At 54.9% G+C, this 42,699-nt stretch carries 44 protein-coding genes (1 of these 44 cut by a window edge); 36 read left to right on the top strand and 8 right to left on the bottom strand.

Translation table 11 applies throughout. From position 1 onward, the window contains the following. From AC9UEO_RS03600 to AC9UEO_RS03555, 10 genes are all read left to right on the top strand, one after another. Positions 1-694 (top strand): hypothetical protein (locus AC9UEO_RS03600; RefSeq protein ID WP_509529952.1); only part of this gene is annotated, 694 nt, incomplete at its 5' end. Next, positions 691-1,257: a hypothetical protein gene (locus AC9UEO_RS03595; RefSeq protein WP_509529949.1), complete on the top strand. Its 567-nt coding sequence runs from the start codon at positions 691-693 to the stop codon at positions 1,255-1,257. The genes AC9UEO_RS03600 and AC9UEO_RS03595, both read left to right, overlap by 4 nt. Next, positions 1,254-2,180 carry a pilus assembly protein PilP gene (locus tag AC9UEO_RS03590; protein ID WP_509529946.1) on the top strand — a complete coding sequence of 309 codons (927 nt, stop codon included), beginning with the start codon at positions 1,254-1,256 and terminating at the stop codon, positions 2,178-2,180. Before AC9UEO_RS03595 ends, AC9UEO_RS03590 begins: the two co-directional genes overlap by 4 nt. Next, entirely contained in the window at positions 2,177-3,478 is a 1,302-nt protein-coding gene (locus tag AC9UEO_RS03585) for a type IV pilus secretin PilQ (RefSeq protein WP_509529943.1), read from the top strand. The genes AC9UEO_RS03590 and AC9UEO_RS03585 overlap by 4 nt, the downstream gene beginning before the upstream one ends. A gap of 10 nt (positions 3,479-3,488) precedes the next feature. Further along, positions 3,489-4,034 (top strand): shikimate kinase, encoded by a 546-nt coding sequence (locus tag AC9UEO_RS03580; protein ID WP_509530201.1) that lies wholly within the window; start codon positions 3,489-3,491, stop codon positions 4,032-4,034. Then, positions 4,024-5,118, top strand: coding sequence for a 3-dehydroquinate synthase (gene aroB, locus AC9UEO_RS03575; RefSeq protein ID WP_509529940.1), 1,095 nt, complete (start codon positions 4,024-4,026; stop codon positions 5,116-5,118). Before AC9UEO_RS03580 ends, aroB begins: the two co-directional genes overlap by 11 nt. After that, positions 5,115-6,251 (top strand): deoxyguanosinetriphosphate triphosphohydrolase, encoded by a 1,137-nt coding sequence (locus tag AC9UEO_RS03570; RefSeq protein WP_509530198.1) that lies wholly within the window; start codon positions 5,115-5,117, stop codon positions 6,249-6,251. Before aroB ends, AC9UEO_RS03570 begins: the two co-directional genes overlap by 4 nt. Positions 6,252-6,263: 12 nt before the next feature. Further along, entirely contained in the window at positions 6,264-6,839 is a 576-nt protein-coding gene (locus tag AC9UEO_RS03565) for a DUF1415 domain-containing protein (protein ID WP_509529937.1), read from the top strand. Continuing rightward, positions 6,826-7,683 carry a class I SAM-dependent methyltransferase gene (locus AC9UEO_RS03560; RefSeq protein ID WP_509529934.1) on the top strand — a complete coding sequence of 286 codons (858 nt, stop codon included), beginning with the start codon at positions 6,826-6,828 and terminating at the stop codon, positions 7,681-7,683. Before AC9UEO_RS03565 ends, AC9UEO_RS03560 begins: the two co-directional genes overlap by 14 nt. Positions 7,684-7,744: 61 nt before the next feature. Next, on the top strand, positions 7,745-8,707 hold the full coding sequence (locus tag AC9UEO_RS03555) for an NAD-dependent epimerase/dehydratase family protein (RefSeq protein WP_509529931.1): 963 nt from the start codon (positions 7,745-7,747) through the stop codon (positions 8,705-8,707). Here the strand turns inward: AC9UEO_RS03555 and AC9UEO_RS03550 are convergent. Continuing rightward, positions 8,684-9,064, bottom strand: a complete 381-nt coding sequence (locus AC9UEO_RS03550) for a thioredoxin family protein (protein WP_509529928.1) — start codon at positions 9,062-9,064, stop codon at positions 8,684-8,686. The genes AC9UEO_RS03555 and AC9UEO_RS03550 overlap by 24 nt on opposite strands. A gap of 51 nt (positions 9,065-9,115) precedes the next feature. Between AC9UEO_RS03550 and AC9UEO_RS03545 the strand changes: the two genes are divergently transcribed. The 18 genes from AC9UEO_RS03545 to cfa all read left to right on the top strand — a co-directional run bounded on the left by AC9UEO_RS03545 (position 9,116) and on the right by cfa (position 27,002). Next, complete coding sequence (locus tag AC9UEO_RS03545) at positions 9,116-9,811, top strand: REP-associated tyrosine transposase (protein WP_509529925.1); 696 nt, start codon at positions 9,116-9,118, stop codon at positions 9,809-9,811. 130 nt (positions 9,812-9,941) lie between these two features. Beyond that, positions 9,942-14,645: a glutamate synthase-related protein gene (locus tag AC9UEO_RS03540; RefSeq protein WP_509529923.1), complete on the top strand. Its 4,704-nt coding sequence runs from the start codon at positions 9,942-9,944 to the stop codon at positions 14,643-14,645. A gap of 3 nt (positions 14,646-14,648) precedes the next feature. After that, a complete protein-coding gene (locus tag AC9UEO_RS03535) occupies positions 14,649-14,921 on the top strand; it encodes a DUF4258 domain-containing protein (protein WP_509529921.1) in 273 nt (90 codons plus the stop codon). Then, entirely contained in the window at positions 14,918-15,145 is a 228-nt protein-coding gene (locus AC9UEO_RS03530) for a type II toxin-antitoxin system MqsA family antitoxin (protein WP_509529919.1), read from the top strand. The genes AC9UEO_RS03535 and AC9UEO_RS03530 overlap by 4 nt, the downstream gene beginning before the upstream one ends. A 24-nt stretch (positions 15,146-15,169) precedes the next feature. Next, positions 15,170-16,651 (top strand): glutamate synthase subunit beta, encoded by a 1,482-nt coding sequence (locus AC9UEO_RS03525; protein ID WP_509529917.1) that lies wholly within the window; start codon positions 15,170-15,172, stop codon positions 16,649-16,651. An 11-nt stretch (positions 16,652-16,662) separates the two neighbouring features. Continuing rightward, positions 16,663-17,490, top strand: a complete 828-nt coding sequence (locus tag AC9UEO_RS03520) for an ABC transporter ATP-binding protein (RefSeq protein ID WP_509529914.1) — start codon at positions 16,663-16,665, stop codon at positions 17,488-17,490. Beyond that, positions 17,487-18,269: a lipid asymmetry maintenance ABC transporter permease subunit MlaE gene (gene mlaE / locus AC9UEO_RS03515; RefSeq protein ID WP_509529911.1), complete on the top strand. Its 783-nt coding sequence runs from the start codon at positions 17,487-17,489 to the stop codon at positions 18,267-18,269. The genes AC9UEO_RS03520 and mlaE overlap by 4 nt, the downstream gene beginning before the upstream one ends. Before the next feature lie 13 nt (positions 18,270-18,282). Continuing rightward, positions 18,283-18,759, top strand: coding sequence for an outer membrane lipid asymmetry maintenance protein MlaD (gene mlaD, locus AC9UEO_RS03510; RefSeq protein ID WP_509529909.1), 477 nt, complete (start codon positions 18,283-18,285; stop codon positions 18,757-18,759). 2 nt (positions 18,760-18,761) lie between these two features. Then, a complete protein-coding gene (locus AC9UEO_RS03505) occupies positions 18,762-19,520 on the top strand; it encodes an MlaA family lipoprotein (RefSeq protein ID WP_509529907.1) in 759 nt (252 codons plus the stop codon). A 36-nt stretch (positions 19,521-19,556) separates the two neighbouring features. Then, entirely contained in the window at positions 19,557-20,216 is a 660-nt protein-coding gene (locus AC9UEO_RS03500; protein WP_509529905.1) for an MlaC/ttg2D family ABC transporter substrate-binding protein, read from the top strand. Beyond that, positions 20,213-20,494 carry an STAS domain-containing protein gene (locus tag AC9UEO_RS03495; RefSeq protein ID WP_509529903.1) on the top strand — a complete coding sequence of 94 codons (282 nt, stop codon included), beginning with the start codon at positions 20,213-20,215 and terminating at the stop codon, positions 20,492-20,494. The genes AC9UEO_RS03500 and AC9UEO_RS03495 overlap by 4 nt, the downstream gene beginning before the upstream one ends. A 42-nt stretch (positions 20,495-20,536) precedes the next feature. Next, positions 20,537-21,442 (top strand): ABC transporter ATP-binding protein, encoded by a 906-nt coding sequence (locus AC9UEO_RS03490; RefSeq protein ID WP_509529901.1) that lies wholly within the window; start codon positions 20,537-20,539, stop codon positions 21,440-21,442. Continuing rightward, positions 21,439-22,194, top strand: coding sequence for an ABC transporter permease (locus AC9UEO_RS03485; protein WP_509529898.1), 756 nt, complete (start codon positions 21,439-21,441; stop codon positions 22,192-22,194). Before AC9UEO_RS03490 ends, AC9UEO_RS03485 begins: the two co-directional genes overlap by 4 nt. A 3-nt stretch (positions 22,195-22,197) precedes the next feature. Beyond that, positions 22,198-22,437 carry a BolA family protein gene (locus AC9UEO_RS03480; RefSeq protein WP_509529896.1) on the top strand — a complete coding sequence of 80 codons (240 nt, stop codon included), beginning with the start codon at positions 22,198-22,200 and terminating at the stop codon, positions 22,435-22,437. A gap of 14 nt (positions 22,438-22,451) precedes the next feature. Then, entirely contained in the window at positions 22,452-23,729 is a 1,278-nt protein-coding gene (murA, locus tag AC9UEO_RS03475) for a UDP-N-acetylglucosamine 1-carboxyvinyltransferase (protein ID WP_509529894.1), read from the top strand. Continuing rightward, the gene (gene hisG, locus AC9UEO_RS03470; protein WP_509529891.1) at positions 23,726-24,385 is read left to right on the top strand and encodes an ATP phosphoribosyltransferase; all 660 of its coding nucleotides are present in this window, start codon (positions 23,726-23,728) and stop codon (positions 24,383-24,385) included. Before murA ends, hisG begins: the two co-directional genes overlap by 4 nt. A 6-nt stretch (positions 24,386-24,391) precedes the next feature. Continuing rightward, positions 24,392-25,711: a histidinol dehydrogenase gene (gene hisD, locus AC9UEO_RS03465; protein WP_509529889.1), complete on the top strand. Its 1,320-nt coding sequence runs from the start codon at positions 24,392-24,394 to the stop codon at positions 25,709-25,711. Positions 25,712-25,805: 94 nt separating this feature from the next. Next, positions 25,806-27,002: a cyclopropane fatty acyl phospholipid synthase gene (cfa, locus tag AC9UEO_RS03460; RefSeq protein WP_509529887.1), complete on the top strand. Its 1,197-nt coding sequence runs from the start codon at positions 25,806-25,808 to the stop codon at positions 27,000-27,002. A gap of 161 nt (positions 27,003-27,163) precedes the next feature. On the opposite strand, the gene AC9UEO_RS03455 is transcribed toward cfa, so the two are convergent. Together AC9UEO_RS03455 and AC9UEO_RS03450 are read right to left on the bottom strand one after the other, a co-directional pair. Further along, a complete protein-coding gene (locus AC9UEO_RS03455; RefSeq protein ID WP_509529885.1) occupies positions 27,164-28,996 on the bottom strand; it encodes an ABC transporter ATP-binding protein/permease in 1,833 nt (610 codons plus the stop codon). Beyond that, entirely contained in the window at positions 28,997-29,914 is a 918-nt protein-coding gene (locus AC9UEO_RS03450; RefSeq protein ID WP_509529882.1) for a 5'-nucleotidase, read from the bottom strand. 202 nt (positions 29,915-30,116) lie between these two features. Here AC9UEO_RS03450 and AC9UEO_RS03445 point away from each other — a divergent pair, with 202 nt between their 5' ends. After that, positions 30,117-30,950, top strand: coding sequence for a hypothetical protein (locus tag AC9UEO_RS03445; protein WP_509529879.1), 834 nt, complete (start codon positions 30,117-30,119; stop codon positions 30,948-30,950). A gap of 75 nt (positions 30,951-31,025) precedes the next feature. On the opposite strand, the gene AC9UEO_RS03440 is transcribed toward AC9UEO_RS03445, so the two are convergent. Further along, the gene (locus tag AC9UEO_RS03440) at positions 31,026-32,072 is read right to left on the bottom strand and encodes a porin (protein WP_509529877.1); all 1,047 of its coding nucleotides are present in this window, start codon (positions 32,070-32,072) and stop codon (positions 31,026-31,028) included. A gap of 166 nt (positions 32,073-32,238) precedes the next feature. Between AC9UEO_RS03440 and AC9UEO_RS03435 the strand changes: the two genes are divergently transcribed. After that, positions 32,239-33,378: a tyrosine-type recombinase/integrase gene (locus AC9UEO_RS03435; RefSeq protein ID WP_509529875.1), complete on the top strand. Its 1,140-nt coding sequence runs from the start codon at positions 32,239-32,241 to the stop codon at positions 33,376-33,378. A gap of 3 nt (positions 33,379-33,381) precedes the next feature. On the opposite strand, the gene ilvA is transcribed toward AC9UEO_RS03435, so the two are convergent. The 3 genes from ilvA to AC9UEO_RS03420 form a co-directional block, all read right to left on the bottom strand. Further along, positions 33,382-34,998 carry a threonine ammonia-lyase, biosynthetic gene (gene ilvA / locus AC9UEO_RS03430; RefSeq protein ID WP_509529873.1) on the bottom strand — a complete coding sequence of 539 codons (1,617 nt, stop codon included), beginning with the start codon at positions 34,996-34,998 and terminating at the stop codon, positions 33,382-33,384. 187 nt (positions 34,999-35,185) lie between these two features. Further along, the gene (locus AC9UEO_RS03425; RefSeq protein WP_509529871.1) at positions 35,186-35,593 is read right to left on the bottom strand and encodes a type II toxin-antitoxin system VapC family toxin; all 408 of its coding nucleotides are present in this window, start codon (positions 35,591-35,593) and stop codon (positions 35,186-35,188) included. After that, on the bottom strand, positions 35,593-35,847 hold the full coding sequence (locus tag AC9UEO_RS03420) for a type II toxin-antitoxin system Phd/YefM family antitoxin (RefSeq protein WP_509529869.1): 255 nt from the start codon (positions 35,845-35,847) through the stop codon (positions 35,593-35,595). Before AC9UEO_RS03420 ends, AC9UEO_RS03425 begins: the two co-directional genes overlap by 1 nt. Before the next feature lie 112 nt (positions 35,848-35,959). Between AC9UEO_RS03420 and AC9UEO_RS03415 the strand changes: the two genes are divergently transcribed. Beyond that, on the top strand, positions 35,960-36,409 hold the full coding sequence (locus AC9UEO_RS03415) for an OsmC family protein (RefSeq protein WP_509529866.1): 450 nt from the start codon (positions 35,960-35,962) through the stop codon (positions 36,407-36,409). A 4-nt stretch (positions 36,410-36,413) separates the two neighbouring features. Here the strand turns inward: AC9UEO_RS03415 and coq7 are convergent, their stop codons facing one another. Beyond that, positions 36,414-37,043 carry a 2-polyprenyl-3-methyl-6-methoxy-1,4-benzoquinone monooxygenase gene (coq7, locus tag AC9UEO_RS03410; protein WP_509529864.1) on the bottom strand — a complete coding sequence of 210 codons (630 nt, stop codon included), beginning with the start codon at positions 37,041-37,043 and terminating at the stop codon, positions 36,414-36,416. Positions 37,044-37,175: 132 nt separating this feature from the next. Between coq7 and AC9UEO_RS03405 the strand changes: the two genes are divergently transcribed. The 5 genes from AC9UEO_RS03405 to htpX form a co-directional block, all read left to right on the top strand. Continuing rightward, on the top strand, positions 37,176-38,660 hold the full coding sequence (locus tag AC9UEO_RS03405; protein WP_509529862.1) for an OprO/OprP family phosphate-selective porin: 1,485 nt from the start codon (positions 37,176-37,178) through the stop codon (positions 38,658-38,660). A 439-nt stretch (positions 38,661-39,099) separates the two neighbouring features. Then, entirely contained in the window at positions 39,100-40,128 is a 1,029-nt protein-coding gene (locus tag AC9UEO_RS03400; protein ID WP_509529859.1) for a porin, read from the top strand. A gap of 105 nt (positions 40,129-40,233) precedes the next feature. Beyond that, entirely contained in the window at positions 40,234-41,283 is a 1,050-nt protein-coding gene (gene pyrC, locus AC9UEO_RS03395) for a dihydroorotase (protein WP_509529857.1), read from the top strand. Then, positions 41,283-42,035 carry a DUF3025 domain-containing protein gene (locus AC9UEO_RS03390; protein WP_509529854.1) on the top strand — a complete coding sequence of 251 codons (753 nt, stop codon included), beginning with the start codon at positions 41,283-41,285 and terminating at the stop codon, positions 42,033-42,035. The genes pyrC and AC9UEO_RS03390 overlap by 1 nt, the downstream gene beginning before the upstream one ends. A 66-nt stretch (positions 42,036-42,101) precedes the next feature. Then, positions 42,102-42,699, top strand: the 5' portion of a protein-coding gene (htpX, locus tag AC9UEO_RS03385; RefSeq protein ID WP_509529852.1) for a protease HtpX. The gene runs 272 nt beyond the window's last position; the window shows 598 of its 870 coding nt (coding positions 1-598); its start codon is at positions 42,102-42,104; its stop codon lies beyond the right edge, outside the window.

Here is a 42,699-nt window from a genome sequence, read left to right as displayed (position 1 = left end):
TATGCGCCGACTCTTTCCCCGTTCGACCCGCCGAAGTTTGGGCGTGGTGGTCCAACCCGATGGCATAGCCTTGGCTCAGGCCAGTGCCCCCGTCAAGGGGTGTTTGCACATCCAACGCTGGTATTGGCTGGCTTTGCAAGATGCACCTAAGACCCACCAAAGCCTGTTGGCGGGTTGGCCTGACCCCACTTGGTTGCGCACCGCTCGCCACAAAGCCGGTTGTCAAGCCCAAGATGCTGCATTGGCTATTGAAGACCAACGCTTGCGCCGCTTTAACTTGACCCTGCAAAGCGGTTTGCATGTGCGTGATCAGGTCAAGGCCATCGAGGCCGAACTGAACAGGCAACTGCCTTGGGCTTTGGCAGATACGGTGTGGGACTTTCACACCTTGCCTACCCCCGACGCAGCGGCCCTTGCGGCCCAGACCCAGCGCCCCGCGTGGCTGGTGTCTGCCATGCAAGCACAAGCGCAACAACATGTGGAGGTTTTGGCTACGCAGCGAGCTTGGGTGACGGCTTGCGAGCAATGGTGTCGGGCGGCAGGCCTGTGGTTGATGCGCCTAGAGCCTGCTTGGCAGGCGGAGGCGCGGTGGCAACTGCAAAGCAGCAAAGTCAGCCGACTTGACGCGCAGGGTATGGCACCTCATCTGCAAGCACGAGCCGCTGGCTTGGCCTTGGGCGTGTTGGCACCATGAGGGCGCTCAACTTGGTGCCATGGCGTGAGCGGCAGCGTCAAGCGGTGTTGCAGCGCTGGCAGATAGGCGGCTTGCTGGCTGCCACGGCGACATTTGCCATGGTGTTTGCCATTGAGCACTGGCTGGCAGAAGCCAACCATGGCCATGAGTTAAACATGTCTGCTTGGCAGGCTCAGCAGCAAGCTTTGCAACACAAATTGCAAGAAGCAGCGCTTTGGCAAACACGTTACCGTCAAGCGCAGCAGGTACAGCAGGCATGGCCGCAATGGCAACAGCAACAGTGGCAAGCTTGGCGTTCATTGATCGACTTCTTCAGTGTGCCGCCGCGCGGCTTGCAGCTAAGCCAAGTCCAATGGCGCGATGGCCAATGGCAATTGCAAGTGCGCGCCTTGAGCGCTGCGCATGTATTGCATTGGCAAGACCAGCTGCAAGCCCGTGGCATCGCAGTCAGGGCGCAGCCCACGCCAATAGCCAGCCATTTGTGGCGCTGTCCACAGGGACGTTTATGGCATTTACATACCTTTGAGCTCAGCTCTCCGGCCCCCCAAGGGGTTCGCTCATGAGCCCACGCTCGACGTTAGGGGCGCACTGGTGGCCCCAGTGGCGCAGCCATTGGCGGGTCTTGCACGCTTGGCCCATGTCAGCGCAATCCATGCTTCTCAGTGCCATGGCATTGCTGATGAGCCTGTGGTTGAGTTGGCAAGTCTCTGGCCAAGCATGGCTTACCTGGTGGCAGGCGCAGCAGCGAGAAGAGGACGCTTTATTGCAATTACAAACCTTGCAACGGCAACTTGATCAACATGAACTGCGAGTGGCTGCTTTGCAGGCCATGCGCCACCCCTCGGGGCAAGATTGGCCAGCCTGGGTCAGCATCTTGCCAAGCAATGTAGGCGCACATCAGCAGGAATCGCACCATTGGAGCGGCAGTTTGCCCAGCCTGTTGGTGGCTTGGCAAGCCTTTGCCGAGCTCGCTCCGCAAGCACGGGTTAACGCTTTTGTGATGAGCGCGGTCAGTGCACCTCGGACTAAGGGCACTGCCCCGCACTTGAGTCTGCAGTTGCAAACGCAAGACGATGCCGAGCAGTTCCTCAAGCGCTTTGGGGCGTCAAGTACAAAACCAACCCCAGCAGCAGCGCATTCCGATGGGCACAGGCCTGCGCGCTTATTCAATCCCTTTGATGCGACTGGCTTACCCCAAGGCTTGCCGACGCTTGCGCCAACGCTTGAAGGCCAAGTCCGCTTACCCGATGCCGACTTGTCGCAATGGCAATGGGTGGGTGCTTTAAGCACGCCAGAAAAATCCCGCGCATTGCTCACGCACGAGGGCGTGCTCTACACCTTCAAGCCCGGCCAGGCCTTGGGTGCGAATGGCGGGGAGGTGACACAGGTTGGCACCGACCATGTGTGGCTGCGCCAATGGTTTACCGACGGCCAAGGCCGCTGGCAAGCGCGCTCAAGCCGTTGGCCTGACAGGGGGGCACCATGAAGTTGCTTATTAATGCCTTGTTTGCCGTTTGCTTTGCGTTGATGGGAACAAACCATGCACAGTCCCAGACGCTTACTGATGCGCCACCGGTGTTCAGCGGCGCACCCATGTCCATGGATTTCCCCAAAATTGAGGTGCGTACTGCATTGCAACTGATTGCCGACTTCAGTGGCATCAATATGGTGATAGCCGACAGCGTGAGCGGTACGCTTAGTCTGCACCTGAGTCAAGTGCCGTGGGACCAAGTGCTCTACACGGTGCTGCAAACCAAGGGCTTGGGGCAACACAGCATGGGAGACGTGCTATGGATCGCACCCCTTGCTGAATTGGCTGCCAGAGAAAAGGCCACGCTAGAAAGTCGTTTGGCTTTGCAAGCCCTAGAGCCCGTGCAAACCCGCGCCTTTGCACTCAATTACGCCAAAGCACACGACTTGCTGGTGCCTTTGCTCAGCAGCAACGGCGTGGTCGGCAACAACCCTGCACCTCGCTTGTTGAGTGCGCGTGGTTCGGCCTTGGTAGACGTGCGTACCAACCAACTGTTTGTCACCGATGTGGTCGATAAGTTGGCTCAGGTTGCAGTATTGATAGAGCGCATTGACATCCCGCAGAGGCAGGTGCTGATTGAGGCGCGCATCATCGAAGCATCAGACAGTTTTGCCAGAAGTTTGGGCGTTCGCTTGGGTCGCGGTGACAACAATGCTGCTTTGGTGCAGTTGCCTGCCATGGGTTTGCAAGGCCAAAACGCTGCCACCTTGGCGCTGTCCTTGTTCGACCCCGTGCGAACACTGCGTTTGTCGGTGGAATTGTCTGCACTTGAGGCCGAGGGCTTGGGCAAGGTGGTGGCCAGTCCGCGCTTGGTCACCGCAGACCAAGCCAAGGCGGTGATTGAGCAAGGCACCGAGCTGCCTTACCAAGTCTCGGCGGGCAACGGTGCGACCTCCATTGCCTTTCGCAAAGCCAATTTGCGCTTGGAGGTCACGCCGCGCATCACGCCCGAGGGCAGCATCACCATGGACTTGGATGTGCACAAAGACAGCGTGGGTCAAAGCACGCCTGCTGGTTTTGCTATCGATACCAAGCATGTCAGCACCCAAGTGCGGGTTGACGATGGGGGCACGGTGATGATTGGCGGCATTTTTGAGACCAGCGATAACCAAAACTTGGCTGGTGTGCCGGGTTTGCGCGATTTGCCCGGCATGGGTTGGCTGTTTGGCAACCGCAGCAGCAAGCGCAGCAAGCAAGAGTTGCTGATATTCCTAAGCCCTAAAATGCTCTCGCAACGTGCATCAGCACCGTGAGGAAGTATTTATCGTGTTGGCCTTGGTGGGTATGCCCGGCAGCGGCAAGTCAACAGTCGGGCGACAAATTGCTCGCAGAATCGGCTGCGCCTTTGTTGACTCCGATCACGTCATCGAGCAGCGCTTGGGTTGCAGCATCAAAGAATACTTTGAACGCCAAGGCGAAGCCGCTTTTCGTGATGTGGAGAGTCAAACCTTGGACGACATTACCCGCCAAGCGGTGGGGGTGCTGGCCACCGGTGGCGGCGCTGTGCTGCGCCCTGCCAACCGCGCTTTGCTGCACGAACGCACCACGGTGTGCTATTTACGAATCAGTCCCGAGGAAATTTTTCGCCGCTTGCGTCACGATCGCCAGCGCCCACTGTTGCAAGTGGATAACCCCGAGGCCAAGTTAAGGGAATTGTTCGACCAACGTGACCCGCTTTACCAAGAAACTGCCCATTACGTGATTGAATCTCACCGTCCACGAATTCCCACCATGGTTGCCATGGTCATGAGCCAACTCGAACTCGCCGGACTTTTGCCTGTGGCAGAAACACCTCCCCATGCCACATGACACCCACCGCCAAGTCCGCATCGCTTTGGGCGATCGAAGCTATGGAATCAGCATTGCCGCTGGCTTGCTGTCTTTGGACCGCACTTGGCATGGCTTGCCCCGTGCGGCCACCGCCTTGATCGTTACCAATGACACGGTAGGCCCTTTGTACGCCGCAGATTTACAGCGCAGTTTGTCAGCTCACTACCCCAAGGTGCTTACCCTGAGCCTGCCCGATGGTGAGGCCTACAAAACCTGGGAAACCTTGCAAAGTATTTTCGATGTGCTGTTGCAAAACGCTTGTGACCGCAAAACCGTTTTGTTTGCACTCGGAGGTGGCGTGGTGGGTGACATCACCGGTTTCGCGGCGGCTTGTTATATGCGCGGAGTGCCTTTTGTACAGGTGCCCACCACTTTGCTGGCGCAGGTCGATTCTTCGGTAGGTGGCAAAACCGCCATCAACCACCCAATTGGCAAAAACATGATCGGTGCGTTTTACCAACCCGAACGTGTGGTGTGTGATTTGCGCACCTTGCAAAGTCTGCCCCCACGCGAACTCAGCGCTGGACTGGCCGAGGTCATCAAATACGGCCCCATCGCCGACATGGCGTTCTTCGACTGGATCGAAAACAACCTTGACGCTTTGCTGCAACGCGATCCCCAAGCTTTGGCTTATGCGGTGCAGCGCAGTTGTGAGATCAAGGCGAATGTGGTGGGTCAAGACGAGCGTGAATCAGGCTTGCGGGCCATTCTCAATTTTGGCCATACCTTTGGCCACGCTATTGAAGCGGGTTTGGGTTTTGGCGAATGGTTGCATGGCGAAGCAGTGGGTTGCGGCATGGTCATGGCGGCACAGTTGTCACACCATTTGGGCTTGGTGGATGTGGCATTCACCAAACGCCTGACCAACTTGGTTGAACGTGCAGGCCTGCCCACCGTTGGTCCCGCTTTGGGGGCCGAGGCTTATTTGCACCATATGCGGGTGGACAAAAAAGCCGAGGCAGGCGATATCCGTTTTGTGCTGATCGACCCACCAGGCAGCGCCGTGGTACGAGGTGCACCCGATGCCGTGGTGGTTGAAGTTTTAGAGGCCTGTTGTCGTTGAGGCTTCAAGCCTACGCTTGTGATCCTGCGTTCACGCGGGGCCGACGCTTTGCAGAGGACCCAGCCCCCACACGCAATGCGTTTCAGCGCGACCGCGACCGCATTGTGCATTCCACCGCCTTTCGCCGCTTGGTCTACAAAACCCAAGTTTTCTTGAACCATGAAGGCGATTTGTTTCGCACCCGCTTGACGCATTCTTTGGAGGTGGCGCAACTTGCTCGCTCCATGGCCCGCACACTGGGTTTGCATGAAGATTTGGTAGAGGCTATCGCTTTGGCACACGACCTCGGCCACACGCCTTTTGGCCATGCAGGACAAGATGCTTTGAACGAGTGCATGGCCGCGTACGGCGGTTTTGAGCACAACTTGCAAAGCCTGCGCGTGGTGGATGGCTTGGAAGAGCGCTATGCGCAGTTTGACGGCTTGAATCTGTGCTTTGAAACCCGTGAAGGCATTTTGAAGCACTGCTCGGTGCGCAACGCACAACTCCTAGAGGCGCATGAACCCGGCGGTGTGGCTGCACGGTTTTTGGTTAAAGGCCAACCCAGTTTAGAGGCGCAGTTGTGCAATATCGCCGACGAGATGGCTTACAACGCCCACGACATCGACGACGGTGTGCGCTCGGGCCTCATCAGCATGGCACAACTTGAAGACGTGGCCTTGTTTGACGATTACCGACGTCAAGTGCAAACCGAATTTCAGGATTTATCCGGACGGCGCTTGTTATATGAGGCAATACGCCGCATGTTGAGCGATCAGGTCTACGACGTCTTGGCAACCACTCAAAGTGCCCTTGCGCAACACGCACCTGACAGTGTAGAAGCGGTGCGCGCTGCCCCTGCCTTGGTGCTGTTTTCTTCCCCCATGCAACAGCGCTCGACGCAGCTGAAAACCTTTTTACTCCACCATTTGTACAGACACCCGCAGGTAATGCAAACCACCGATTGGGCCCGCCAAGTGGTTGGCGAATTATTCGCAGCCTATTTGTCCCACCCTCAAGAAATGCCCGAAGGTCATGCCAAGCTTGACAACCTCCCCCGAGCCGTTGCCGACTACATTGCTGGCATGACCGACAGATATGCCAGCCGTGAGCACGCCCGCTTGGTGGGACAGCTGCCTGCTCCCTCACACTGAAAGCTCTTAGCCATGCACCAACCTGCCGACACCGAACGCATCGCCATCGAAGACACCCAGTTGTGGCTGAATCGTGCCGTGGTGGGACTCAATCTGTGCCCCTTTGCCAAAGCGGTGATGGCCAAAGGGCAGGTGCGCTATGTGGTGACCGAACTCACCGAACCCGAGCAGGTTTTAATTCTTTTGCAAACTGAGATGCAAACCTTGGTGGACGCTGACCCCGAAACGCTGGACACCACTTTGTTGATTGCACCCTATCTGCTGCCCCACTTTGCCGACTTCAACGAGTTTTTATTCGACTGCGAAGCAGTGCTGCGCGGACTGGACTTGGAAGGCGTTTTACAAATCGCCGACTTTCATCCTGGCTACCAGTTTGCCGGTACCTCGCACGATGATGTGGAAAACCTCACCAACCAGTCGCCTTACCCCACGTTGCATTTGCTGCGTGAAGACAGCGTGAGCCGCGCTGTTGAGGCCTTTCCCGATGCCGCCTTGATTTACGACCGCAACACCGCTTTGCTGCGTGAAATGGGTGTGGCGGGGTGGCAGGCTTTGGGCATGCGAGCGAGGTTGTATGAAGACAGCTAAGCCTCTTGACCTTGAATTACGCCCCGGCCAGTCCATCGAGTTGCTCAAGGCGCTGCACATCCTCACGCGTGAGGGCAAGCTCAATCAAGACTCTAAGCGCAAACTCAAGCAGGTCAATCACCTGTACCAGTTCATCGAAAAGCTGCTCACTGCCTTGAGCGACAGCGAGCAAGGTCTCACGTTGGCCGACCACGGCGCGGGCAAGTCTTACTTGGGGTTCATCATTTACGACTTGTTTTTTAAGCGCTTGACCAAGGGTCGAATCTACGGAATTGAGACGCGCAGCGAATTGGTCGCTTCTTCTAAGGCATTGGCGCAGCAATTAGGGTTTGAGCGAATGACTTTTCTCAATCTGAGTGTGGTCGAGTCTGCGCACAGTGAAGCTATGCCAACAAACATCGATGTGGTAACCGCACTACATGCCTGCGATACCGCTACCGATGACGCCATCGCCTTTGGTTTGCAAAAGCAAGCCAAGTCCATGGTGCTGGTGCCATGCTGCCAAGCCGAGTTGGCCCGCTCACTCAACCACAACAAGGCGTTGAATTTGCAGCGTACACCGCTGGCTGAACTGTGGCGTCACCCGCTGCACACCCGTGAGATGGGCAGCCAACTCACCAATGTGCTGCGTTGTTTATACCTAGAGTCGCAGGGCTACAAAGTGACCGTCACCGAATTGGTCGGCTGGGAGCACAGCATGAAAAATGAACTCATCTTGGCCGAGTTCACAGGCCAACCCAAACGCAGTTCGGCTGAGCGCTTGCAGGCTTTGTTGCAAGAGTTTGGTTTAAAAGACATACAAGCTTTTCGTTATCCCTTGCTAAGCCAGAAAACTGAGCAATAAAAATGAGGTGTTAGCGTAGTCTTGACGTATTCTTTGTGGCCCTCAACCCATCAGGGAGTTCATGAATATTCTCATCACTGGTTCCATGGGCAATATAGGCAGCAGCACTTTGGCGGCACTGCAAGCGCGTGGCCACCGCATCACTTGTTTTGACCAACCCACACTTGCCAACCGAAGGCTTGCCAAACGCTTGCCAAGTGCGGTGCGCGTGTGTTGGGGCGATCTACGCCAACCGAGTGACATCAGCGCCGCTGTGGTCAATCAAGAGGTGGTGGTGCACTTGGCGGCCATCATCCCCGAGGCTTCTCATACCGGTGACCGAAGCGAGGAAAACCCCATTTTGGCCTATGCCGTCAATGTAGTGGGTACGCGAAACCTGATTGCTGCAGTCAAAGCCATGCCTGTGCCTGCCAGCGTGGTATTCACATCTACTTTGCATGTATATGGTTTAACCCAGCACCTTGCGCCGCCGCGCAAGTTGCAAGATCCGCTTAATCCGTCGGACCATTACGCCAGCCACAAGGTGGCTTGCGAAGCCATGTTGCGAGAGTCGGGTTTGCGTTGGACGATCTTGCGACTGGGTGTCGCTGTTCCTTTGAAAGTCATTTTGAGCCCAGCGATTTTTCTCGTACCACCCTCTAACCGGATCGAGTACGTCCACACCTTGGATGTAGGTGTGGCCATTGCCAACGCTATCGAAACCGAAGCCGTATGGGGGCGTCTGTGGCACATAGGCGGAGGGCCGCGCTGCCAACTTCGCTATGAAGATATGTTGGGTGCATTTATGAAAATCCTTGGGCAATCGCCGTTGCCCAAGTCAGCCTATAACAACGTCGATTTCAGCGTCGACTGGCTAGATACGCATGAAAGTCAGAAGCTTTTGAATTACCAGCAACACACCTTCGAAGACTATGTCAAGGCGCTGTCAGTTTGCTTGGGACATTGGTTGCCCTTGATCAGATTTTTAAGGCCCGTGGTCAGATGGGTGATCTTGCGTCAATCACCCTATCTGCGCAACAGGTAGTCCGTTGACCACTTCTTGCCAAACCATGTCAGCAATAGGCGCGAAGTCACCTTGAAGGGCTGCTTGGCACATGCGCTGTAATGTATCTGCGTGGGGCAACACGGTGCCCGCAAAACAGGGGCGACGTTGGGCATCGGCCAGCAGCAAGGTGGGAAAGTTTTCGATATCCATGTCGCCCAACAGTGCGTCGTGTTCCTCCACATCCACCCAGACAAACCGCGCTTGTGGCATTTCTTTGGCCAGGCCCTCAAACAACGGCTGGTATTCGCGGCAAGTGCCACACCATTGTGCGCACAGGCAGTACACCCAGAGCAAGGGTATATCTGCTGGAACTGCTGGCGAAGAGGGCGTATCCATGTCACAAGTTTAGATGTTTAATTGGGGTCAGATTCCAATTAATATGGGCGCATGGCCCGCTTACCCCGTCTCACCCTTGCCGGATACCCGCACCACATCATCTTGCGGGGCAATAACCGCCAAGCCATTTTCATGGACAGCGCTGACTTTGAGCGCATGCTGGCTTTGCTGCAAAACCACGCCATGGAGCAGGGCGTGCAAGTCCATGCCTATGTATTGATGAGCAACCACCTGCATTTATTGCTCACCCCTTCGCAAAACGACAGTTTGCCCAAGATGATGCAAGCGGTGGGACGTTCTTATGTGCTGTATTTCAATAAGCGCCATGGGCGAAGCGGCACCTTGTGGGAGGGGCGCTACCGCTCTGCGTTGATTCAAACCGAGCGCTATTTCTTGGCTTGCATGGCCTATATCGATCTCAACCCCGTGCGTGCTGGCATGGTGGCGCAGGCCGCAGGCTACCCTTGGTCCAGCCATGGCCATTACATAGGCCGCCAAAACGAGGCTTGGCTAACACCCCACCCTTTGTACTGGGAGATGGGCAATACGCCTTTTGCCCGCGAGGCGGCATATGCGGTCATGGTCAATGCGGGTGTTAACCAAACGCAACAGCAGGCGCTCACATCTTCTGCCTTAAGCGGTTGGGCTTTGGGCGAGGAAAGCTTTGTGATCGGCTTGCAAAAACAAACATCCAGACGGGTCAATCCCGCCAAAGTGGGCAGACCGTTTGGGAAAAAAGAGATTTAATCTGTCCCCAATTATTTCTTCTTGTGCTAAAACTTAAATTAATTGGGATCTGACCCCAATTAATTTGTTTGGCATTTGGTCCAGCTTGCACTATATTTGCCGACCTGCCTGAATACTAAGGAAAAACCCTATGCAGTCCGCCTTTACCCATGGTTTGTACGACCCTTCCCAAGAACACGACGCCTGTGGCGTGGGTTTTGTGGCGCACATCAAGGGGGCGAAAACCCATGCCATCGTTAGCCAAGCGCTGAAAATTTTAGAAAACTTGGATCACCGCGGCGCGGTGGGTGCCGACAAATTGATGGGTGACGGCGCGGGTATCTTGATTCAGTTGCCCGATGCGCTGTACCGCGCCGACATGGCCGCCCGTGGCGTGACCTTGCCAGCGTTTGGTGAATACGGCGTGGGCATGGTGTTTTTGCCCAAAGAACATGCTTCGCGTTTGGCTTGCGAGCAAGAGTTGGAACGCGCCATCCGCGCCGAAGGCCAGGTGCTTTTGGGCTGGCGCGATGTGCCGGTGAATCTTGAGATGCCCATGTCGCCCACGGTGCGAGCCAAAGAGCCGGTCATTCGCCAAGTTTTCATTGGCCGCGGCAACGATGTCATCGTGCAAGACGCTTTGGAGCGCAAACTCTACGTCATCCGCAAAACCGCCAGCGCCGCCATCTCGCACCTGAACCTGAAGCACGGCAAAGAGTATTACGTGCCCAGCATGTCGAGTCGCACCATCATTTACAAAGGTTTGTTGCTGGCCGACCAAGTGGGCACGTATTTCAAAGACTTGCAAGACGAGCGTTGCGTCTCTGCTTTGGGCTTGGTGCACCAACGCTTTTCCACCAACACCTTTCCCGAGTGGCCGCTGGCCCACCCTTACCGCTATGTGGCGCACAACGGCGAGATCAACACCGTCAAGGGCAACTACAACTGGATGAAGGCGCGTGAAGGCGTGATGTCGTCTGCCGTGTTGGGCAGCGATTTGCCAAAGCTCTACCCCATCAGCTTTGCTGATCAGTCCGACACCGCCACTTTTGACAACTGCCTCGAGTTGCTCACCATGGCCGGCTACCCCATCAGCCAGGCCATGATGATGATGATTCCCGAGCCTTGGGAAAACCACAGCACCATGGACCCGCGTCGCCGTGCGTTTTACGAATACCACGCCGCCATGCTCGAGCCATGGGACGGCCCTGCTTCCATCGTGTTCACCGATGGCCGCCAAATTGGCGCCACCTTGGACCGCAATGGCCTGCGCCCCTCTCGCTACTGCATCACCGACGACGATTTGGTCATCATGGGCTCCGAGTCCGGCGTTCTCCCCGTGCCCGAGAGCAAGATTGTGCGCAAATGGCGGCTGCAGCCCGGCAAGATGTTCTTGATCGACCTTGAGCAAGGCCGCATGATCAACGACGAAGAGCTGAAGTCCGGCTTGGCCAACAGCAAGCCCTACAAGCAATGGATTGAAAACCTGCGCATCCGCTTGGACGATGTGGCCGAGCATCCCGTGGGCGTGCCAGCGCCAAGTGGCATCTCGCTGCTGGACCGCCAACAAGCGTTTGGTTACAGCCAAGAAGATTTCAAATTCCTCATGGCCCCCATGGCCGCCAACGGCGAAGAGGCCTTGGGCTCCATGGGCAACGACAGCCCCTTGGCGGTGTTGTCGAAAAAAAACAAATCGCTCTACAACTACTTCAAACAGTTGTTTGCGCAAGTGACCAACCCGCCCATCGACCCGATCCGCGAAGCCATCGTCATGTCGTTGGTGTCGTTTGTTGGCCCCAAACCCAATTTGCTCGACATCAACCAAGTCAACCCACCCATGCGCTTGGAGGTGAGCCAGCCAGTGCTGGACTTCCAAGACATGGCCAAGTTGCGCCATATCGAGAGCATGACCCAAGGCAAGTTCAAAAGTGCAACCTTGGACATCACTTACCCACTCAACTGGGGACATGAGGGTGTCGAAGCCAAGCTGGCCTCGTTGTGCGCCGAAGCGGTGGACCACATCAAGAGCGGCCACAATATTTTGATCATCAGCGACCACGCCATCAGCGCCACCCAAGTGGCGATTCCTGCGGTGTTGGCTTTGTCGGCCGTTCACCAGCATTTGGTCAAAGAGGGCTTGCGCACCAGCGCAGGCTTGGTGGTGGAAACGGGCTCTGCCCGAGAGGTGCACCACTTTGCGGTGTTGGCCGGTTATGGCGCAGAAGCCGTGCACCCGTATTTGGCGATGGAGTCATTGGCGGCCATGCACGCCGAGTTGCCCGGCGACTTGTCGGCCGACAAAGCCATTTATAACTACGTCAAAGCGATTGGCAAAGGCCTGTCGAAAATCATGTCCAAGATGGGCGTGTCCACCTACATGTCGTATTGCGGCGCACAGTTGTTCGAAGCGATTGGCGTCAACAGCGACACTATTACCAAGTACTTCACCGGCACGCCCAGCCGTGTCGAGGGCATTGGCATTTTCGAGATCGCCGAAGAGGCCATCCGCATGCACCAATCAGCCTTCAGCAACGACCCGGTTCTCGCCACCATGCTCGACGCGGGGGGTGAATACGCATGGCGCACCCGTGGCGAAGACCACATGTGGTCGCCCGACGCCATTGCCAAGTTGCAGCACAGCACCCGTGCCAACAACTTCAGCACCTACAAAGAGTACGCCCAACTCATCAACGACCAAAGCCGTCGCCACATGACGCTGCGCGGTTTGTTCGAGTTCAAGATTGACCCCAGCAAAGCCATTGCCTTGGACCAGGTCGAACCTGCGGCCGAGATCGTCAAACGCTTTGCCACCGGCGCCATGTCGCTGGGCTCTATTTCCACCGAGGCCCACGCGACCTTGGCCGTGGCCATGAACCGCATCGGCGGCAAAAGCAACACCGGCGAGGGCGGTGAAGACCCCGCCCGTTACCGCAACGAACTCAAAGGCATTCTCATCAAATCGGGTGAGACCTTAAAGAGCGTGATTGGCGACAAGCAAGTCGAAGTGGACATGCCTTTGCTGGCCGGCGACTCGCTGCGCTCCAAAATAAAGCAAGTGGCCTCGGGGCGTTTTGGCGTGACCGCTGAATACCTCAGCAGCGCCGACCAAATCCAAATCAAGATGGCGCAAGGCGCCAAACCCGGCGAAGGCGGACAACTCCCCGGCACCAAGGTGTCCGAGTACATCGGCTTCTTGCGTTACTCGGTGCCTGGCGTGGGCCTCATTTCCCCCCCACCGCACCACGACATTTACTCCATCGAAGATTTGGCGCAACTCATACACGACTTGAAAAACGTCGCCCCCCATGCCGATGTCAGCGTGAAGTTGGTGTCCGAGGTGGGTGTGGGCACCATCGCTGCGGGTGTGGCCAAGTGCAAGGCCGACCATGTGGTGATCGCCGGCCACGACGGAGGCACCGGTGCCTCGCCTTGGTCGTCCATCAAGCACGCTGGCAGCCCGTGGGAAATTGGCTTGGCCGAAACCCAGCAAACCTTGGTGATGAACGGTTTGCGCGGTCGCATTCGGGTGCAAACCGATGGCCAAATGAAAACCGGCCGCGATGTGGCGATTGGTGCCTTGTTGGGTGCCGATGAGTTTGGCTTTGCCACTGCGCCCTTGGTGGTCGAGGGCTGCATCATGATGCGCAAATGCCACTTGAACACCTGCCCCGTGGGCGTGGCCACCCAAGACCCCGCACTGCGCCAAAAATTCTCTGGCAAGCCTGAGCATGTGGTGAACTATTTCTTCTTTGTTGCCGAAGAAGTGCGCCACATCATGGCGCAGTTGGGCATTGCCAAATTCGACGACCTGATTGGCCGTGCCGACTTGCTCGACATGAAAAAAGGCGTCGAGCATTGGAAAGCCCGTGGCTTGGACTTTGGCCGACTGCTGGCCATGCCCGCAGTGCCCCAAGGCACGGCCTTGCACCACACCGACACCCAAGACCACGGCTTGGACCGTGCGCTGGACAAGGTGCTGATCGAAAAAAGCCGCGCCGCCATCGACAAGGGCGAGAAAGTGCAGTTCATGGAAGTGGCTCGCAACGTCAACCGTTCGGTCGGTGCCATGTTGTCGGGTGCGCTCACCCAAGTGCGCCCCGAAGGTTTGCCCGACGACACGCTGCGCATCCAGTTGGAAGGCACCGGCGGTCAATCGTTTGGCGCTTTCTTGGCCAAAGGCATTACCTTGTATTTGATTGGCGACGCCAACGACTACACCGGCAAAGGTTTGTCGGGCGGGCGCGTGGTGGTGCGCCCCAGCATCGATTTCCGCGGTGAGTCCACGAACAACATCATTGTGGGCAACACCGTGCTCTATGGCGCGACCAGCGGCGAGGCGTTTTTCAGCGGTGTCGCCGGAGAGCGTTTTGCGGTGCGCCTGTCGGGCGCGACGGCGGTGGTGGAAGGCACGGGCGACCATGGTTGCGAGTACATGACCGGCGGCACCGTGGCGGTGCTGGGCAACACAGGACGCAACTTTGCAGCCGGCATGAGCGGGGGCGTGGCCTATGTGTTTGATGAAGACGGCCAGTTCAGCACACGTTGCAACACCGCCATGGTCAGCTTGGACAAAGTGTTGGATGAGAAAACCCAAGCCGCGGACACACCCCAAGCCCTGTGGCACCGCGGCCAAAGCGACGAGGCGCAGTTGAAGAAGCTGCTTGAAGACCACCACCGGTGGACGGGCTCCAAACGCGCCCGCGCCTTGCTCGACGACTGGGCACAAGCCCGCACCAAGTTCGTCAAAGTCTTCCCCAACGAATACAAACGCGCTTTGGGTGAGTTGGCTGCGTCGGCGGCGGCCGCCTCTGCCGACAAACCCACCAAGGCCAAAAAGGCCACGGTCAAGTCTTGATGTATGGAATTGGTTTTTTCGTCCCATGCGCTCAAGCGCATGTTCCAACGCGGCATCAGTGCACAGGCAGTGCGTGCCGTATTGGACAATCCGCAAGTGGTCGCTGAGTATGCGGACGACAAACCTTACCCAAGCACTTTGTTGTACGCCATGGTTGATCAGCAAGCTTTGCATGTATTGGTGGCGACCGCTGACGCTGGTGTCAAAGTCATCATCACGGTTTACCGCCCGGACCCTCTTTTGTGGGCACCTGATTTTTTAAGGAAAAGACCATGAAGTGTGTCATTTGCAAGCACGGCGACACCCAGTTGTCCAGCACCACGCTCACGCTAGAGCGCGATGGCGCAGTGGTGGCCTTCAAAGAGGTGCCAGCCCAAGTCTGTACCAATTGTGGCGAGGCTTATGTGGACGAAACGATCAGTGCGAAATTGTTAAGTGTTGCCGAGCAATCCATTCGCGATGGCGTAGAAATTGATGTGCGCAAATACGCGCCCGTTTGAATACTGAAAAAACAGGACAAGATCATGGGAAAAATCACTGGGTTCATGGAGTTTGAGCGCATCGAAGAGGGCTACAAGCCCGTGCCCGAGCGCTTGAAGCACTACAAGGAGTTCGTCATTGGCTTGAGCCCCGAGCAGGCCAAGACGCAAAGCGCGCGTTGCATGGACTGCGGCACGCCGTTTTGCAACAGCGGCTGCCCGGTCAACAACATCATCCCCGACTTCAACGACTTGGTGTTCAACGACGACTGGCAAAACGCTTTGACCGTGTTGCACAGCACGAACAACTTTCCCGAGTTCACCGGCCGCATTTGCCCCGCCCCTTGCGAGGCGGCTTGCGTGGTGAACTTCAATGGCGACGCGGTGGGCATCAAGTCGATTGAGCACGCCATCATTGACCGCGGTTGGGCCGAGGGCTGGGTCAAGCCCCAGCCGCCCGCTACCAAGACAGGTAAAAAAGTGGCTGTCATCGGTGCAGGTCCTGCGGGCTTGGCCGCAGCCCAGCAGTTGGCGCGTGTGGGTCATGCGGTGACGGTGTTCGAAAAGAATGACCGTGTGGGCGGCTTGCTGCGCTATGGCATTCCCGACTTCAAAATGGAGAAAAGCCATATCGACCGCCGAGTGGAACAAATGCAGGCTGAGGGTGTGGTCTTCAAAACCGGCGTGTTGGTCGGCAACTGGCCCAAAGACAGCAAGGTCACCAACTGGGCCCAAGAAACCATCAGCGCCGAGCAGCTGAAAAAAGAATTTGACGCGGTGCTCTTGAGCGGCGGCTCTGAAGTTTCACGCGACCTGCCTGTGCCTGGGCGTGAACTGAGCGGCGTGCATTTCGCCATGGAGTTTTTGCCCCAGCAAAACAAGGTGGTTGCGGGTGACAAACTCAAAGACCAACTGCGTGCGGATGGCAAACACGTCATCGTCATTGGCGGCGGTGACACGGGTTCTGACTGCGTGGGCACCAGCACCCGCCATGGCGCGGCCAGCGTGACCCAGTTCGAGGTCATGCCCCAGCCTCCCGAGCAAGAAAACAAACCGCTGGTGTGGCCGTATTGGCCGCTGAAGTTGCGCACCAGTTCCAGCCATGAAGAGGGCGCTGAAAAAGGTGTTTTGCAACGCGAGTTCGCCATTTCCACCAAAGCCTTCATCGGCAAAAACGGCCAACTCACGGGCCTGAAAACCGTGCATGTGGAAATGAAAGACGGCAAGCTCAGCGAAGTGGCGGGCACCGAAAAGGACTACCCAGCCGACATGGTGCTCTTGGCCATGGGCTTTACCAACCCTGTGGCCAGCGTGCTCGAAGCCTTTGGTGTGGACAAAGACGCCCGCGGCAACGCTCGCGCCCACACCGAGGAGGGCAGTGGTTACATCACCAATGTGCCCAAGGTGTTTGCAGCCGGTGACATGCGCCGCGGCCAGTCGCTGGTGGTCTGGGCCATCCGCGAAGGCCGCCAAGCCGCGCGCACCATTGACCAGTACCTGATGGGTGAGAGCGCGCTGCCGCGTTAAAGTAGCGGTTCATGTCCTCTTTCTCCCCCACTTTGGTCGTTTTGCGCGACCTGCACTTTGGTTACGGTGATCGCCCCATTTTGGAAGGCGTCACTTTGGAGGTGCCGCGCGGCAAAATCACCGCGCTCATGGGGGCCTCGGGGGGCGGTAAAACCACGGTTTTGCGCTTGATTGGCGGGCAGTACAAGGCCCAGTCGGGCAGTTTGTTGTTTGACGGTCAAGAGGTATCCCAACTCTCCCACGAGCAACTCTATGCCGCACGCCGGCGCATGGGCATGTTGTTTCAGTTTGGTGCTTTGTTCACCGACATCAGCGTGTTTGACAACGTGGCCTTTCCGTTGCGTGAACACACAGATTTGCCTGAAGCCATGGTGCGCGACATTGTTTTGATGAAACTAGAGGCCGTCGGTTTGCGTGGCGCGCGTGATTTGTTGCCCAGCGAAATATCGGGTGGCATGGCGCGGCGTGTGGCGCTGGCACGCGCCATTGCTTTGGACCCTGAATTGGTGATGTACGACGAGCCTTTTGCGGGCCTGGACCCCATCTCTTTAGGCACGGCGGCCCGGTTGATTCGCCAGTTGAACGACGCACTGGGTTTGACCAGCATCGTGGTCTCTCACGATTTGGACGAAACCTTTGCCATTGCCGATCAAGTGATTGTGCTGGCCAATGGCCGCATCGCCGCGCAAGGCACTCCCGACGAGGTGCGCCAAAGCCGTGACCCCTTGGTGCACCAGTTTGTCAGCGCCGCACCTGATGGTCCTGTGCGCTTTCATTACCCTGCACCATCAGCGGATCAAGACTTTGGTGTGCAAGCTTCTGGGCGGCGGCGGCCATGATCTTCAAAGGCTTGGCCCACATCGGTTGGGTTACCCGCAGTTGGCTGGCTGATATTGGCCACGCTGCGCGTTTGTTTGTGCAGTTGCTTTCCTTTGCGCCTGCTTGTGTGCGACGCTTTGGTTTAGTGCGTGACCAAATGCATTTTTTAGGCAATTACTCCTTGGCCATCATTTCGGTATCAGGTTTATTTGTGGGCTTTGTGCTGGGTTTGCAGGGCTATTACACCTTGCAGCGCTATGGCTCGGCCTCGGCTTTGGGTTTGTTGGTAGCGCTCAGCTTGGTGCGAGAGTTGGGTCCCGTGGTCAGCGCCTTGTTGTTTGCGGGCAGGGCAGGCACTTCCCTGACCGCGGAGATTGGTTTGATGAAAGCTGGCGAGCAACTCAGTGCTATGGAAATGATGGCCATCGATCCCGTTCGGCGCATTTTGGCGCCACGCTTTTGGGGGGGCGTGCTGGTCATGCCCATCTTGGCGGCGGTTTTCAGCGCCGTGGGTATTTTGGGCGGTTGGGTGGTGGGCGTCTTGATGATTGGTGTGGACAGCGGCTCGTTTTGGGGGCAAATGCAAAGCGGCGTCGATGTTTGGCAAGATGTGGGCAATGGGGTGATCAAAAGCTTGGTGTTTGGTATCACGGTGAGCTTTGTCGCTTTGCGCCAAGGCTTTGAGGCGCAACCCACACCCGAGGGCGTGGCACGTGCCACCACCCGTACCGTGGTGATGGCGTCTTTGAGTGTCTTGGCCTTAGACTTTGTCCTTACGGCTTTGATGTTTTCAATTTGAAGGGGCTGTCAGAATGCAACGCTCGAACAACGATATATGGGTAGGTCTGCTGGTCGTGATTGGCACAGCGGCGATGCTGTTTCTGGCATTGCAGTCGGCCAATTTGCTCAGTCTGAATTTCCAAAAAACCTACACCGTCTCCGCCATGTTCGACAACATCGGTGGCTTGAAGAAACAAGCGGCTGTCAAAAGCGCAGGCGTGGTGGTCGGGCGTGTCAAAGAGATTATGTTTGATGGCAAAAGCTACCAAGCGCGGGTGGTCATGGCAATCGAAACCCAGCACCAGTTCCCCAAAGACAGCTCCTTGAAAATTCTCACCAGCGGATTACTCGGCGAACAGTACATTGGCATCGAGGCGGGTGCTGAAGAAAAAGTGCTGGCCGAAGGCGATAAAGTCCAAGATACACAGTCGGCGGTGGTGTTGGAGAACCTCATCAGCCGTTTCCTCTACAACAAGGCGGCCGAACCTGCTGCTCCTGAAAGCAAATAAGCATGTCGAGCCTGCCTTCACGCTTGAGCCTTTGGCTAGCAACTTTGTTGCTGGCTTTGGTCGGTTGTGCCAGCACTTCTGGCAGCAACCCCTTGGACCCCTTTGAGGCAACCAACCGCAAGATTGATGCTTTCAATGAAAGCGTAGACCAAGCAGTTTTAAAACCAGTTACCAAGTCTTACCAAGACTACACGCCCGCTTTGCTGCAAACAACCGTCAAAAACTTCTTTGGCAATTTGCGCGATATGTGGTCGGTGGTGAACAATGGTTTGCAACTCAAGCCTAAAGAAACCGTTGAAACTGGTGCCCGGGTGGTGGTCAACTCCACCTTAGGTTTGTATGGCTTGATCGACGTAGGCACTCATATAGGCTTGCAAAGACATACCGCTGACTTCGGCCAAACCTTGGGTTACTGGGGCATGCCTTCGGGCCCCTATGTTGTCTTGCCCTTGATGGGGCCGTCCACCGCTCGTGACACTGCCGCGTTGCTGGTAGACCGGCACGGCGACCCTTGGTCACAAATCAACCCTGTGGCTTCGCGAAACCAAGGCATTGCCTTGCGTTTGGTGGACAAGAGAGCTCAGTTTTTGGGCATGGACGACCGTTTGAACGAGGTGGCTTTGGACAAATACAGCTTTGTGCGAGACGCCTTTCTGCAAAAACGCAGATCACAGGTGCGCCGTGGTCCCCCCTCGGATGTGGACGAGTTAGAAGAAAAAAACAATGATCTTGGTAACAAAAGCAGCCCAAATAACCAATAATGCTCGTTATGTTTTTAAGAATTACAGGGTGTAGACATGCTTCAGTTAAGGATATCGGCTCTTTTTACTTGGCTTGACAGGGTCATACCTTCTGGGCTGTTGGTGGTGGTTTGGGCTTTAGGTTTGCCAGCACATGCCAACCCACAAGCCCCTGACGCTTTTATGCAGCAGTTGTCCAATGAGTTGATGGATGTGGTTCGCAAAGACTCTGCAGTCAAATCCGGGGATATTCAAAAACTGGCCAATTTGGTTGATATTAAGGTGCTTCCCAATGTCAATTTTCAGCGCATGACCGCTTCCGCGGTCGGCCCCGCTTGGCGCAAAGCCACACCCGAGCAACAAATGCGCTTGCAAGAAGAATTCAAGATGTTGTTGGTGCGCAGCTATGCTGGTGCTTTGTCTCAAGCCAAACAAAGCCACACCATTGTTGTCAAAGGTTTCAAGGGCGGCGCAGAAGACAACGAGGTGGTGGTGCGCTCTGAAATTCGTGGCGGCAACGAACCCATTCCTTTGGACTACCGTTTGGAGAAAAATCCGGACGCGCCAGGCGGGTGGATGATCTACAACTTCAATGTGCTGGGCGTATGGTTGGTCGATAACTACCGTACCCAGTTTTCGCAGGAAATCAACGCCAAAGGCGTGGACGGTCTGATTGCCACTTTGGTCGAACGCAACAAATCCAACAGCCGCAAGTGAAAAACACCACGGTTTATCAGTTACCTGCGCAGCTCACCCACGCCCAAGCTGCGACGGTGGCTCAGCAGTTGGGCGCCTTGGCGCGAACCCAGCCCTCGCTGCGTATCGATGCCTCGTTTTTGCAGCAATTTGACTCCTCTGCTTTGGCCGTTTTGTTAACGGGCCTGCGTGAGGCAGCGCAGCAGCAGCACGCCTTGACTGTCTCGGGCTTGCCAGCCAAGGCGCTGGCTTTGGCCCGCGTCTATGGCATACAAGATTTGCTTGAACTGCAAGCTTAAGGGTGCTTCAAGCTCGAAGCCTTAGAATCGACGGCTTCACGTATGACAGCCATTTCCTTTCAGTCCGTCAATAAAACCTTCACAGGCGCTCGCGGCGCTTTTAAGGCGTTGGACAGCGTCAGCTTTGACATTGAGCAAGGCGAATTTTTTGGCCTCCTTGGGCCCAACGGCGCGGGAAAAACCACGCTCATCAGCATCTTGGCGGGTTTGTTGCAGGCCAGCAGTGGTCATATCAAAGTGCAGAGTTTGGACGTGCAAACTCAGTCCGCGCAGGTGCGCAAAATATTGGGCGTGGTGCCTCAAGAATTGGTCTTTGACCCTTTTTTCACCGTGCGTGAAGCTTTGCGGTTTCAGTCGGGCTACTTCGGTATCAGCGGCAACGACGCTTGGCTTGACGAGTTGCTCGATTGCTTGGGCTTAGCTGACAAGGCCCACCACAATATGCGCCAACTCTCGGGCGGTATGAAGCGGCGTGTGCTGGTGGCGCAGGCCTTGGTGCACAAACCCCCCGTCATCGTGCTGGATGAACCCACCGCTGGCGTGGATGTGGAGTTGCGCCAAACCCTGTGGCAGTTCATTGCGCGACTCAACCGTGAAGGCCACACGGTGCTTCTCACCACCCATTATTTGGAAGAAGCAGAGGCCTTATGTGGACGCATTGCCATGCTGAAAAACGGCAAGGTGGTGGCCTTGGACAGTACCAGCACCCTTCTTAAAAACGCCTCCAGCAATGTGCTGCGTTTCAAAATCGATCAGCAACTTCCCGCTGAATTGGCCTCGCAAGCCCGTGTAACGGGGCGCATTGTGCAGTTTCCTGCGCATGACGCCGTCCAAATCGAGCACTACTTGGCCGCCGTGCGCCAAGCGGGGTTGGTGGCTGAAGATGTGGAAATCCGTAAAGCCGATTTGGAAGACGTGTTTTTGGATGTCATGGGTGCGGCGACATGACCGGCTGGCAAGCGCTGTTTTACAAAGAAGTGCTGCGCTTTTGGAAAGTCAGTGCCCAAACCATTGCAGCGCCAGTGCTTACCGCGCTTTTGTACATGCTGATTTTTGGTCACTTGCTCGAAGGCCGAATCACGGTCTATGACAGTGTCAGCTACACCGCCTTCTTGGTGCCAGGTTTGGTGATGATGAGCCTGTTGCAAAACGCCTTTGCCAACAGTTCTTCTTCCATGGTGCAAAGCAAGATGATGGGCAATTTGGTGTTTATTTTGCTTACCCCCTTGGGGCCGCGCAGTTGGTTTGCTGCCTATGTATTGGCGGCGGTGGTGCGTGGCATGGCGGTGGGCGTGGGCGTGTTGCTGGTGACGGTGTGGTTTGCCCCCCTAACCGTGGTGTGGCCCGTCTGGATTTTGGTTTTCGCACTTTTGGGTGCAGCCATGCTGGGGACTTTGGGGCTGATTGCCGGTTTATGGGCTGACAAGTTTGACCAAATGTCCTCTTTTCAAAATTTCCTCATCACGCCCATGACGTTTTTGAGCGGCGTGTTTTATTCCATCCATTCTCTGCCGCCTTTTTGGCAGCAAGTCAGCCATCTCAACCCGTTTTTTTACATGATCGACGGCTTTCGCTATGGTTTTTTTGGCGTGAGCGATGTCTCGCCATGGCTGAGTCTGTCGTTGGTGGGTGGCGCATTTGTGTTGGTGGCTGCCTTGGCGCTGCATTTGCTGCGCATAGGCTACAAAATTCGAGGGTGATCTATGACGGCAGACCAAATTCAAACCATGATTGGCGCAGGCCTGCCCTGTGAACATGTGCATGTCGAGGGCGATGGCCGCCATTGGTATGCCACCGTGGTCACCAGCGCTTTTGAGGGCTTGCGCCCTATCCAACGCCATCAAAAGGTATATGCCACCTTGGGCGACAAAATGGCCAACGACGAAGTACATGCTTTGTCAATGAAAACCTTCACCCCTGCCGAATGGCAGGCACAGGCCTGAAGGTCTGAGGCGCTATGGACAAATTGCTGATCCGAGGCGGCCGACCCTTGCAAGGCGAGGTGGCGATTGCAGGTGCGAAAAACGCCGCCTTGCCTGAACTGTGCGCGGCACTGTTAACCGCCGACACCTTGACGCTTGCCAATGTGCCACGCTTGCAAGATGTCTCCACCATGGTCAAGCTCATACGCCACATGGGGGTCAGCGCCGAGCGCAACGAGGCGGGTGACATGGTGCTCAACGCCGCAGCCTTGCACAGCCCCGAAGCACCCTACGAGTTGGTCAAAACCATGCGTGCTTCGGTGCTGGCTTTGGGTCCCCTGTTAGCACGCTTTGGACACGCCAAGGTGTCTTTGCCGGGCGGTTGCGCCATTGGCACACGCCCTGTGGACCAGCACATCAAAGGCTTGCAAGCCATGGGTGCGGTCATCGATGTCGAGCAAGGCTATATGGTGGCGCGTTTGAAAGACGGGCGCAGTCGCTTAAAAGGTGCGCGTATTGCCACCGACATGGTGACCGTCACCGGCACAGAAAACTTTCTTATGGCCGCGGCTTTGGCCGAGGGCGAAACCGTGTTGGAAAACGCTGCCCAAGAGCCAGAGATTCCCGATTTGGCCGAGTTGCTCATTGCCATGGGCGCCAAGATCGAAGGTCACGGCAGCAGTCGCATCCTCATCCAAGGCGTGGAACGCTTGTACGGCACAACACACACCGTCGTGGCCGACCGGATTGAAGCGGGCACGTTTTTGTGCGCGGTGGCCGCAACTGGCGGCGACGTGGTGTTGAAAAACGCACGAGGTGACCATTTGGAAGCGGTGATTGACAAGTTGCGCGATGCGGGGGTCAGCATCGAGGCGGTGGCGGGTGGCCTGCGGGTACGCTCAAGCGGCCCAGCTTTTTCGCATCTGAAAGCGCAAAGTTTTCGCACCACCGAGTACCCTGGTTTTCCAACCGACATGCAAGCACAGTTCATGGTGCTCAATGCGGTGTCCCAAGGCAGCGCCAAGGTGACCGAAACCATTTTTGAAAATCGCTTTATGCACGTTAATGAGTTGCTGCGCTTGGGCGCTCGCATTCAAATTGACGGCAAGGTGGCGATGGTCGAGGGTGTGACCAAGCTCTCAGGCGCCACCGTCATGGCCACCGATTTGCGTGCATCTGCCAGTTTGGTGATTGCCGGCTTGGTGGCTACGGGTGAAACCGTGGTCGATCGCATTTACCATCTGGACCGCGGCTATGACCGCATGGAAGACAAACTGCGCGCCTTGGGCGCGGACATCGAAAGAAGCCGATGAGCATCACCTTGGCGCTGTCCAAAGGACGCATTTTTGACGAAACTTTGCCCCTCCTAAAAGCCGCAGGCATAGAGGTCTTGGAAGACCCCGAAAAGTCTCGCAAGCTGATATTGCCCACCAACCAAGACAGCTTGCGCGTGGTCTTGGTGCGGGCGTCCGATGTGCCCACCTATGTAGAGTATGGCGGCGCGGACATGGGTGTGGCAGGGCTGGACACGCTGATTGAGCACGGCAGTGCAGGCCTGTACCAGCCCTTGGATTTGCAAATTGCCCGCTGCCGCATGAGTGTGGCGGTTCCCGCCGGTTTCGATTACGCCGCGGCGGTCAAGCAAGGCGCTCGGCTGCGTGTGGCCACCAAGTACGTGGCGATTGCCCGCGATTTTTTCGCCACCAAAGGCGTGCATGTGGATTTGGTGAAGCTGTATGGCAGCATGGAACTCGCCCCGCTCACCGGCATGGCAGACGCCATCGTGGACTTGGTGTCCACGGGCAGCACCTTGAAAGCCAACCACCTGATTGAGGTCGAACGCATCATGGACATCAGCTCGCGCTTGGTGGTGAACCAAGCTTCCCTGAAGCTCAAAACCACGGCCATTCGCCACTTGATAGACACTTTTGATGCGGCCATCAGCGGCCGCGCCAAAACATCCAGCTGACACCCCATGCAAGCCCGCCCGCTGCGCCTGTCCACCGCCCAAGCCGATTTTGAAACCTTGTTTCAACAGCGCTTGCATTGGTCGGCCGATACCGATGCCGCCATTGAGCAGCGCGTGGCCGACATCTTGGTCGATGTGAAAGCGCGTGGTGACGCGGCGGTGCTGGAATACACCGAGCGGTTTGATGGTTTAAAGGCCACCAATATGGCGGCGCTGGAATTGACCCAAACCGAGCTCAAAGCGGCCTTTGAGGGCTTGCCCAAGGTTCAGCAACAAGCCTTGCAAGACGCCGCCACGCGGGTGCGCTCTTACCACGAGGCGCAAAAAAAAGCCTCGGGCGAGAGCTGGCAATACCGCGACGCCGACGGCACGCTGCTGGGCCAAAAAGTCACGCCGCTAGACCGTGTGGGTATTTATGTGCCCGGTGGCAAAGCGGCTTATCCTTCCAGTGTCTTGATGAACGCCATTCCCGCCCACGTGGCGGGGGTGGGCGAGATCATCATGGTGGTGCCCACGCCCAAGTCGGATAAAAATCCCTTGGTGCTCGCGGCAGCCTTTGTGGCGGGTGTCAGTCGTGCCTTCACCATTGGCGGCGCACAGGCGGTGGCGGCCTTGGCCTATGGCACCGCCACCGTGCCTGCGGTGGACAAAATCACCGGCCCGGGCAACGCCTATGTCGCTGCTGCCAAACGCCGCGTGTTTGGCACGGTGGGCATCGACATGATCGCGGGGCCTTCTGAGATTTTGGTCTTGGCCGATGGCACCACACCGCCCGATTGGGTAGCGATGGACCTTTTTTCACAGGCCGAACACGACGAGCTGGCGCAAAGCATTTTGCTGTGCCCCGATGCGGCCTACATAGCTGCGGTGCAAGCGTCCATCGACCGCCTGCTGCCCGAGATGCCACGCAAAGACATCATCTTGGCCTCGCTGAATGGCCGTGGCGCGCTCATCCACACCCGCAGCATGCAAGAGGCCTGCGACATCAGCAACCGCATCGCGCCCGAGCATTTAGAGGTCAGCAGCCAAGCGCCCCACGAATGGGAGCCGCTGCTCAAACACGCGGGCGCCATCTTTTTGGGCGCTTTCACCAGCGAGAGTTTGGGCGACTACTGCGCTGGCCCCAACCATGTGCTGCCCACCTCGGGCACGGCGCGCTTTTCCTCGCCGCTGGGTGTGTACGATTTCCAAAAACGCTCCAGCCTCATCGAAGTCAGCGAACAAGGCGCACAGGTTTTGGGCCAAATTGCTTCGGTGCTGGCCCACGGCGAGGGCTTGCAAGCCCATGCGCGGGCGGCTGAAATGCGCCTGATCCCTAAGATATAAACGATTATTTAGTACTCAAATAAACTTAAAAATCTTATTTTTAAATAAAAAAGTACCATAATACGGATGTTTTTTATCCTATTAAGGTACTTTCATGTCCACAGTCTTGCCGAGTTTGCCAGTTGGCAAATCTTCTGTATATCTGCCTGCTAAGCGCGAGAGCAAACCCTCTGACCAAGATTGGCTGGCACAACTGCTGGCAGGTGCAGATATTCATTTGAACGGCAGCAGGCCTTGGGATATGCAAATTCATCACCCTCAAACCTTGCAGCGCTTGCTGCAATCGGGTGGGCTTGCACTGGGCGAAAGTTACATGGACGGTTGGTGGGAATGCCAAGCCATTGATCTCATGGTCGAGCGTGCCATGCGTGCAGGTTTGCAAGAAAAGCTTGCCACCCCTCGCGCTTGGTGGGAGGGGCTCAAAGGCGTTATGCGTCCGCGTGAAGGTGTGAGCCAGTCACGCATTGTGGGAAGAATGCACTATGAGGTGGACAACCAAGTCTTTCAAGCCATGCTCGATCCCTATATGACCAACAGCTGCGCTTACTGGGTTGAAGGTGCACAAACCTTGGAAGAAGCGCAAATCGCCAAGCTGGAAATGGTCTGTCGCAAGTTGCAGCTACGCCCAGGAATGCGTGTGCTCGACATCGGTTGTGGGTGGGGTAGCTTCATGCGCTATGCGGCTGAGCATTACGGCGTGACCGTTCTGGGCTTGTCCAATGCCGCCCATCAAATCGAGTTGGGGCAAACACTTGCTTGCCATTTACCTGTGCAGTTCGAGTTAAGCGACTACAGCCACTTCAACACCGATGGCAAATCCAAGTTCGATCGTATCGTCAGCATTGGCCCTTTTGAGCAGCTTGAGCAAACCCATGTCGCCGCATTTTTTGAAACCGCCAAGCGCTGCTTGAAAGACGATGGTTGGATGCTTTTGCAAACCCAAGGCATAAGCAACCGCCAGCGTTTGCTCGATGCCTGGAACAACAAATACATCTATCACCAAGGCTATGTGCCACGGTTGGACGAGATCACCCAAGCCAGCGAAGCGCATTTTGTGGTGGAAGATGTGCACAGCATCGGCGCTGACCATGACCGCACCTTGCTGCATTGGCACCAACGTTTCGAGATGGCTTGGCCACAGTTACGTCTCTCGCACGACGAGCGGTTTTACCGTATGTGGCGTTTTCACTTGCTCAGCAGCGCCGCCAGCTTTAGAACCCGTCACCACCAAATGTGGCAGCTGGTGTTGTCACCCAAGGGCTTGCACAAGGTTTACCGTAGAAACTATTAGCAAAAGCTATATAAAAAGATGACCGCCCTCGGCGCTGGTGATAGCGCGCCCCTAAAACCGGGACTGGAGGCGAGGACGGTCTAAAACAGTTCCTCTACCCACACAAGATCGGAATAACAAAAACTTTCTTTAGCTTCTTGGCAAAGACCGTAAAAGGGCTCTTAGTGGCTGACCTGCATCACATAGCTCTTGGTGCTGCCCTCGGAGGCATTGACCAACTGCCATAAGCGTTGGTGGTAGGCCGCCACACTGGGGCGGTGAGCCACCGATACCAAAGCCCCGCCTTTGGACTTGACCATGGCCAATAAGCGCTCGTAAATCACTTTTTCAGTGGCTTCGTCCAAGGCGCTGGTGGCTTCGTCTGCAAACACCCAGTGAGGCTGCTTTAAAAACACCCTTGCCATGGCCAAACGCTGGGCTTCACCGCCAGAGAGTTGCTGGCTCCATTGGCCAACCTTGTCTAGCTGCGTGATGAACTGCGGCAACACCGCCATCATCAGGGCTTGTTGCAAATCGACATCCGTGTAGGCGTCAATTTCTCCGGGGTAGCACAAAGCGTCGCGCAAACGACCCTCGGGGAAATAGGGGCGCTGCGGCACGAACATACAGTGAGCTGGCAAAGCCACTGATTCATAAAGCGACAAGGGCTGTCGCTGAGCGTCCCAACCTCGCACATAAGGCCAAATACCCGCCAACACCCGCAACAAGGTGGATTTGCCGCTGCCAGACGGGCCGCGTATCAGCACCGAATCGCCTGGGCGAACCTCTAAAACCACATCGTCGAGCAAAACCGTGCGATCGGGCAAGTTGATGGTCAATGCCGCTGTTTTAAGCGTCGTAGGCGCTTCGCGTCCATCGGTAGGCGCTTGCACCACTGCATAGGAGATGGATCTGAGCGTCTCCATTTGCTCTAAAAACCCATGCAAACGTTGGGTGGTGGCAGTCCATGAGGCCAAGCGCGGGTAGTTGCTCACCAGCCAACTGAGCGACTCTTGTACCTGACCAAAGGCGGATGAAATTTGCATCAACTCGCCCAGCTGAATAGCGCCGCTGAAGTAGCGCGGTGCCGCTACCAACATGGGAAAGACCACAGCCGCTTGCCCATAAGCCGAGCTGAACCAGGTGAAGCGCTTTTGGACTTTCAGCAGTTGTAAAAAATTCTCCACCACGCTGGTAAAGCGCTTTTGCAAAGAGGCACGCTCAAAGTCTGCTCCCTTGTCTAAAGCGATGGCCTCGCTGTATTCGCGCACACGCATCAGGTGGTGTCGGAAATTGGCTTCCAAGCGTTGTTGGGCATAGTTCAGCGGCGACATTGAGCGGCCCAAAAAGTGGCCAATCAAGCTTCCGCTCATGGCGTAAATCAAGGCCATCCAAACCATAAAGCCAGGGATGGTGAAGACATAGTCTTGGTAATGAAAATCAAAGCTCCCAGACAGCGCCCACAAAATGCCGACAAAGCTGCCCAAGGTAACCAAGGCATCGAGCAAGCCCAAACTCAAGCCCACGGTGTCGGAGGTGAAGAGTTGAATGTCTTCTTGGATACGTTGATCGGGGTTGTCGGCTCGTGAGCTGTTTTCGCCAAGCGTTGCAAATTGGCTCAACTCCAACTGGTAAAAAATATTTTGCGTGCTCCAGCGACGGATAAAGTCGCGCGTCATCCATGCACGCCAGCGAATTTCCAGCAACTGCGTCAGGTAAAAGCGGTACACAGCCACCACGATAAAAGCCGTGGCCAACATGCCAAACACTTGCAACTGACGCCAAAACACCTCGGCATCGCGGTTTTGCAATGCATCGTAAAAAACGCGGTTCCAGTCGTTGAGCAAGACCAGCACATAGACCATGCCTAAGTTCAGGCCGATACAGGCCAGCAGCAAAAATCTGGCTCGCCAGCGCTCTTCTGAACGGAAATACGGCAGCGACAACTGCCAAACATGGCCTAAGTGGGTGCGAATTTTGCGCCACAGCAGGCGCACAGGGGTGAACAAGCTCATTTACTCTTTTTCATTAACAGGGTGCATATTTTGCACTCCGCTGGCCACATGTCCAGCGGGAACGTGTTGCGCAGCGGATTCAATGTGACCGGTTTGGTCGTCAAAGAAAAAATCGGGCTCAAACTCCCGTAAAAACTCACCCTTGGCCAAGCCCCCCAAAAACATGGCTTCATCCACTTGAATGTTCCATTGCATCAATGTGCGAATGGCACGTTCGTGGGCTGGCGCACTGCGCGCTGTCACCAGTGCGGTGCGAATACCCATGTGCGGAGTGCCCTCGGTTTGCAAGCGGTGCAAAGCCGCCAGCAGTGGCTTGAAAGGCCCAGCAGACAGGGGTTGCCAAGCTTTGTCCTTCTCGTGCTGCTGAAAGGCGTTCAAGCCCTGTGACTGAAACACCCGCTCGGCCTCGTCGCTGAACAAAACCGCGTCGCCGTCAAAGGCGATGCGTACCTCGTGAGGGTGCGCCTGTGAGGCATGAGCCGAATGCGGGTAGACCTGCGCGGCAGGCACACCAGCGTCAAGGGCTGCCCGCACATCGCTCAAGTGGGTGGACAAAAACAAATTGGCGTTAAGAGGCTTCAAATAGCGCCATGGCGGCTGGCCACGGGTGAAACTACCACGCTGAATATCTAAGCCGTAGTGCTGCGCCGAACGAAACACCCGCATGCCGCTGACTGGATCGTTGCGCGACAAAATCACCACCTCGACCCGTGAGGTATCCGCTTGGTTGAAGCTCAAGAGTTTTTTCACCAGCGAAAACGCCACGCCTGGTTTGGCAGGTGTCTCCAAGCGCTGCAACTGTAAGTCCATGTAGGCGCGGTCGTCGCTTTGCTCGAAAACAAGGTTCTCTTCCTCGAAGTCGAACAAGGCACGAGAAGAAATCGCCACCACCAGTTTGCCGTCCAAAGTGCTTGCCACGGTATAGAGTCCCTTAGGGAAAAAGTAATAAATGCGCCCATTCGAAGCTTATCTGGGGCTTATAAACAAGTGTAACGGTTGCGTAAGAGATGATAAAACACAGGCCTGCGCCACTTGTGCATGGCATGCTTACTGCTTAATTCATCAAAGTGCTTTGGAAATGGCAAGTTCTTGCCGTTGCCAATTGAAAAAAGGGGTGTGTATGCCAGTCAGTGCCGTCAGCAGTTCCTCCGTTGTAAGGGTTGCACCCCCACCCACGCCCATGACCGTGGCGCAGGCTCAAGCGGCCTTGAAAAACAACCGCAAGTTGACCATTGCCATCGCCGATACAACGGCCAATATCAAGGCCAATTTCGCCAATCTTGCCAAGGTGGCACCCCAGATCAAGTCCATCGTCTCGACCACCCCCGAAGACAAGCTGACGGTGACCGCTGAGCAAGCCAAAAATTTCACCGATGTGCTGATGAAAACGCCTACCTATGCCTTGGTTATCAGCGACAGTTTTGACGCGCTCAATGGCAGCTTGACAGCATTGCGCAAACTCAATGACAACATCAAAACCCTCATCATTGCCCCCACCCCGGTTGGCACCCTGCAAAAAATCGATCCGTATGACAGCAAGCTGTGGGGAAAGTCCATCAATGGGCGGTTTGAAATTGCCACCAACCCCGGTGTTGCCGACAGTTCTAAGTCCTTATCAAACAACTACATGGCGATCAAGGCGCTGGAGGACAGGGGTTTGTTGGCGGGGATAGAGTCGATCAAAGGCGCCACCATCACGGCCAATGTGGACCAAAGCCAAAAATTGGCAGCAATCTTTCAAAAATACGACACAGAGTTTTACCTGAACATCAAGGACACCAGCGCCAATATCTCTAAAGGCATCGAATTCATAGCGGCCAACAATGGCAAGTTAACGGGCATCACGCAAATCGGCGATATCAAGCCCTTGGAGATCACCCGAGTCCAAAACAAGTTGGCCGACAGGGCCTTGGCCAAAATGAAAAACGCTTATTCATTGAAGCTGTACCAATGAAAAAACCCGCTGCCTTGTGGGCCGCGGGTTTTAAAAGGTTTCTAAATTCAAGCTGACGGGTTGCCAGCTTGGGGTTTAGAAGCTGTGGTGAACGCCGATACCGAAACCGGTGGTTTTGGCAGCTGTGCCTGACGAGCTGAAAGTAACTGTATCGTTGCCAGCGTGCCAGTAAGCCACGGTGCGTTTGCTCAATGCGTAGTTCACACCGTATTGCATGCCTTTCATCTTCAGGTCACCAGATGCCGAGGCAACATCAAGTTTGCCTGTGGATGTGGAGATGAACAAAGTGGCAGCACCCAGAGGAACATTCAAAGCAAACATGTCTGTTTTCAAGGTGGCGGTGCCTGCGCTCATTTTGGTGGTCATGTAGGAAGGCTTAGCCATGCCCAAGTTGTAGCTCAAGGCAAACGTGGTGAGTTTATTGGTGTCTGTAGTAGCGGCGTCATAGCCAATTGAAGCGCCTCCGACGGTGGTATTGATAATGTCTTCACCCTTAGCCGTGTCGCTGGTTAAGCCGACATACAGACCGCCAGCAGAGTAAGAAGCATTGAAACCTTGACCATCGCCCACTTTCACGCCATTGGTTTCAGTGGAAGAAATGGTGTTGGTAGCCGCAGTGTTAGCGTTGCCGAATGTTTTGGTAAAGCCGAGGTTTAAACCAGGCATGAAGCTGGGCAAATCGTATTGGAAGCCTCGGTCTTGGCGCAGTGGCTGGTCTGAGGTTATGTCATAGCCAACCAAGGAGTACAGATACAAAGCTCCTCTGCCGCCTGTTGCACCACCTGGGTCGGCGGCTTGGGTGTTCATGAAGGCCTTGGAATACTGCTTGCCAACGCGCACAGCGCCAAAACCACCGCTCAAACCAACATAAGACTGACGGTTGGTGGGTGTCGCACTAGCTTCGGTTTTTAAGCCAAATTCATACAGGTAGGAGGCTTTCAGGTCGCCGCCCAAATCTTCTTCGCCCTTGACGCCCAAAAAGCTATCGCCCATTTGGTAGGAGCCGATGCTGGTTTGTTGGTTGGAAACAGTTCCACCTATGGTGGTTTTGGTGCTTTGATAGGTCTGATCAATGTTTCCGTACAGGGTTGCATCGGCAAAAGAGCTGCCTAAATACAACAAAGATGCTACTGCAACGAGGGTTGTTTACCTTTTTTGATTCATTACTGTTACTATTTCTTGACCGAACACTATTTTTTGTATCAAAGAGAAAAACACCATGCAGTCCGAAAAAGTGAACTATTCAGTTAAGTATGCAAGCACCTCGCACCCCGTTAGTGACACAAACTTGTCCGCCTCTGTATGCCAATGGCTACCCGATTTTTTGATGCATGCGCAAGCATCATTAGCGCGACCCTTATTCATGCTAAATACCGCTTCTTTCTCTCAAAACGTCAGTGAAAAAGAATTCAAAAGAACTGCATTGCACGAGCAAAGCTTTGTAGGCATTCAAGAGGTGATTTCCATCATCTTGGCGCAGGAAAAACACAAGGTTTCGCGCAATGAAGTGACCGAAGGCACCTACCGCATGACCAAAGTGAGGCTAGAAACCAACATCGCTGAGTTTTTTTTCAACACCGATTTACGCCAGATAAACACCTCAAGCATTCAGCAGTTCATCGACTTTTTGTCTGACAAAGAACTCTCCACGCCCACCATCGTGGGTTACATCGCACAGTTGCGCAAAGTGCTGCGCTATTTGGTGGAAAAAGACGTCATCGCGCAAATGCCCTTGTTTCCCAAAATGAAGGTCACACAAAAGCCGCGCGGCGCATTCACCGTCACTGAGTACGCGGCCATCCTGCGCCAAGCCAAAGTGCTTCGTCACCATGTGTACGTGTGGGACAAGCCCGATACCCGCTTTCACATCAAACCCATGTACCGCAGTATGCCCCTCGAGATGAACTGGCTTTTGCGCTTCATGGTGTATACGTTTTTGCGCCCAGGCGATATTCGTCAACTGAAGAACAAACACATTGAAATCATCTCGGGAAAGTTCAACTATTTGCGCTTAACGCCGCCTGAAATCAAACGCCACAAAGCACCCACTGTCAGCTTGCCCCAAGCGGTGAATGTGTACAAAACCGTCTTGAAACACCATACCGCTTTGGGCTTTGGCGGCCCTGAAGACTATGTGTTTTTCCCCGAAGAAAAAAACCGTCTGCGTGCTTTGAACACCATCGGCTGGTTGTTCAACTGGATCATGAATTCATTGGGCTTGAAAGAAGGCCCACACGGCGCTGATCGCAGTTTTTACAGCTTGCGCCATACCGCCATTACCTTCAGGCTGATCTTTGGTGGCAATATCGATTTGCTCACCCTTGCCCGTAATGCTCGCACCTCGGTGGAGATGATCGAGAAGTTTTACGCTTCCACCTTGTCTGCCGAGATGAACATACAACTGCTGCACAGCAAGCGCAGGTCGTAGCGTTTACTGTTGCAAAAACAGCTTGTACACAGGATTGGCAGTCTCATCCACATACGGGTAGCCCAAGCCGTTGAGAAACTTCTCGAAGCTGGCTTGGTCTTTCGCGGGCACTTGCAGTCCCACCAAAATTCGACCGTAGTCTGCGCCTTGGTTGCGGTAGTGGAACAGGCTGATGTTCCAACCGGGTCTCATGGCGGACAAAAACTTCATCAAAGCACCAGGTCGCTCGGGGAACACAAAGCGCAACAATCGTTCGTCTTGTGCCAAGGCTGAGCGCCCGCCCACCATGTGGCGAATATGCTCTTTGGCCAAATCGTCGTGCGTCAAATCCAAGGCTTGAAAACCATGGCGGCTTAAATGCGCTGCGATCTTTATGCTCTCCCCCATGCTGCTGGTGGTTACACCGACAAACACATGGGCTTGGCTTGCGTCGCTGATGCGGTAATTGAACTCTGTCACCGAGCGGGGTGACTTGCTGCCGCCAAACGCGGGTAAGTCGCCCAGCAAAGCGCAAAACCGCTTGAAGCTGCCGCGTTCTTCTGGGATGGTGACGGCCAACAGCGCCTCACGTTCTTCGCCCACCTCGGCGCGTTCAGCCACAAACCGCAGGCGGTCGAAATTCATGTTGGCGCCACACAGAATGGCGGCATAGGTTTGGCCACGCGTTTTATGTTGTGCCACGTATTTTTTGATGGCCGCTACCGCCATCGCGCCAGAGGGTTCGACAATGCTGCGCGTATCCACAAAAACGTCTTTGATGGCGGCGCACACGGCATCTGTGTCCACCGTGACATAGTCGTCAACCAAATGCCGCGCCACACGAAAGGTTTCCTCGCCGACCAACTTCACCGCCGTGCCATCCGCGAACAAGCCCACATCGCTCAAGGTAACGCGCTTACCCGCTGTCACCGACTGCAGCATGGCGCTGGAGTCGTCCATTTGCACGCCAATCACCTTCACCTCGGGGCGCACCGCTTTGATGTAATTGGCCACGCCCGAAATCAAGCCACCACCACCAATGGCGACAAACACGGCGTCTAAAGGACCTTGGTGTTGGCGCAGCAACTCCATGGCAATGGTGCCCTGGCCAGCAATCACTTCGGGGTCGTCAAATGGGTGAATAAAGGTCAAGCCTTGCTTTACGCAGAGTTTCACCGCGTGGTCGTAAGCGTCTGTGTAACTGTCGCCGTGCAGCAGCACTTCGCCGCCTAGCGCTTTCACCGCGTCTACTTTCAAAGGGGGCGTGGTAACTGGCATGACGATGACCGCGCGGGTACCGAGCTTTTTGGCGCTCAAAGCTACGCCTTGGGCATGGTTGCCGGCAGATGCGCACACCACGCCTATGGCAAGCTTCTCTGGGCTGAGTTGCACCATTTTGTTGTAGGCGCCGCGTAACTTAAAGCTGAACACCGGTTGCTGGTCTTCGCGTTTAAGCAGCACATGGTTATGCAAGCGTTTGCTCAGGATGGGCGCTGCGTCCAGCGCAGATTCGTGGGCCACGTCGTACACCTTGGCGGTGAGGATTTTTTTCAAATAGTCCGCGGGGGTGAGGCGGCGAGCCTTGGCGGGCTTGGCGTTGCCTGAGGTAGCAGGGCTGTGACTGGGTGTGTGAGAGGGCATGACTTCAAGGGCTAAGGTAGACCTTGCATTGTCCCGCAGATGACAGAGGACTCAAAAAAAGCCCCGCTCCTTGCGGGGCGGGGCTGTAAATCCACCTTTTCAGAGGGTGGAGGAGACAAATAGTGCTTAAAGCTAGGCTCCAATATAGCCTAACAATTGCTGCGCTGCAATATTTTCTGAATTGTCTTCAGATCGCCAGTGACACCTGAGCAGCTTGAGCCGCGTCTAGCAAGGCTTGGTCTTGGGTGGCCAAGTCCATACCCAAACGCATGGCCAACTCAAGGTAGGCGGCGTCATAGCTGCTGAGCTTAAAACGCATGGCCAATTCAAACAGCTGCCTGCCCGAGGGGCCATCGCTTTGGTCTACTTGGACGGGAAGCTTGTTTAAGGCGTCAAAAATATCTCGTGCTTTGGCGTGCTCTAAACGGTGGCGCGAGCAGGCCGTTCGCAGCACGTTGGCAATTTCAAGTTGCCACAAGGCTGGCACCCAAGCTTTTTCGGTTTCCAAACGCTTGGCGATGACATGGGTGTAGGGGGTGGCTTGCGAGGGAAAAAACCACGCCACCACCACAGAGTTGTCGAGCACAAAGGCCATCAGTCACGCCCAGTTTGAATCGCGTCTTTCACATCCAACACAGGTGAAATGGTCAGCCCCAAATCGGCCAACACCTGCATTTGAGCCTGAACGCTTTGGGCTTGGCCCTCAAGAGGCGGGTTTGCACTGTCCATGGCCACCAAGCGTGCTACGGGGGTACCGTGGCGAGTGATGGTGATTTCATCTCCGTTTTGTACAGCTGCAACCAGCTCGGACAAACGGTTTTTGGCTTCAAAAATAGCGTAACTTTTCATAATCAGGCTGCGTTAAATTATGGCTATCCATAATTTACTTTGTTTGACAACTTGACGCAAGCCACTTCGGCTTCATCTTTGTCTGACAATTGCTAAAACGAAGGAAAAAACCATGGAATGCACAGTCAGTTGGACAGGCGCGAGCGGCACACGCTCGGCAATGGGTTTTGTGGCCGAGACCGGCAGCGGCCATATGGTGGCCATGGACGGGGCACCTGACCTCGCCAAACCCGATCAAAGCGGCCAAAACTTGGCGGCAAGGCCCATGGAGTTGATGCTGGCAGGTGCGGGTGGCTGCACCGCCTACGACGTGGTGTTGATCTTGAAGCGTGGACGTCACGCCATTCAGGGCTGCACCGTCAAATTGACCAGCGAACGCGCGGACACCGATCCCAAGGTGTTCACCCGCATCCACATGCATTTCACGGTGCGTGGCAAGGGCATACCGCCCGAAGTGGTCGAGCGTGCCATCAAAATGAGCCATGACAAATACTGCTCGGCCAGCATCATGCTGGGCAAAACCGCCGAAATCACCACGGGCTTTGAGCTGATAGAGGTTTAAAGCCTTAAACCCGGTGCGCCACGGTCGTCATGACCTTGGCGGCCAAGCGCATGGCCTCGCGCAGGGGTTGGGGTAAGGGAGTGGCACCGGCTTTTTGAGCATCAGCTGCGTGTTGCGCTTCATCGGCCTGCATTTGCGCCACCACCGCACGGGAGGCCAAGTCGGCGGCGGGCAAACGCTCTAGGTGCTCCCCCAAATGCGCGCCCACCTGATGCTCGGTTTCCACCACAAAGCCCAAACTCACGCCGTCACCGCCCAACTTGCCAGCGACAAAACCAATGGCAAACGCACCCGCGTACCAAAGTGGGTTGAGCAAGCTGTGGCGAGCACCCAGGTCTGCCAAGCGTGCTTCGGTCCACGCCAAATGGTCGGTTTCTTCAGCGCTGGCATGCACAAACTGTTCGCGCAGTTGCGGGTTGCGTGTGGCCAATGCTTGCGCTGCATAAAGCGCTTGGGCGCACACCTCGCCCACATGGTTGACACGCATCAATGCGCCGGATTCATTTCGTTCAGTGTCGGTCAGCGTCAAGGTGCTGATGCCGTGCGCAGGGTCTGGCCGCGCAGCATGGTGCTGTGCAAAAACAGTGCGCAGGCTTTGGTCTAGCAATGAAATAAAGCGGTCAGTGATAGACATATGAGAACTTTAATACCAAAAATTGAAATTCAAAGGTGGGGTGAATACAACGTTGTCACGGAAATGAAACATGCAAAACCAAGAATAGCTCAGGGACAAATCCCTATCAATTACTTTTTTGGAGTCTTAAAGATGAAACAAGTTAAATTTTCTGCACGGACCAAAACGTCCGCTGCAGTCGCAATTTTATGCTTAGGTGCAAGTTCTTACGCATTAGCCCAAGTTGAAGCCAAAGTCACTGGCCGTGTGCATTTCGATGCTCGTGTTATCGACAATTCATACAATGCCCTAGCCGACCGCGATAGCCAATCCGCCTCTGATAACTTCGAAGTTCGTCGTGCACGCATTGGCGTGGTCGGCACCATCAACAAAGACATTGCCTATGAAATCGTAGGTAACGGCGTAGGCGGCACCACCAATTGGATAGACACAGCGTTTATCAACTACGGATTTAACAAAAACATGCAGGTCCGAACAGGTCGCTTTAAGCAGCCTTTCAGCTTGGAAGAATTGACCAGTTCTAACAACATTGACTTCATGGAACGCTCCTATGGCAACCAAATGGCCCCTGGCAAGCGTTTGGGTGCCATGCTGCACGGTGAACCCATGACAGGTTTGACCTACGGCGTGTCTTTTTACCAAGATGGCTTCAATGAACTCACAAACCAAAACAGTATTGGCACCAAACAGGCTGCTCGCCTGACATTCAACTTAGCTCAATATAACGACATCAAAGACACCGTGTTGCACATCGGCGCTGGATACACAGGTGGCGATTCACAAGTTGTGCCTACCAATTCAACCAATACGCAAGAGTCAGCTTCAACAACCACTCGTGCAACCATTGTTGCTTTACGTTCAGAAAACCGCGGCCAGAATAACGTCTACCGCGCTCAAATCGGTGGCGACAAACTGTATGCTGGTACAGATTACGGTCAATCAGCCAACAACGCTATTACCATCAACCAAAAAATGCGTGGACTTGAATTGGCTGGCGCTCGTGGCCCCTTCAAGTTTCAGATGGAAACATTCAATAGCAAATACAACGCCTCCGGCACCATCGAAGACTTAAACTCATCAACTATTGCAGACAGCGCAGTTTCCATGGGTGTACAGGTTAAATCACAGTACATTGAGGTCATGTATAACATCACAGGTGAAAGTTGGGCGGATGCATACAAGGGCGGCACTTTTGGTGGTGTCAAACCCAAAACCAACTTCATGACCGACTATGGCGGTGTGGTGGGCAATGGAACAGGTGCTTGGCAAATCGGTTTTAGATCATCCAAATACTCTTCAGACGTTGACAACACACTGACTTGTACTGGCATATCTGGTTCTAAATGTGAAGTAAGTGTTTATGGAACTGGTTCTTACGCTTCGTCTTCGCTTCCGCATAGCCGCGTTCAAAATGCTGAGTCCGCGAAAACCAACACCTATGCTTTGAACTGGATTTTGAATCCCAACGCAAAAATCATGTTTAACTATGCTGAAACCAAGTTTGGTCAAAGCATTATTTTGCTTGATGTCAATACAACAACAACCGGAACAGCCTATCCCTCTGGCGCAACCGACAAAGAACGCGTCTTCTCTGTCCGCACACAAATCAACTTCTGATCTGTGTTTGATTTAAGAATTTAATTTCTTTCATCCAAAACCCCCGCAGGCCACAAACCTGCGGGGGTTTTGCTTTTTGCAGCTAACTTGGTACTTGCGAAAACTAAAGTCGATGGTGCAACTGCAACTGTTCGGGGGTTGCAACTGCAACAGTGCTGAATACTTATCAAGTCGGATACCTCTAAATATCTCAAATTTTTTGTTATATAAATTGTTTTAATTAATTTTGCAATTTATTAACACCATTAGCCTACAATGCATGTTGTCACAAGACAACGTAATGTCCATGACTTGTAGGAAAGCCTTTGCATCGGGCGAGCGCCTCTGCTCAAATATCTTCAGCTTCCTAAAAATGGAGGTTGGCCCGGGGTTCCGGCAGTAAATGTGCAAACATTTCTACGAACCGGAGTCCTTTGTTTAACCCTTGGAGAAAATTGAAATGAAAAAAACCCTCGTTGCAGTCGCAGCTCTTGCTTTCGCTTCAGCCGCAATGGCTGACGCCACGATCTCTGGTGTGATCGATCAAGCTTATTACATGGGATCGACAACTACTGATGGCGTTAAGTCAACAATAAAAGGCATTGGCGCTCAAAACAATGGAACGTCTGAATTTACTATTGCTGGAAGTGATGACCTTGGCGGCGGTATGAAAGCTAGTTTTGCATTCAATGTGCAAGCCGCTATAGATACTACTGCTGCAGCTCCAGTAATGCGCCGCAGCTATGTGGGTTTAGATGGTGGTTTTGGCTCTGTCAAATTGGGTAACCAGTGGACACCTAACTTCTTTATCGTTTTAGCTTCTGACCCAACCGCATTGGTTTCATCCAACGGTGCTGGCGTTGTTGGTGCTTCTAAGTCTGTTGGTGTCTCTTCTAGCTCTATTACTTATGAATTGCCAAGTATTACGTCAGGTTTGAGCGTTAAGTTGCAACGCGGTCAAGGCAATGAGACTGCAGCCTCTACTGCTGGTCAAAACACAGGTATGAGCGCAACTTATGCTTCAGGTCCATTGACAGTTGCCTATGGCACACAAAAATTGACTGCTGGTTCTAGTGACACCTTTACAACTGCTGGGACTGCACAAAATCTGGTACCTACAACTGCATTGGTTGCAGGTACAGACGTGATCAAGAGCACAGCTTATGTTGCTTCTTATGACCTCGGTTTGGCTTCTGTGATCTTGGGCGGTACCAAAGACAAAGTCAATGGCTCAACTGCCAAAACTTCTGGAAGTAGCGTTGGTGTTTCTATCCCTTTGAGTGCTGATACTAAATTGGGCATCGTTTCCAGTTCAGCCAACAGTACAGACGATGCTGGTACCGATTACAAAGAAAAAGGTACCCGTTACGCTGTTTTCCACAGCTTGTCAAAACGTACTCAAGTTTACGCTTTCACTGGCAAAACAAGTTTGAGCGGTGGTTTGCAAGCCATCGGTATGACAGCATTTGGTATTCAACACGCTTTCTAATCCCCACGCTGGCCTCGTTGCCAGTTAAAGGACAAAGAACTTAAAACCCGCTGCTCACAAGGCAGCGGGTTTTTTTCATGGATGTGGCTGTAAGACAATCAGGCCATGCCACACAACACCCTTACCCCTAGCCTAACTCTCGTCCGCCCTGACGATTGGCATGTACATCTGCGCGATGGCGAAGTCTTGCCCCACGTGCTGGCACATACCGCTTTGCAGTTTGCCCGCGCGGTGGTCATGCCCAACCTCAAGCCGCCTGTCACCACCACCGCGCTCGCACTGGCTTACCGAGAACGCATCATCCAAGCTTTGCCGGATGGCACGACGTTTGAGCCCTTGATGACGCTTTACCTCACCGACAACACGCCTGCGCGTGAAATTGCGCAGGCACATGCTGCTGGTGTGGTGGCTGTGAAGCTTTACCCCGCGGGTGCAACCACCCACAGCGATGCAGGGGTCACCTCTCTTGCCAAAACCTACCCTGCTTTGGAAGCTATGCAACGTGTGGGCATGCCCTTGCTGGTGCATGGTGAGGTGACTGACGCAAATATTGACCTCTTCGACCGTGAAGCGGTGTTCATCGAGCAACACCTCATCCCTTTGCGACGAGATTTCCCTGAGCTGAAAATTGTGTTCGAGCACATCACCACCCGTGAGGCTGCGCAATATGTGGCGCAAGCAGGGCGCTTCACCGCAGCCACCGTGACTGCCCACCATTTGCTCTACAACCGCAATGCGCTCTTCATGGGTGGTGTACGGCCGCATTACTATTGTTTGCCAGTGCTAAAGCGCGAAGTGCACCGCCAAGCTTTGGTGGACGCGGTAACCTCGGGCAGCAACAGCTTCTTTTTGGGCACCGACAGCGCACCCCACGCCACGCATTTGAAAGAACACGCCAGTGGCTGTGCAGGCTGCTACACCGCCCTGACCGCGCTAGAGCTTTACGTCGAGGTGTTTGACAGTGTGGGCGCATTGGACAAGCTTGAAGGCTTTGCCAGCTTTCACGGCCCAGATTTTTACGGTCTGCCACGCAACACCACACAAGTGACTTTGCGACGGGAAAGCTGGACTCTGCCTGAGAGCCTGCCTTTTGGTCAAACCAGTCTTAAACCATTGCGGGCAGGCGAGACCGTGGGGTGGCGGTTAATTCCCTAATGGTGGTTGAAGCCTTTAAACGCTATGAGTGGTTCACGCCGTGGCATTTGACAGGCGAAGATGTGCTCCATGCATGGCAACAGCAACCTGACGCTCTTCATGCCTGCTTGGCGGCTAAACAAACAGACTTTATGGCTGTGCCCCAAACCATGCTGCCAAGTGATGAAGCCTATGAAGCATTTATTTACCGAACGCACACCGTACCCACCCGCAACAACACCCACGATTTTTTCAATGGCTTGTGTTGGTTGCGTTTCCCTCAAACCAAGCAGCACCTCAACCGCTTGCAAGCCCAAGCCATACAAACACAAGGGGTGACAGCACAGCGTGGCGCCTTGCGTGATGCGCTCACCTTGTTTGATGAAAACGCTGCTTTGCTGTGTGCGCCCAATGTGTTGTGGCAAGCGTTGCAAGCGCAAGACTGGCAAGCATTGTTTGTGACGCACCGCCAATCTTGGGAAGAGGTGCAACTCACCTTATTTGGTCATGCGTTGTTAGAAAAATTGATCAAGCCGTACAAAGGCATTACCGCGCATGTGCTGTGTGTACCTGTGCCCTTGGGTATTCAGGCCGCAGGTGACGCTGCATTGGATAGTTGGTTGTCACAGCAAATTCATGCACATGAAATGCAACACAAACCCTTTTTACCCTTACCCGTTTTAGGGGTTCCGGGCTGGTGGCCGCCCAATGAAGTATTGGGTTTTTATGAAGATACACAGGTGTTTCGCCCACAAAAAAAACAAGGGTATTGAAAAAAACAAAATTACCCTTACCATTTTCGTACTCGGGCTAACTTCTTGGCCAGTTCAAAGGATTACATGAAACGCGTCATTCTTCTCATCGTTACCAACTTGGCAGTCATGCTGGTCTTGGGCATTGTGGCCAGCTTGCTGGGCGTCAACCAATTCCTGACAGCCAACGGGCTAAACCTCAGCGCATTGCTGGGCTTTGCCATGGTGATGGGCTTTGGCGGCGCATTTATTTCTCTGCTCATCAGCAAGCCCATGGCCAAATGGAGCACAGGTGCGCAGGTTATTGATCAGCCGCAAAACGCAGACGAGGCTTGGTTGCTCGACACCGTGAAAAACCTGTCGCAACGCGCTGGTCTGGAAATGCCTGAGGTTGCCATCTACGAAGGCGAGCCTAATGCCTTTGCCACAGGCGCGTTTCGCAACTCTGCGCTGGTTGCTGTTTCTACCGGTTTGCTGCAGGGCATGACGCGTGAAGAAGTAGAGGCGGTGCTGGCACACGAGGTGGCGCACATCCAAAACGGCGACATGGTGACGCTCACCTTGGTGCAAGGTGTGCTCAATACCTTTGTGGTCTTCCTCAGCCGTGTCATTGGCTACGCGGTCGACAGTGCATTGCGAAAAAACGACGAAGAAAGCACAGGCCCTGGCATGGGCTACTACATCA

It is taken from the genome of Limnohabitans sp. (assembly GCF_040401495.1).
Taxonomy (GTDB): Bacteria; Pseudomonadota; Gammaproteobacteria; order Burkholderiales; family Burkholderiaceae_C; genus Limnohabitans.
Note: the sequence above shows the minus strand (reverse complement) of the source record. Positions and strands in the feature narration are given on the sequence as shown.

Coding starts and splice junctions, on each gene's coding strand:
- AC9UEO_RS03595 (WP_509529949.1), top strand. CDS start 691: ATGAGGGCGCTCAACTTGGTGCCATGGCGTGAGCGGCAGCGTCAAGCG.
- AC9UEO_RS03590 (WP_509529946.1), top strand. CDS start 1,254: ATGAGCCCACGCTCGACGTTAGGGGCGCACTGGTGGCCCCAGTGGCGC.
- AC9UEO_RS03585 (WP_509529943.1), top strand. CDS start 2,177: ATGAAGTTGCTTATTAATGCCTTGTTTGCCGTTTGCTTTGCGTTGATG.
- aroB (WP_509529940.1), top strand. CDS start 4,024: ATGCCACATGACACCCACCGCCAAGTCCGCATCGCTTTGGGCGATCGA.
- AC9UEO_RS03565 (WP_509529937.1), top strand. CDS start 6,264: ATGCACCAACCTGCCGACACCGAACGCATCGCCATCGAAGACACCCAG.
- AC9UEO_RS03560 (WP_509529934.1), top strand. CDS start 6,826: ATGAAGACAGCTAAGCCTCTTGACCTTGAATTACGCCCCGGCCAGTCC.
- AC9UEO_RS03555 (WP_509529931.1), top strand. CDS start 7,745: ATGAATATTCTCATCACTGGTTCCATGGGCAATATAGGCAGCAGCACT.
- AC9UEO_RS03550 (WP_509529928.1), bottom strand. CDS start 9,064: ATGGATACGCCCTCTTCGCCAGCAGTTCCAGCAGATATACCCTTGCTC.
- AC9UEO_RS03545 (WP_509529925.1), top strand. CDS start 9,116: ATGGCCCGCTTACCCCGTCTCACCCTTGCCGGATACCCGCACCACATC.
- AC9UEO_RS03540 (WP_509529923.1), top strand. CDS start 9,942: ATGCAGTCCGCCTTTACCCATGGTTTGTACGACCCTTCCCAAGAACAC.
- AC9UEO_RS03535 (WP_509529921.1), top strand. CDS start 14,649: ATGGAATTGGTTTTTTCGTCCCATGCGCTCAAGCGCATGTTCCAACGC.
- AC9UEO_RS03530 (WP_509529919.1), top strand. CDS start 14,918: ATGAAGTGTGTCATTTGCAAGCACGGCGACACCCAGTTGTCCAGCACC.
- AC9UEO_RS03525 (WP_509529917.1), top strand. CDS start 15,170: ATGGGAAAAATCACTGGGTTCATGGAGTTTGAGCGCATCGAAGAGGGC.
- AC9UEO_RS03520 (WP_509529914.1), top strand. CDS start 16,663: ATGTCCTCTTTCTCCCCCACTTTGGTCGTTTTGCGCGACCTGCACTTT.
- mlaE (WP_509529911.1), top strand. CDS start 17,487: ATGATCTTCAAAGGCTTGGCCCACATCGGTTGGGTTACCCGCAGTTGG.
- mlaD (WP_509529909.1), top strand. CDS start 18,283: ATGCAACGCTCGAACAACGATATATGGGTAGGTCTGCTGGTCGTGATT.
- AC9UEO_RS03505 (WP_509529907.1), top strand. CDS start 18,762: ATGTCGAGCCTGCCTTCACGCTTGAGCCTTTGGCTAGCAACTTTGTTG.
- AC9UEO_RS03500 (WP_509529905.1), top strand. CDS start 19,557: ATGCTTCAGTTAAGGATATCGGCTCTTTTTACTTGGCTTGACAGGGTC.
- AC9UEO_RS03490 (WP_509529901.1), top strand. CDS start 20,537: ATGACAGCCATTTCCTTTCAGTCCGTCAATAAAACCTTCACAGGCGCT.
- AC9UEO_RS03485 (WP_509529898.1), top strand. CDS start 21,439: ATGACCGGCTGGCAAGCGCTGTTTTACAAAGAAGTGCTGCGCTTTTGG.
- AC9UEO_RS03480 (WP_509529896.1), top strand. CDS start 22,198: ATGACGGCAGACCAAATTCAAACCATGATTGGCGCAGGCCTGCCCTGT.
- murA (WP_509529894.1), top strand. CDS start 22,452: ATGGACAAATTGCTGATCCGAGGCGGCCGACCCTTGCAAGGCGAGGTG.
- hisG (WP_509529891.1), top strand. CDS start 23,726: ATGAGCATCACCTTGGCGCTGTCCAAAGGACGCATTTTTGACGAAACT.
- hisD (WP_509529889.1), top strand. CDS start 24,392: ATGCAAGCCCGCCCGCTGCGCCTGTCCACCGCCCAAGCCGATTTTGAA.
- cfa (WP_509529887.1), top strand. CDS start 25,806: ATGTCCACAGTCTTGCCGAGTTTGCCAGTTGGCAAATCTTCTGTATAT.
- AC9UEO_RS03455 (WP_509529885.1), bottom strand. CDS start 28,996: ATGAGCTTGTTCACCCCTGTGCGCCTGCTGTGGCGCAAAATTCGCACC.
- AC9UEO_RS03445 (WP_509529879.1), top strand. CDS start 30,117: ATGCCAGTCAGTGCCGTCAGCAGTTCCTCCGTTGTAAGGGTTGCACCC.
- ilvA (WP_509529873.1), bottom strand. CDS start 34,998: ATGCCCTCTCACACACCCAGTCACAGCCCTGCTACCTCAGGCAACGCC.
- AC9UEO_RS03425 (WP_509529871.1), bottom strand. CDS start 35,593: ATGGCCTTTGTGCTCGACAACTCTGTGGTGGTGGCGTGGTTTTTTCCC.
- AC9UEO_RS03420 (WP_509529869.1), bottom strand. CDS start 35,847: ATGAAAAGTTACGCTATTTTTGAAGCCAAAAACCGTTTGTCCGAGCTG.
- AC9UEO_RS03415 (WP_509529866.1), top strand. CDS start 35,960: ATGGAATGCACAGTCAGTTGGACAGGCGCGAGCGGCACACGCTCGGCA.
- coq7 (WP_509529864.1), bottom strand. CDS start 37,043: ATGTCTATCACTGACCGCTTTATTTCATTGCTAGACCAAAGCCTGCGC.
- AC9UEO_RS03405 (WP_509529862.1), top strand. CDS start 37,176: ATGAAACAAGTTAAATTTTCTGCACGGACCAAAACGTCCGCTGCAGTC.
- AC9UEO_RS03400 (WP_509529859.1), top strand. CDS start 39,100: ATGAAAAAAACCCTCGTTGCAGTCGCAGCTCTTGCTTTCGCTTCAGCC.
- pyrC (WP_509529857.1), top strand. CDS start 40,234: ATGCCACACAACACCCTTACCCCTAGCCTAACTCTCGTCCGCCCTGAC.
- AC9UEO_RS03390 (WP_509529854.1), top strand. CDS start 41,283: ATGGTGGTTGAAGCCTTTAAACGCTATGAGTGGTTCACGCCGTGGCAT.